52 protein-coding genes and 1 tRNA gene (1 of these 53 running past the window's edge) are annotated in these 57671 nt (G+C 66.0%); 34 read left to right on the top strand and 19 right to left on the bottom strand.

Annotated features, from left to right (window positions below; genetic code table 11):
• Positions 1-379, bottom strand: the 5' portion of a protein-coding gene (locus EIP75_RS20225) for a response regulator (RefSeq protein WP_233584958.1). Its footprint begins 239 nt before the window's first position; only the first 379 of its 618 coding nucleotides appear in the window; it begins with the start codon at positions 377-379; its stop codon lies off the left edge, out of view.
• A gap of 326 nt (positions 380-705) precedes the next feature.
• Between EIP75_RS20225 and EIP75_RS20220 the strand changes: the two genes are divergently transcribed.
• The 3 genes from EIP75_RS20220 to EIP75_RS20210 all read left to right on the top strand — a co-directional run bounded on the left by EIP75_RS20220 (position 706) and on the right by EIP75_RS20210 (position 3188).
• Complete coding sequence (locus tag EIP75_RS20220) at positions 706-1455, top strand: OmpA family protein (RefSeq protein WP_125245005.1); 750 nt, start codon at positions 706-708, stop codon at positions 1453-1455.
• A 39-nt stretch (positions 1456-1494) separates the two neighbouring features.
• A complete protein-coding gene (locus tag EIP75_RS20215; protein WP_125245004.1) occupies positions 1495-1707 on the top strand; it encodes a YMGG-like glycine zipper-containing protein in 213 nt (70 codons plus the stop codon).
• A gap of 359 nt (positions 1708-2066) precedes the next feature.
• Positions 2067-3188, top strand: coding sequence for a beta-ketoacyl-ACP synthase III (locus EIP75_RS20210; protein ID WP_125245003.1), 1122 nt, complete (start codon positions 2067-2069; stop codon positions 3186-3188).
• A gap of 18 nt (positions 3189-3206) precedes the next feature.
• Here the strand turns inward: EIP75_RS20210 and EIP75_RS20205 are convergent, their stop codons facing one another.
• Positions 3207-4145: a LysR family transcriptional regulator gene (locus tag EIP75_RS20205; protein WP_125245002.1), complete on the bottom strand. Its 939-nt coding sequence runs from the start codon at positions 4143-4145 to the stop codon at positions 3207-3209.
• Between the two features lie 120 nt (positions 4146-4265).
• Between EIP75_RS20205 and EIP75_RS20200 the strand changes: the two genes are divergently transcribed.
• Entirely contained in the window at positions 4266-4541 is a 276-nt protein-coding gene (locus EIP75_RS20200; RefSeq protein WP_125245001.1) for a DUF4148 domain-containing protein, read from the top strand.
• 126 nt (positions 4542-4667) lie between these two features.
• Here EIP75_RS20200 and EIP75_RS20195 read toward each other — a convergent pair whose 3' ends face one another.
• Positions 4668-5981 carry an acyltransferase gene (locus EIP75_RS20195; RefSeq protein ID WP_158622917.1) on the bottom strand — a complete coding sequence of 438 codons (1314 nt, stop codon included), beginning with the start codon at positions 5979-5981 and terminating at the stop codon, positions 4668-4670.
• 160 nt (positions 5982-6141) lie between these two features.
• Here EIP75_RS20195 and sbcB point away from each other — a divergent pair, with 160 nt between their 5' ends.
• Entirely contained in the window at positions 6142-7587 is a 1446-nt protein-coding gene (gene sbcB, locus EIP75_RS20190) for an exodeoxyribonuclease I (RefSeq protein WP_125244999.1), read from the top strand.
• An 8-nt stretch (positions 7588-7595) separates the two neighbouring features.
• Positions 7596-8102, top strand: coding sequence for a M48 metallopeptidase family protein (locus EIP75_RS20185; RefSeq protein WP_125244998.1), 507 nt, complete (start codon positions 7596-7598; stop codon positions 8100-8102).
• Positions 8103-8123: 21 nt separating this feature from the next.
• On the opposite strand, the gene EIP75_RS20180 is transcribed toward EIP75_RS20185, so the two are convergent.
• The 13 genes from EIP75_RS20180 to prpB all read right to left on the bottom strand — a co-directional run bounded on the left by EIP75_RS20180 (position 8124) and on the right by prpB (position 22102).
• A complete protein-coding gene (locus EIP75_RS20180; RefSeq protein ID WP_125244997.1) occupies positions 8124-8600 on the bottom strand; it encodes a DUF2269 family protein in 477 nt (158 codons plus the stop codon).
• Entirely contained in the window at positions 8597-8974 is a 378-nt protein-coding gene (locus tag EIP75_RS20175) for a DoxX-like family protein (protein WP_125244996.1), read from the bottom strand. Before EIP75_RS20175 ends, EIP75_RS20180 begins: the two co-directional genes overlap by 4 nt.
• Positions 8965-9852 carry an NAD-dependent epimerase/dehydratase family protein gene (locus EIP75_RS20170; RefSeq protein ID WP_125244995.1) on the bottom strand — a complete coding sequence of 296 codons (888 nt, stop codon included), beginning with the start codon at positions 9850-9852 and terminating at the stop codon, positions 8965-8967. Before EIP75_RS20170 ends, EIP75_RS20175 begins: the two co-directional genes overlap by 10 nt.
• Entirely contained in the window at positions 9849-10262 is a 414-nt protein-coding gene (locus EIP75_RS20165; protein WP_125244994.1) for a hypothetical protein, read from the bottom strand. The genes EIP75_RS20170 and EIP75_RS20165 overlap by 4 nt, the downstream gene beginning before the upstream one ends.
• A 10-nt stretch (positions 10263-10272) precedes the next feature.
• Positions 10273-10725 (bottom strand): thiol-disulfide oxidoreductase DCC family protein, encoded by a 453-nt coding sequence (locus EIP75_RS20160; RefSeq protein ID WP_125244993.1) that lies wholly within the window; start codon positions 10723-10725, stop codon positions 10273-10275.
• Positions 10726-10783: 58 nt separating this feature from the next.
• Positions 10784-11308 (bottom strand): GbsR/MarR family transcriptional regulator, encoded by a 525-nt coding sequence (locus EIP75_RS20155; RefSeq protein WP_125244992.1) that lies wholly within the window; start codon positions 11306-11308, stop codon positions 10784-10786.
• A gap of 83 nt (positions 11309-11391) precedes the next feature.
• A complete protein-coding gene (locus EIP75_RS20150; protein WP_125244991.1) occupies positions 11392-11859 on the bottom strand; it encodes a hypothetical protein in 468 nt (155 codons plus the stop codon).
• A 217-nt stretch (positions 11860-12076) separates the two neighbouring features.
• A complete protein-coding gene (acnB, locus tag EIP75_RS20145) occupies positions 12077-14668 on the bottom strand; it encodes a bifunctional aconitate hydratase 2/2-methylisocitrate dehydratase (protein WP_125244990.1) in 2592 nt (863 codons plus the stop codon).
• A 383-nt stretch (positions 14669-15051) separates the two neighbouring features.
• Entirely contained in the window at positions 15052-15717 is a 666-nt protein-coding gene (locus EIP75_RS20140) for a hypothetical protein (protein ID WP_125244989.1), read from the bottom strand.
• 212 nt (positions 15718-15929) lie between these two features.
• Positions 15930-17117, bottom strand: coding sequence for a 2-methylaconitate cis-trans isomerase PrpF (gene prpF, locus EIP75_RS20135; RefSeq protein WP_125244988.1), 1188 nt, complete (start codon positions 17115-17117; stop codon positions 15930-15932).
• Positions 17118-17255: 138 nt separating this feature from the next.
• Entirely contained in the window at positions 17256-19868 is a 2613-nt protein-coding gene (gene acnD / locus EIP75_RS20130) for a Fe/S-dependent 2-methylisocitrate dehydratase AcnD (RefSeq protein WP_125244987.1), read from the bottom strand.
• A 135-nt stretch (positions 19869-20003) separates the two neighbouring features.
• Positions 20004-21176 (bottom strand): bifunctional 2-methylcitrate synthase/citrate synthase, encoded by a 1173-nt coding sequence (gene prpC / locus EIP75_RS20125; RefSeq protein ID WP_125244986.1) that lies wholly within the window; start codon positions 21174-21176, stop codon positions 20004-20006.
• 41 nt (positions 21177-21217) lie between these two features.
• Complete coding sequence (gene prpB, locus EIP75_RS20120) at positions 21218-22102, bottom strand: methylisocitrate lyase (RefSeq protein WP_125244985.1); 885 nt, start codon at positions 22100-22102, stop codon at positions 21218-21220.
• A 251-nt stretch (positions 22103-22353) separates the two neighbouring features.
• Between prpB and prpR the strand changes: the two genes are divergently transcribed.
• Positions 22354-24339, top strand: coding sequence for a propionate catabolism operon regulatory protein PrpR (gene prpR / locus EIP75_RS20115; protein ID WP_125244984.1), 1986 nt, complete (start codon positions 22354-22356; stop codon positions 24337-24339).
• A 14-nt stretch (positions 24340-24353) separates the two neighbouring features.
• On the opposite strand, the gene EIP75_RS20110 is transcribed toward prpR, so the two are convergent.
• A complete protein-coding gene (locus tag EIP75_RS20110) occupies positions 24354-24746 on the bottom strand; it encodes a hypothetical protein (protein WP_125244983.1) in 393 nt (130 codons plus the stop codon).
• Between the two features lie 118 nt (positions 24747-24864).
• Between EIP75_RS20110 and EIP75_RS20105 the strand changes: the two genes are divergently transcribed.
• On the top strand, positions 24865-26502 hold the full coding sequence (locus EIP75_RS20105; protein ID WP_125244982.1) for a GMC family oxidoreductase: 1638 nt from the start codon (positions 24865-24867) through the stop codon (positions 26500-26502).
• Positions 26503-26539: 37 nt separating this feature from the next.
• Here the strand turns inward: EIP75_RS20105 and EIP75_RS20100 are convergent, their stop codons facing one another.
• Positions 26540-27559: an HpcH/HpaI aldolase/citrate lyase family protein gene (locus EIP75_RS20100; RefSeq protein WP_125244981.1), complete on the bottom strand. Its 1020-nt coding sequence runs from the start codon at positions 27557-27559 to the stop codon at positions 26540-26542.
• Between the two features lie 241 nt (positions 27560-27800).
• On the opposite strand from EIP75_RS20100, the gene EIP75_RS20095 reads away from it, so the two are divergent.
• Positions 27801-29345, top strand: coding sequence for a methyl-accepting chemotaxis protein (locus tag EIP75_RS20095; RefSeq protein ID WP_125244980.1), 1545 nt, complete (start codon positions 27801-27803; stop codon positions 29343-29345).
• 137 nt (positions 29346-29482) lie between these two features.
• Here the strand turns inward: EIP75_RS20095 and EIP75_RS20090 are convergent, their stop codons facing one another.
• Positions 29483-30469 carry a malate dehydrogenase gene (locus EIP75_RS20090; RefSeq protein ID WP_125244979.1) on the bottom strand — a complete coding sequence of 329 codons (987 nt, stop codon included), beginning with the start codon at positions 30467-30469 and terminating at the stop codon, positions 29483-29485.
• Positions 30470-30750: 281 nt separating this feature from the next.
• Here EIP75_RS20090 and EIP75_RS20085 point away from each other — a divergent pair, with 281 nt between their 5' ends.
• From EIP75_RS20085 to EIP75_RS19965, 25 genes are all read left to right on the top strand, one after another.
• Positions 30751-31518, top strand: a complete 768-nt coding sequence (locus EIP75_RS20085) for a GntR family transcriptional regulator (protein ID WP_125244978.1) — start codon at positions 30751-30753, stop codon at positions 31516-31518.
• A 148-nt stretch (positions 31519-31666) separates the two neighbouring features.
• Positions 31667-32101, top strand: coding sequence for a succinate dehydrogenase, cytochrome b556 subunit (gene sdhC / locus EIP75_RS20080; protein ID WP_125244977.1), 435 nt, complete (start codon positions 31667-31669; stop codon positions 32099-32101).
• A 23-nt stretch (positions 32102-32124) separates the two neighbouring features.
• Complete coding sequence (sdhD, locus tag EIP75_RS20075) at positions 32125-32487, top strand: succinate dehydrogenase, hydrophobic membrane anchor protein (protein WP_125244976.1); 363 nt, start codon at positions 32125-32127, stop codon at positions 32485-32487.
• 3 nt (positions 32488-32490) lie between these two features.
• A complete protein-coding gene (sdhA, locus tag EIP75_RS20070) occupies positions 32491-34269 on the top strand; it encodes a succinate dehydrogenase flavoprotein subunit (RefSeq protein WP_125244975.1) in 1779 nt (592 codons plus the stop codon).
• A gap of 30 nt (positions 34270-34299) precedes the next feature.
• A complete protein-coding gene (locus EIP75_RS20065; RefSeq protein ID WP_125244974.1) occupies positions 34300-35001 on the top strand; it encodes a succinate dehydrogenase iron-sulfur subunit in 702 nt (233 codons plus the stop codon).
• Positions 35002-35035: 34 nt separating this feature from the next.
• Complete coding sequence (locus EIP75_RS20060; RefSeq protein WP_125245026.1) at positions 35036-35326, top strand: succinate dehydrogenase assembly factor 2; 291 nt, start codon at positions 35036-35038, stop codon at positions 35324-35326.
• A 128-nt stretch (positions 35327-35454) separates the two neighbouring features.
• Positions 35455-36765, top strand: a complete 1311-nt coding sequence (gene gltA / locus EIP75_RS20055; protein WP_125244973.1) for a citrate synthase — start codon at positions 35455-35457, stop codon at positions 36763-36765.
• A gap of 994 nt (positions 36766-37759) precedes the next feature.
• On the top strand, positions 37760-39169 hold the full coding sequence (leuC, locus tag EIP75_RS20050; RefSeq protein ID WP_125244972.1) for a 3-isopropylmalate dehydratase large subunit: 1410 nt from the start codon (positions 37760-37762) through the stop codon (positions 39167-39169).
• A 41-nt stretch (positions 39170-39210) separates the two neighbouring features.
• Entirely contained in the window at positions 39211-39351 is a 141-nt protein-coding gene (locus EIP75_RS20045; RefSeq protein WP_125244971.1) for an entericidin A/B family lipoprotein, read from the top strand.
• Positions 39352-39357: 6 nt separating this feature from the next.
• A complete protein-coding gene (gene leuD, locus EIP75_RS20040; protein WP_125244970.1) occupies positions 39358-40005 on the top strand; it encodes a 3-isopropylmalate dehydratase small subunit in 648 nt (215 codons plus the stop codon).
• 26 nt (positions 40006-40031) lie between these two features.
• On the top strand, positions 40032-41108 hold the full coding sequence (leuB, locus tag EIP75_RS20035; protein ID WP_125245025.1) for a 3-isopropylmalate dehydrogenase: 1077 nt from the start codon (positions 40032-40034) through the stop codon (positions 41106-41108).
• A 48-nt stretch (positions 41109-41156) separates the two neighbouring features.
• Positions 41157-42290 carry an aspartate-semialdehyde dehydrogenase gene (asd, locus tag EIP75_RS20030; protein ID WP_125244969.1) on the top strand — a complete coding sequence of 378 codons (1134 nt, stop codon included), beginning with the start codon at positions 41157-41159 and terminating at the stop codon, positions 42288-42290.
• 278 nt (positions 42291-42568) lie between these two features.
• Positions 42569-45283 carry a motility hub landmark protein FimV gene (locus EIP75_RS20025; protein ID WP_233584957.1) on the top strand — a complete coding sequence of 905 codons (2715 nt, stop codon included), beginning with the start codon at positions 42569-42571 and terminating at the stop codon, positions 45281-45283.
• 14 nt (positions 45284-45297) lie between these two features.
• Positions 45298-46236, top strand: coding sequence for a tRNA pseudouridine(38-40) synthase TruA (gene truA, locus EIP75_RS20020; protein ID WP_125244967.1), 939 nt, complete (start codon positions 45298-45300; stop codon positions 46234-46236).
• A gap of 133 nt (positions 46237-46369) precedes the next feature.
• Positions 46370-47074 (top strand): phosphoribosylanthranilate isomerase, encoded by a 705-nt coding sequence (locus EIP75_RS20015; RefSeq protein WP_125244966.1) that lies wholly within the window; start codon positions 46370-46372, stop codon positions 47072-47074.
• Positions 47068-48327 carry a tryptophan synthase subunit beta gene (gene trpB, locus EIP75_RS20010; RefSeq protein ID WP_125244965.1) on the top strand — a complete coding sequence of 420 codons (1260 nt, stop codon included), beginning with the start codon at positions 47068-47070 and terminating at the stop codon, positions 48325-48327. Before EIP75_RS20015 ends, trpB begins: the two co-directional genes overlap by 7 nt.
• Positions 48328-48350: 23 nt before the next feature.
• Positions 48351-49178, top strand: coding sequence for a tryptophan synthase subunit alpha (trpA, locus tag EIP75_RS20005; RefSeq protein WP_125245024.1), 828 nt, complete (start codon positions 48351-48353; stop codon positions 49176-49178).
• Entirely contained in the window at positions 49175-50047 is an 873-nt protein-coding gene (accD, locus tag EIP75_RS20000) for an acetyl-CoA carboxylase, carboxyltransferase subunit beta (protein ID WP_125244964.1), read from the top strand. The genes trpA and accD overlap by 4 nt, the downstream gene beginning before the upstream one ends.
• A gap of 165 nt (positions 50048-50212) precedes the next feature.
• Positions 50213-51610, top strand: a complete 1398-nt coding sequence (gene folC / locus EIP75_RS19995) for a bifunctional tetrahydrofolate synthase/dihydrofolate synthase (RefSeq protein WP_125244963.1) — start codon at positions 50213-50215, stop codon at positions 51608-51610.
• Between the two features lie 56 nt (positions 51611-51666).
• The gene (locus EIP75_RS24905) at positions 51667-52557 is read left to right on the top strand and encodes an SPOR domain-containing protein (RefSeq protein WP_125244962.1); all 891 of its coding nucleotides are present in this window, start codon (positions 51667-51669) and stop codon (positions 52555-52557) included.
• A gap of 22 nt (positions 52558-52579) precedes the next feature.
• Positions 52580-53104: a CvpA family protein gene (locus tag EIP75_RS19985; protein WP_125244961.1), complete on the top strand. Its 525-nt coding sequence runs from the start codon at positions 52580-52582 to the stop codon at positions 53102-53104.
• A gap of 50 nt (positions 53105-53154) precedes the next feature.
• Entirely contained in the window at positions 53155-54681 is a 1527-nt protein-coding gene (gene purF, locus EIP75_RS19980; protein ID WP_125244960.1) for an amidophosphoribosyltransferase, read from the top strand.
• An 18-nt stretch (positions 54682-54699) separates the two neighbouring features.
• Positions 54700-55956 (top strand): O-succinylhomoserine sulfhydrylase, encoded by a 1257-nt coding sequence (locus EIP75_RS19975; protein ID WP_125244959.1) that lies wholly within the window; start codon positions 54700-54702, stop codon positions 55954-55956.
• Between the two features lie 7 nt (positions 55957-55963).
• Positions 55964-57373: a glutamate--tRNA ligase gene (gene gltX, locus EIP75_RS19970; protein WP_233584956.1), complete on the top strand. Its 1410-nt coding sequence runs from the start codon at positions 55964-55966 to the stop codon at positions 57371-57373.
• 110 nt (positions 57374-57483) lie between these two features.
• Positions 57484-57559 (top strand) — tRNA-Ala (locus tag EIP75_RS19965).
• The last annotated feature ends 112 nt before the right edge of the window (positions 57560-57671 follow it).

Below are 57671 nucleotides of genomic sequence, written 5' to 3'. Positions count from 1 at the left end.
TTTCGCTCAGGCGGGGACTGATGTAGCGGCGCCCCGCGGCCACAGTGCGAACGGCGGACACCAACTGCTCCGCCGCCAGCTCCTTGCTGAGGAAGCCGCTGGCGCCCGCCTTGAGCACGTTCAGGCCGTACTGGTCTTCAGAATAAGCGCTCAGGATCAGGATCGACAGCTCTGGCTTGATTGCCTTGGCCTGCTTGAGCACATCCATGCCGGACAGGTCGGGCATGGACAAGTCGATCACCGCCACATGCAGATCCTGGCTGCGAACGGCCGCCAGCGCCTCGCGGCCCGTCTTGCCTTCGGCTTTGATCTCGATGTCGCTGTGTTGACTCAGGATGTAGCGAAAGCCCGCTCGCACGATGTCGTGATCGTCAAACAAGCCTAAATTAATGAGCACCAGGTTCTCCTCGGATGGGGTCTCGCGCGCATTCACTGCGCTGTGAAGTTACCTTAAGGGGCCAATGCCCACCTGTCGGTCATCTTTCGACGGGACGGCTGTGGGGTCATCCTGATCCCTTTGTAGGCGTCGGCCTACAGCCCCCAATTTAATCGAAAAACCCTCGCATCGGCTGGGTCTGACGGTTACATCAGCCGATGCCTACAAAACGAGCCGGGTAGCACCGACATGCAACGTGTCCGGAGGTTTCCACAATCCAACCCATATCAACAAGCGATCGAACAAAGCGATCCAGAAAGGACCTTTGCATGAAGCCCCAACATCTCTCCTGGTTGTCCGCCGCCGTGGCCCTCTGCGTCAGTGCATCCGTCCATGCACAGGCCACGCCGGACCAGCCGTTGAAGGTGGACCGTGCCGGCTCGGGCCCTGTGCCCTACCTGCTGGATTCGCAGGACGTCATCACACGCAACAACTTCGGCCAGTGCTGGCGTACAGGGTACTGGACCGTCGAGCTGGCTGCCAACACCAAGGTGGTGGGCAGCGAGTTCCCGGCCGGTTGCGCCTGTGATGGCGAGCTGATGCCAGCTGGCACCTGCACGCCCAAGGCCGCCCCGGTGGTTCAGCCGCCTCCGACGCCCGTGGCTCCGCCCCCCCCGGTGCCCACCTCGGAAAAGGTGACCATCCCGACCGACACGCTGTTCGCGTTCGACAAGTCGGTGCTGTCGGCTGAAGGCAAGGACAAGCTCAAGACCTACGCCGACCAACTCAAGACCCTGAACCTGGAAGCCGTGGTGGCCGTGGGTCACACAGACCGCATCGGCACTGAGAAGTACAACAAGACCCTGTCCGAGAAGCGCGCTGCTGCTGTCAAGTCCTACCTCGTCGAGGTGGGCGTGCCGGCCGAGCGCATCTTCACGGAAGGTCGCGGTGAAAGCCAGCCCACCACCGGCACCCAATGTGATGCCAAGGGCAAGGAAGGACCGCGCAACAAGGCTCTGATCGAGTGTCTGGCACCCGATCGTCGCGTGGACATCGAGGCCGTCGGCACCCGCCGCTGACCTGTCCATATCTGCATCCATCACCCCGAGGAGAACACCATGAAAGCACTGCAAACCCTGAAGATCGCTGGCATGGTGGCGCTGATCGCCAGCACCGCCGCCTGTTCCAACATGTCCCCCCGTGAGCGCAACACGGCCGCTGGCGCTGCCATCGGCGGTGTGGCTGGCTCCGTGCTGACAGGCGGAAGCGCCGCAGGTACGGTGGGCGGCGCTGCCGTCGGCGGCGTGGTGGGGAACCAGATCAAGAAGTAAATCGAGAGGGAACCTAGAAGATGAGGGAGTGGGGCGCTGCCTGGCAGCGCCCCTCCGACGAGACAAGCAATAACTAGATTACCCGGCGCGGTTTGCGCCTTTCCCGGGCCGGCTGAGGACGCAGTCGGCCTTTTTTTGTCCGTCGCAATGACATTGTTGTTTTCGGACATTTCCCAGCCACTCCGGGCGGGCCGACGCGTAAGGATTTAACATAGCGCCCTACATCCCGACGCGTCTTGTTGCAAAGACAGGCGGGAGCGAAATCCCCCCATCAACCGGCAGGCGGCCGGGATGCCCGGAAAATGTCTGCGCCGTACGTCGCCGCGGACCACCGGTACCGGCGCCGGCCAGGAAACGTCATGATCCCAGTCGTCATCAGCGGCACCGGTCTGTACCGGCCCGAGCACACCATCACCAACGCGGAACTCGTTGCGTCGTTCAACGCTTACGTCGAGCAGTACAACGCCCAGCACGCCGAGCAGATCGCTGCGGGCGAGTTGCAGGCCCTGGCGCCGTCCAGCGAAGAGTTCATCGAGAAGGCGTCGGGCATCAAGCAGCGCTACGTCATCGATAAAGAGGGCATCCTCGACCCCTCGCGCATGTACCCCCGCTTTCAGGAGCGCAGTGACGACCAACTGTCCCTGATGGCCGAAGTGGCCGCCGACGCGGCGCGCCAGGCCTTGGCCGCAGCAGGCAAGCAGGCGGCCGACATCGATGCCGTGATCTGCTCGTCCGCCAACATGCAGCGCGCGTACCCGGCCATGGCCATCGAGATCCAGCAGGCGCTGGGCGCTGGTGGTTTCGGCTTCGATATGAACGTGGCGTGTTCGTCTGCCACCTTCGGCATCGAGCAGGCCGTCAACGCCGTGCGCTCGGGCACCGCCCGCTGCGTGCTGATGGTGAACCCCGAGATCACCTCGGCCCACCAGGAATGGCGTGACCGCGATTGCCACTTCATCTTCGGCGACGTGTGCACGGCCGTGGTGATCGAGCGGGCCGACACGGCCACCTCCAGCGACCAGTGGGAAGTGCTGGGCACCAAGCTGGCCACGCAGTTCTCCAACAACATCCGCAACAACTTCGGCTTCATGAACCGCAGCGAGGACAGCGATCCGAACGCGCGGGACAAGACCTTCCGCCAGGAGGGCCGCAAGGTGTTCAAGGAAGTGGTGCCCATCGCCGCGGCCCACATCGAAGGCCACCTGCAGTCGCTGGGGCTTGAAAGCACCCAGGTCAGCCGCTACTGGCTGCACCAGGCCAACCAGGGCATGAACCAGTTCGTGATCAAGAAGCTGGTGGGTGCCGATGCCGGTGCTGAGATCGCGCCCCTGATCCTGGATGAATACGCCAACACCGCCTCGGCAGGTTCGGTCATCGCCTTCCATGAACACCACGCCGACCTCCAATCCGGCGACGTGGGCGTGATCTGCTCTTTCGGCGCCGGCTACTCCGTGGGCAGCGTGGTGGTGCGCAAGCGCTGATGGATCAACGGTCCGAGGTCAGCGGACGACCAGTGAGTCGAGCCAGGGGTCGCTGTCCAGCGACCCGCCAAAGCAGCTCACCAGAAAGTCCATGAACACGCGCGTGCGGGCCGGAAGGTACTGCCGCGATGGGTAGGCCGCGTGCACGACATAGTTGCGCTGCACCGGCGTGTCGGCCAGCAGGCGCACCAGCGTGCCGCTGCGCAAGGCGTCTACCAGCATGTAGCTGGGCAGCGCCACCACCCCCATGCCGGCCAGGGCTGCGGCCTTGAGCGTCTCCACATGGTTGGAGGTCAGGGCCACCCGCATCGGCAAGGCGGTGGCCTCGCCACCTCCAGCTCCGCGCACGAACCATTCGCGCGGCGAGATGGGCGACACCGCCACCAGGCAGTCGTGCTGCGCCAGCTCGGCCGGTGTCTGCGGGTGCCCATGCTGGGCCAGATAGGCCGGCGTGGCGCAGATGACCACGTTGGTGCGCGCCAGGGGCCTGGCCACGAAGCCGCCCTCGAGCTGCTCGGTCTGCAGCGACATCAGCACCGAGACATCGCAGCCTTCGTCCAGGCCGCCCGCGGAAGCCGGTGAAATCCAGTCCAGTGTGATGCCCGGATAGGCCTGCCGGAACGCGCCCAGCCGACCGGCCAGCCACACCGAGATGCTCGGGGGAATGTAGACGCGCAGGTGGCCCGCCGGCTCTGCAGCCTGGGAGGCAGCGAGCGATTCGGCTTCGTCCACTTCCGTGAGGATGGTTCGCACGCGCTGCAGGTAGGCCTGGCCGATCTCGGTGAGCGCCAGCCGGCGTGTGGTGCGGTTGAGCAGCCGGGCCCCCAGGTGGGATTCGAGTTCAGCCACCAGGCGTGTCACCACGGCGGGGGCCAGGTCCAGGGCCCGTGCCGCCGCAGCGAAGCTGCCTTCGTCGATGACGCGGGCGAACACCCGCATGCTGCGCAGCTGATCCATGGTGATTATTCAAAAATCAGGAATGAACCATTCTAGTAGCGGTGATTTATTCGTGCTTGTGATGTCAATACAGTGAACCCATCGATCACTGACGACCGACACACCTGAAAGGACCCTGCCATGACCACCCGCCTGACCCTCTCTGTCCTCCTGGCCTCTTCGCTGCTGGCCGGCACCGCTTTCGCCGCCGACACCGGCAAGCCCCTGACCCGCGCCGAAGTGCAGGCTGAACTGGCCCGTGCCCGTGCCGAAGGCCCTCTGCCCAACGACCTGCCTGCCGGTTTCCAGCCCGCCGATGTGCAGTCGGCCAAGGCCGCACCGTCGGTTAAGACCGCTTCGGTGGCCGATTCGACCACCACGGTCAGCACCGCCGCCACCGTGCGCGCCGCTCACTGAGCATCCGTCGGTGCCCTGAAAGCACCGGCCCCCGGCAGCAGGCCCATCGGCCTGACCGACCGGCCCCGTCGATGCGGCCCACAAGGCCGAGCAGACCGGGCCGGTTTCTCGTTTCAGGTGCCCGTGTCAGTGCTTGTGAAGGCGGCGCATGGCGTCCAGCTCGGGCTTGAGCGCCGTGAGGTGGATGTCCACCCCGCCATCCATCTCAGGCGTCGGGATGATCATCAGCATGCGGAACACCACCCGCGTGGCGTCGTGCCAGCTGGGGCGGCCGGTGCCGAAGTCGATCTCGTACATCGGGTAGTGGCTGCAGTTGTTGAGCACCAACCCGCCATCAAGCGTGCGGCCCACCGAGCGCATCATCAGCTTGAGGATGCCCTTGGTCTGGCGGGCGCGCTCCATCAGGCCCAGGTAGCCGAGCAGGTCGTCGTTGGTGAGGCTGTCGGCAGGCATGCGGCTTTTCAGGGCAATGGCAGCCACTGAGAGCTGGTCCAGCTCATCGGCCGTGTACATCACCTCGCCATGGCCCAGTGCGTTGCCGAAGAAATGCCGCGGCACGCGCAGACGGCGCTTGTAGCGCAGGTCGATCACGTGGCCCAGGCAACGATCCCGCCGGTGCGTCCAGAACGGGTTCAGCACCTTCAGGCAATGGGCGGTGACCAGCTCCGCCGTGGTGGCGCCGTCGGCCTGCGGGAACTCGGTGCGGGCCTGCTGCTTCCATTGCTCGATGGTGTTGGCCGGGATGCGGAACACATCCTTGTCGATGCTGACCAGGTGCTGCCAGCCCAGGCCGGCGAACTGGCGTACGCGGTCCCAGAAGCCCATCTGGTACACATAGCCGCGGGTGTAGGGCGTCTGCAGGTTGGCTTCTCCCAGCCTGATCAGTTGTTCACGCTCCATGGGGCGATCGGGCACTTCTTCGCCACGCGCACACGCTGCCCAGTCGACCATGAAGCCCCAGTAGGCGGTGCCGTCCATCACCGAGTGCGCGGCGGTGTTGCTGAGCACCGCGCCACCGTCGTCGAACTGGTAGACATCCACCTCGAACAGCGGCTGGCTGTCCTTGAAGATGTTCCAGGGGTAGATGGGGGTGTGAAAGCCCTTGAGCAGCGGGTGCAGGTGCCTGTCGGGCCCATAGGCGGGGAGCGCGCCTGCGCACTGGTGCACACGAAAGCGGACGCCGGCATCGTTGCCCTCGATGTACGGCAGGCCCTGGGCATCCTTGCGCATGCGCCCGCCCAGCAGCGGGTACTTGCCCAGCATGGTGGTGAGCGAGCGCTGCAACTGGGCCACGTCCAGGCCCTTCGGGTAGACCTGCACGATGGGGATGCCCATGTGCGAGGTGAAGATGTCGATGCCCGAAACGCGCTGTGAGGCGGTGCACACGCCGCCCCTGAGCAGGGTGGTCGAGACGATGCGGGAGGAGATCTTGGCGCTCATGTCAGATGGAGGCTGCACTCGGACGGACGTGCCGGCCACCGACTGTAGCGGCCGCGTGCCAGCCCCGGCACCCGTGTTTGCCCAATGAATCCGCGCCTTTCCTGTAAACAGGGGGCGGGGTGGCCCGGCAGCGCGCCTGCTCTCGGGTATCGTGCGGGGCATGAGCGATTTCACCTTTTACTGGCACGACTACGAGACCTTCGGCGTCGTGCCCCGCCGCGACCGCCCCTCTCAGTTCGCCGGTGTCCGCACCGATGCCGACCTCAACGAGGTGGGCGAGGCCGTGATGCAGTTCTGCCGCCCGGCACCCGACTACCTGCCCGATCCTGGCTCGTGCCTGCTGACCGGCATCCTGCCCCAGGCCTGCCTGGAAAAAGGCATCCCTGAACATGCTTTTGCTGACCTGATCGAATCCGAACTGGCCCGCGACAACACCATCGGCGTGGGCTACAACACCATCCGTTTCGATGACGAGGTCACGCGCCACCTGTTCTGGCGCAACCTGATGGACCCGTACGCGCGCGAATGGCAGAACGGCTGCGGCCGCTGGGACCTGCTGGATGTGGTGCGCTGCACCTGGGCGCTGCGCCCCGAAGGCATCGAGTGGCCCCGCCATGAGGATGGCCGCCCATCGTTCAAGCTGGAGCACCTCACCAAGGCCAACGGCCTGGCACACGAGGCGGCGCACGATGCCTTGTCCGATGTGCGCGCCACCATCGCGCTGGCCCGCCTGATCAAGCTCAAGCAGCCCCGCCTGTGGGAGTTCTGCCTGCGCCTGCGCAAAAAGGACGCGGTGCTGTCGGAGATCGGCGTAGGCAAGCCCTTCCTGCACATCTCCGGCATGTACGGCGTCGACAAGGGCTGCATCGGCATCGTGTGGCCGCTGGCGCCGCACCCCACCAACAAGAACGAGATCATCGTCTGGGATCTGGCCCAGGATCCGACCGAACTGTTCTCGCTGGACGCGACGACGATCCGCCAGCGCCTGTACACCAAGGCCGAAGATCTGCCCGAGGGTGTGACACGCCTGCCCATCAAGAGCGTGCACATCAACAAGTCGCCCATCGTGATCGGCAACCTCAAGATGCTCAGCGCCGAGGTGGCCACGCGCTGGTCGCTGGACGTGGAGCAATCGCTGCGCCACGCCGAGATCGCTGCGCTCAAGGGCGCCTCGATGGCCGGGATCTGGCCCGAGGTGTTTCACCGCGCACCGCCCGAGAGCGCGCCCGATGTGGACGAAGACCTGTATGGCGGCTTCCTGGGCCAGGAAGATCGCCGCCTGCTGCAGCGCATCCGCACCATGACGCCGGAGCAGCTGGCCGAACGGCTGATCGAGCGCCAGCCCGCCTTCGCCGACGAACGGCTTGAAGAGCTGCTGTTCCGCTGGCGCGCGCGCAACCACCCGCACACCCTGAGCGTGACCGAGCAGCAACGTTGGGAGCAGCATCGCCGTGCGAAGCTGATCGACGGGCAGGGGGGCGCACTCACGCTGGCTGGCTTCTTCGAGCGCATTGATACGCTCAGCGAGCAGTTGGCGGAAGATGACGAGCGTGGCCAGGACATCCTGGGCGCCCTGTACGACTACGCCGAGCAGATCGCCCCCTGAGTGAAGCCATGAACACCGCCACCCCGCTGAAGTACCTGGCGGGCTACCCTGAAGACCTGCTGGCGCAGGTGCGCCAGTTGATCGACCAGGGCAAGCTGGGCGACGTGATCGCGCGCCGCTACCCCGAGCCACACGAGGTGCGCACCGACAAGGCCCTGTACGACTACGTGACCGAGCTGAAGGAGCGCCACCTGCGCAAGGCCGATCCGCTGAGCAAGGTGGCCTACGACAGCAAGCTCAAGGTGATCCAGCATGCGCTGGGCACGCACACGGCCATCTCGCGTGTGCAGGGCGGCAAGCTCAAGGCCAAGCGCGAGATCCGCGTGGCCAGCCTGTTCCGTGAGGCGCCGGCGCCGTTCCTGAACATGATCGTGGTGCACGAGCTGGCGCACCTGAAGGAGCGCGAGCACGACAAGGCCTTCTACCAGCTGTGCACCTACATGCTGCCCGATTACCACCAGGTGGAGTTCGATCTGCGCCTATACCTGACGGCCCTGGATCTGCCTTCGGGCTGAGTGCCGCCGGGCACCGCAGCTTCATCCCCACAGTGCGGGCTTGTTGACCATCAGGTAGTACACGGTCAGCATGGCGATGAAGGCCGGGTAGCCCAGGGCTTCCCACCGCCTGGCGTATTGCTGGTACAGGTGGGGCAGTGGCCCGCCCTCGGCGTGGGCCTGTTGGGCCATGGCCGCCATGCGCACCTGCAGCCAGACCACCGGCAGCCAGCAGACCCCCGCCACGGCGTACAGCACGATCGACAGCAGCAGCCAGGGCGCGTCGAGCGGCCAGCCCGCCATGTGGGCCAGCGCCACGCCGCTGAGCGGCTGCAGGATCACCGTGGGCGTGGTGAACCACCAGTCGGCGCGCACCACCAGCCTGCTGACGACGGCCTGTGCCGCGACCGAGCCGCTGCGGTTGGCGAAGAACATGAAGAAGGCCGAGCCGAAGCCCGTGCCGACCATCAGCACGCTGGACATGATGTGCAGCCACTTGAGGATCAGGTAGGTGTTCATGGTGTGTCCTCATCCGAGATCAGCACCCACAGCATCGCGGCGATGGGCAGGTTCTTGAGCAAGGGCCCCAGCGGGTGCAGCCACAGTGTCGGCGCGAGCACGGTCGCCACCACCGTCATGGCGCCCATCGCGATCAGGGCTGCGATCCAGGTGGCACGTCGGGGGCGGAGCAGCATGGCCACACCCAGGACCGCGTCCAGCACAATGCCACCCCAGATCCCGATGGCCTGCCAGATGGGGTGTTGCACGTTCGCCTGCTGCATCAGCTGGAGTGACTGGCCGCGGGCCTCCAGCGCGCTGACGACGGCGGTGCCCAGCCAGACCGTGATCAGGCTGGCGTGCAGCACCCGCCGTTGAGCCTGGTTCAGCGCCATGCGGCCTCCACCATCCGTTGATGGGGCAGCGCGGGCCGCCCCAGCAGGCTGGGCAGGGTCTCGGCCGGTCCCACGTTGTCCTGCGCGAGCAGGGCCAGGGTTTCGCTGCACCAGGGGGCGAAGGGCAGCGCATCACCCACCCGCGCGCTCCAGCGGGTCAGCGGGGCCGGCAGGTGCCGCATCCTGGCAGGGCGGTGCCCCAGTTGGTGGCGCAGGCTGGCGATGAACTCGGCCAGGCCCAGCGAGGATGGGCCTACGCAGGGCAGGATGCCTGTGTGCTCCAGCCCTTCACCGCTCAGCAAGGCGGCCACGGCGTCGGCCAGGTCCTGCACCGCCACGGGTTGCACGCGCGCCTTGATCACGGGCCCCGGCAGCGCAAGCCAGGGGCTGCGTGCCAGCGCCATGAAGAGGCGGCTGCTGTCGCCCCCACGCCCGAACACGATGCTGGGGCGAAGCACGACGCCGTCCAGCCGCCCGGACTGCGTCAAGGCCAGCAAATGCTGGTCGGCCGCCAGCTTGGTGCAGGCATAGCGTGTCGGGTTGCCTTCGATGCCCAGCGCCGATATCTGCACCACACGACGCACACCAGCCAGAGCACAGGCATCGAACAAGGCCTTGGGCACCGTCTCGTGGACCGACTGCAGGGGTCGCGTTGCCGTGTCGCGCAGCACCCCCACCGCGTTCACCACTGCATCGAAGCCCTGAACCCTGGGCAGCCAGCGTGCGACATCCGTGTCCTGGACAAAGTCCACCTTCAGCAGGCCGGGTTGTGGCCTGCGGCCGGAGCCTGCCCCGATCACCTGATGGCCGGCCGTCGTGAGCGAGCGGGCGAGGTGCCGGCCGATGAAGCCTTGGGCTCCGCACAACAGCACCTTCATGATCGGGCTCCCGGGTCAGCAGGCCATGAGGCGTCGGCTCCAGTGCCGGGTGGATGAGCCCGATCCGGTGCGGAGACCTTCTGGCCTTCCATGATCAGCCGCACCTGGCCCCACACCCGGGTGGAGATGAAGGCCACGGTCAGGAACACACCGGAGATGACGGTCAGCAAGGCCCGGCGCATGGCGTCGACGACGCTGGCATCGGGGTCGAACTGCCCGAAGACCAGGGTCATGAACACCGTGCCGCACACCGCCAGCAGGTAGGCGCTGCGCACCCAGAACTCGGCGCCGCCGTCGGCATCGCAGAAAGACCGCAGCACCTTCAGCAGGATGGGACGCAGGTAGGACACGGCCACGATGGGACCGGCCACCGCGATCAGCAGCGACAGCAGGAAGAGAGAGGTGTCCATGGTGTTCTCCTCAGCGCATGGCGCAATGGTTGTCCCGGCAATGGGCCCGGCGGGCGGCTCGCTCCGCTGCCCAGCGGGTGGGGCCCTCGAACAGGCCGGCCACCAGCCAGCGAGGCACCTGGTGGCGATGGCGCACCAGCCACGGGTAGGTTCGATCGGCCCACTGACGCAGCACAGGCCAGGCGGTGGGTGCGGTCAGCCAACCCAGGCCCACGGCGCCATAGGCGTGGCGAAACACTTCCACCCCGGTGATCACTTGCCCGTCCGCCCATTGGGCATGGATGCAGGCCAGCAGATCGCTCTGGGTGGTGTTGATGATGGGCGATGCAAAACCGGGCGCCGAGGCGTCGACGAATGTCAGCAGCCCTTCGGTATTGCGCAGCATCAGGTTGCGCATCTCGCCATCACAGAGCCGGCAAGAGGCGTCGTAGTAGATCGTCAGGGGGTATCGGGCTTGGTTCATGATCGACTCCTTATGAAATTTCAGTAAAAACAGAAATAAACGATCAAAAAAAGGGGCCTTACGAGCCCCGCACGAATTTCTGCACGCTGGCCCCCATGCGCATGACCTTTTCGAGCGTGGAGGGCGACAGTCGGAGCATTTCGTCGGACCAGGAGCCGACCGACTGCATCAGCTTGAGTGTCTCGCGGACCCGGTCTTGTGCATCGGGGGGCTCCTTGGCAAAGCCAGACTGGTTGACGAGATCCTGCAGCATGCGGGTGGTGGGGTCGAACTCGCGCTCCTTGCGCTCTCGGATCACGGTGCGGAACAGCTCCCACACGTCTAGAGAGGTCTCAAAGTAGTCACGCCGATCGCCGAGCAGCTGCGTGGTGCGCACCAGCTTCCAGTTGAGCAGCTCCTTGAGGCTGTTGCTCACATTGGAGCGCGCCACGCCCAAGGTTTCGGCGATGTCTTCGGCATGCAGAGGGCGACCGTGGAAGAAGAGCAGGGCGTGGATCTGCGAGACGGTGCGGTTCACACCCCAGGCAGAGCCCATTTCACCCCAGTGAACCACGAACTTGCGAGCGACATCAGAGAGTTCCATGGCGTCACTATAGTCTGACTGTAATTTCTGTCAATACTGAAATTAAGGGGCGCGCCAAAATCCCTCGCTCTTCCAGCAGCTGATCAGGCGTAGGTGTCGACGTTGGAGCCCACCAGCGAGCCCTCCGCGCGATTGCGGGCCACCGCTGCAGCGTCACGCTGCGCATTGCGGGCTTCCTGGGCCACATTGGTCGGGCGTTCCTCAGGCGGCGGTGAGGCTCGCCTGGTGGTGGTCGGCGTGTCCGAGGGTTGACCGAGTTCGCTCGTGTCCTCGGCGATCTCCGAGTCGTCCTCTTCAGGCTCGGGCACCCCTGCTTGTTGTGCGGCAGCGTTGGCAGCCTGTTGCAGTTGACCGATCTGGGTCTGCAGAAGTCCCATCTGCTGGGTCAGGGCCTGCAGGCGGTAGGTGGCGGTTTCGTCGTTGCTCGATGCGGCACTGGCGCGCTGCTTGTCGAGCGCCTCAAGGCGACGCTGCAACAGCCCGATCTGGGTGTCGCTGGAAACAGGGCGGGTGACGCGGCTGATACCGGTGATGGCTGATACGTTGCTCATGGGAAACTCCCTTCCCATCCAAGGATTAACGTCTTTTTCGGACTGCTTATTGAAAGACTGTAGCCATTTCTGAGCCTTCATTACAAATGATGAATGGAACCTTTAATCTGAAAAATCAAGAAAAATGGCCCGCCGGATTGCTCCATGCGGGCCATTCAGACCATTCAGGCTACCTGGGCCGGGATCATGTCCCGAGCCAAGCGCCAACCTGAACGGATCAGGCGTTCACAGCCTTGGCGGTTTCCACGTACTCTTCAATCTGGTTGAAGTTCATGTAACGGTAGATCTTGTCGGCGTCCTTGGTGATCACGCCCATGTCGGCGTGGTATTCCTCGACCGTGGGGATGCGGCCCAGCTTGGAGGCGATGGAGGCCAGCTCGGCCGAGGCCAGGAACACGTTGGAGTTCTTGCCCAGGCGGTTCGGGAAGTTGCGGGTGGAGGTGGACACCACGGTGGCGCCTTCCTTCACTTGGGCCTGGTTGCCCATGCACAGCGAGCAGCCGGGCATTTCCATGCGGGCACCAGCGCCGCCCAGCGTGTTGTAGTGGCCTTCCTTGGTCAGCTCCGCGGCATCCATCTTGGTGGGCGGTGCCACCCACAGACGCACGGGGATGTCCTTCTTGCCTTCGAGCAGCTTGGACGCGGCGCGGAAGTGACCGATGTTGGTCATGCACGAACCGATGAAGACTTCATCGATCTTGGTGCCTTGCACTTCCGTCAGCGTGCGGGCGTCGTCCGGATCGTTGGGCGCGCACAGGATGGGTTCCTTGATGTCGGCCAGGTCGATCTCGATCACGGCGGCGTAGTCGGCGTCCGCGTCGCCCTTGAGCAGTTGCGGGTTGGCCAGCCAGGCTTCCATCGAGGCGATGCGGCGCTGCAGGGTGCGGGCGTCGGCATAGCCGTTCGCAATCATGTTCTTCATGAGCACGATGTTGGACTGCATGTACTCGATCACCGGCTCCTTGTTCAGGTGCACGGTGCAGCCGGCGGCAGAGCGCTCGGCCGAAGCGTCGGACAGCTCGAACGCTTGCTCGACCTTCAGTTCAGGCAAGCCTTCGATTTCGAGGATGCGGCCCGAGAAGATGTTCTTCTTGCCAGCCTTGGCCACGGTCAGCAGACCGGCCTTGATGGCGTACAGGGGGATGGCATGCACCAGGTCACGCAGGGTGATGCCGGGCTGCATCTTGCCCTTGAAGCGCACCAGCACGGATTCGGGCATGTCCAGCGGCATCACGCCCGTGGCGGCGGCGAAGGCCACCAGGCCGGAACCGGCGGGGAAGGAGATGCCGATCGGGAAGCGGGTGTGCGAATCGCCGCCGGTGCCGACGGTGTCGGGCAGCAGCAGGCGGTTCAGCCAGCTGTGGATCACGCCGTCGCCAGGACGCAGGGCCACGCCGCCGCGGTTGCTGATGAAGGCGGGCAGCTCGCGGTGCATCTTCACGTCCACGGGCTTGGGGTAGGCCGCGGTGTGGCAGAAGGACTGCATCACCATGTCGGCGCTGAAGCCCAGGCAGGCCAGGTCCTTCAGCTCGTCGCGGGTCATCGGGCCGGTGGTGTCCTGCGAGCCGACCGTGGTCATCTTGGGTTCGCAGTAGGTGCCCGGGCGCACGCCCTGGCCTTCAGGCAGACCGCAGGCGCGGCCGACCATCTTCTGGGCCAGAGAGAAGCCCTTGCCGCTGTCCTTGGGCGCTTGCGGCAGGCGGAACAGGGTGGAGGCGGGCAGCCCCAGGAACTCGCGGGCCTTGCCGGTGAGCGAGCGGCCGATGATCAGGTTGATGCGGCCGCCGGCCTGCACTTCGTCGAGCAGCACTTGCGACTTCAGCTCGAAGTTGGCAGCGACAGCGCCGTTCTTCTCGATCTTGCCTTCGTACGGGTACACGTCGAGCACGTCACCCATTTCGAAGTTGGAAACGTCCACTTCGATGGGCAGCGAGCCGGAGTCTTCCTGCGTGTTGAAGAAGATGGGGGCGATCTTGCCGCCCAGGGTGACGCCGCCGAAGCGCTTGTTGGGCACGAAGGGAATGTCTTCGCCGGTGGCCCAGATCACGCTGTTGGTGGCGGACTTGCGCGAAGAGCCGGTGCCGACCACGTCGCCCACGTAGGCGACCAGGTTGCCCTTCTTCTTCAGGTCTTCGATGAACTGCATTGGGCCGCGCTTGCCGTCTTCTTCAGGCTTGAACTGCGCGTCCGGGCGTGCGTTCTTGAGCATCGCCAGGTAGTGCATCGGGATGTCGGGGCGGCTCCAGGCGTCCGGGGCGGGCGACAGGTCGTCGGTGTTGGTCTCGCCAGGCACCTTGAACACGGTCACGGTGATTTTCTTGGCCACGGGCGGACGGGTGGTGAACCACTCGGCATCGGCCCAGGACTGGATCACATTCTTGGCATTGACGTTGCCGGCCTTGGCCAGCTCGGACACGTCATGGAAGAAGTCGAACATCAGCAGCGTCTTCTTGAGCGCATCGGCGGCGATGGTGCCGACTTCGGCATCAGGCAGCAGATCGACCAGGGGCTTGACGTTGTAGCCGCCGACCATGGTGCCCAGCAGCTCGGTGGCCTTGGCGCGGCTGATCAGCGCGACGGGCAGTTCGCCATCGGCCACGGCCGTCAGGAAGGAGGCCTTCACCTTGGCGGCATCGTCCACGCCCGGGGGCACGCGGTGCGTCAGCAGATCGAGCAGGAACGCTTCCTCGCCAGCGGGCGGGTTCTTGATGAGTTCGATCAGCTCAGCGGTTTGCTGGGCGGACAGGGCCAGAGGGGGAATGCCCAGCGCGGCGCGCTCGGCAACGTGTTGGCGATAGGCTTGCAACATGGTGTTCACCTGGGGTAGGGAAGGGCAAAGATCAAGCGGAAGCTTCAGACGCGAACGTTCACGTCGTGAGCGGCGCGCGCGTGCGAAGGCACAAGAATGCAATTTCTGTGCAGACCGCTATTCTCGCTTACCACGAGGGTTATGACCACCCTTGGGCAGACAAAACACTCAATTGAGTTGTCCAAATCGGGCTTGATTGGCGCGCGCGCATCGCCTTGGGGCGGTTCGGAGCGCGGTAAATGCGTCCCGCGTGCATTTGGTGGCGTTCTTCCTGCGACGCTGAGGCGGGATCTGCTGCCCTCCACCCAATGAAAATCGGCGCCGCAGCAAGCTGCAAGCGCCGTTTGTAGGAGGCGGGGCCTCTCGGCCCCGGTGGGGGTGGTTCAGGGCGCCGTGGCGGCCGCTGCGGCAGGCGGCGGCGACTTGCCGTCCAGGTTGAACACGGAGGGCGGTGGGTTGCGGCGCATTTCTTCCATGGCCACGCGCTGCACCTCGTGCATGCAGCCGTCGACCATGCGCTGGCCGGTCTTGACGTTCATCAGCATGGACTTGGTGGCGATCTGCAGCATCAGCGCTTCGCCACGGGTGTCTTCCAGGCGGATGGTGCCGGTGGAAGACACCACGGGCTTCATCACCCAGACCTGGCGGCCTTCGGTGAGGTTGACGTAGCCAGGGTTGGCGTCGTTGCGGTCCACCAGCACGGATTTCTTGAATTCGCACTCGTACTTGCCGATCAGCACGCGCTGGGCGGCGGCGATCTGTTCGCCGGAGGCCTCCGGCAGCGGAGCCAGCTTGGTTTCCACCCCGGCCGCGACGGCCGCTTTCTTGGCGGCGGAGACCTTGCGCTCCTTGCGTTCCTTGAGCGAGGGGCCCTTGGGCTTGGCCGGCGCCTTGACACCGGTGGGCTCGGTGGTGGCCGCGGCGTGCACTTGCGGCAGGTAGACCGTGGCCCACATGCCGATCAGGGCACCGAGGGACAGAGACATCAGACGCACGCGGCGGGATTGCGCGGCAAGCGCATTCAGCGAAAGGGTGGTGTGGCGGGTCATCGGGGTCACAGCAAGAGTCGATCGGCACGAACGCCTGGTTCGCGGAGGATATTGTGACCGTGGAAATCGTGCTTGCAGACGTGAAAAAACCCGGAGGATCGCGCCTTCCGGGCTCTGGATGAATGGCCTGAACCATTCTCGTAACTGGGTGTTTCTGATTCAGGCGTCCATGTCGATGAATGGGCTGGCCGCCGGGGTGATCAGCCTGAGCGTCAGAACGTGTCGCCCGGCACCCGCACCCATCCTTCCATCAGGATGCGGGCACTGCGGCTCATGATGGCCTTGGTGACGGTCCACTGTCCATTGACCAGCTTGGCCTGGGCGCCCACGCGCAAGGTGCCGGAGGGGTGGCCGAAGCGCACCGCCTCGCGCTCGCCGCCGCCCGCGGCCTGGTTGACCAGCGTGCCGGGGATGGCGGCCGCGGTGCCGATGGCCACGGCCGCCGTGCCCATCATCGCGTGGTGCAGCTTGCCCATGGACAGGGCGCGCACCAGCAGGTCGACATCGGCGGCCTGGATGGTCTTGCCGCTGGAGGCCACGTAGTCGGTAGGCGGCGCCACGAAGGCGATCTTGGGGGTGTGCTGGCGGGTGGCTGCTTCTTCGGGCGTCTTGATCAGGCCCATGCGCAGGGCGCCGGCCACACGGATGGCCTCGAAGCGCTTGAGTGCTTCGGGGTCGGTGTTGATCTGCTCGCGCAGTTCGGTGCCGGTGTAGCCGATGTCTTTCGCGTTGACGAACACCGTGGGGATGCCGGCGGTGATCATCGTGGCCTTGAAGGTGCCCACGCCGGGCACTTCGAGGTCATCCACCAGGTTGCCGGTGGGGAACATCGAGCCGCCCTCGTCACCATCGTCCGACGGGTCCATGAACTCGAGCACGATCTCGGCGGCCGGGAAGGTCACGCCGTCGAGTTCGAAATCGCCCGTCTCCTGTACCTGGCCGTTGGTCACGGGCACGTGCGCGATGATGGTCTTCTTGATGTTGGCCTGCCAGATGCGGACCACGGCCACGCCGTTGTCAGGGATGCGAGAGGGATCGACCAGGCCGGCGTGAATGGCGAAGGAGCCGGCCGCCGTGGACAGGTTGCCGCAGTTGCCGCTCCAATCCACGAAAGGCTTGTCGATGGAGACCTGGCCGTAAAGGTAGTCCACATCGTGGTCGGGCACGCTGGCCTTGGACAGGATCACGCATTTGGACGTGGACGAGGTGGCCCCGCCCATGCCGTCGATGTGCGCAGCATACGGATCAGGGCTGCCGATCACACGCATGAAAAGCTTGTCGCGCGCCTCGCCAGGCATTTGGGCAGCGGCGGGCAGATCCTGCAGGCGGAAGAACACGCCCTTGCTGGTGCCGCCGCGGATGTAGGTGGCGGGGATCTTGGTCTGTGCGGGATGGCTCATGAGCTTTCCTTCAATTTTCATCAAACACTCAGACGCTCGCAGACCACGATCCTGATCCAGCGGCAGTCGAGGATCCGGCTTTGCCGGTCCTCCGACTGCGCCCCCTTGAGGGGGAGCGCCGCAGGCGCTAGGGGGTGGTCAACGGTTCTCAGCAAGAAAGTCTTGTGCGAAGCGCTGCAGCACGCCGCCGGCTTCGTACACGGACACCTCTTCGGCGGTGTCCAGGCGGCAGGTCATGGGCACCTTCACGACTTCGCCGTTCTTGCGGTGGATGACCAGCGTCAGGTCGGCGCGCGGTGTCAACTTGCCTTCAACGTCGTAGGTCTCGGTGCCGTCGAGTTGCAGTGTCAGGCGGTTGGTGCCCGGCTTGAACTCCAGCGGCATCACGCCCATGCCGATCAGGTTGGTGCGGTGGATGCGCTCGAAGCCTTCGGCCGCGATGGCCTCCACACCAGCCAGGCGCACGCCCTTGGCAGCCCAGTCGCGCGACGAGCCCTGGCCGTAGTCGGCGCCGGCCACGATGATCAGCGGCTGCTTGCGGTCATAGTAGGTTTCCATGGCTTCCCACATGCGCACCACCTTGCCTTCGGGCTCGATGCGGGCCAGCGAGCCGGCCTGGATGCTGCCGTCTTCCTTGCGCACCATCTCGTTCTTGAGCGTGGGGTTGGCGAAGGTGGCGCGCATGGCCGTGAGGTGGTCGCCGCGGTGGGTGGCGTAGGAGTTGAAGTCCTCTTCCGGCAGGCCCATCTTGTGCAGGTACTCACCGGCGGCGCTGTTCATCAGGATCGCGTTGGAGGGCGACAGGTGGTCGGTGGTGATGTTGTCAGGCAGGATGGCCAGCGGGCGCATGCCCTTGAGCGTGCGCGGGTTGGCGGCCAGGGCGCCGACGCCTTCGGTGTCCCAGTAGGGCGGGCGGCGGATGTAGGTGCTCTGCGGGCGCCAGTCGTACAGCGGGCTGACCTTCTCGCCGGCGTCGGCCTGAATGGCGAACATCGGCTCGTAGACCTTGCGGAACTGCTCAGGCTTCACTGAGGATTTGACGATGGCGTCGATCTCTTCGTCCGAAGGCCAGATGTCCTTCAGGCGGATCTCTTTGCCGTCGACCACGCCCAGCACGTCGCGCTCGATGTCGAAGCGGATGGTGCCGGCAATCGCATAGGCCACCACCAGCGGCGGCGAGGCCAGGAAGGCCTGCTTGGCGTACGGGTGGATGCGGCCGTCGAAGTTGCGGTTGCCCGAGAGCACGGCGGTGGCGTACAGGTCGCGGTCGACGATCTCCTTCTGGATGACCGGGTCGAGCGCGCCCGACATGCCGTTGCAGGTGGTGCAGGCAAAGGCCACGATGCCGAAGCCCAGCTTCTCCAGATCGCCCATCAGGCCGGCTTCGTTCAGGTACAGCTCGACCGTCTTCGAGCCAGGGGCCAGCGAGGACTTGACCCAGGGCTTGCGCGCCAGGCCCAGCCTGTTGGCGTTGCGGGCCAGCAGGGCGGCCGCGATCACGTTGCGCGGGTTGGAGGTGTTGGTGCAGCTGGTGATGGCGGCGATGATCACGGCGCCATCGGGCATCGTGCCTTCATCGGCCGCCGGCATGCTCCACGGGCCGTTGATGCCCTTGGCGGCCATGTCGGTGGTGGCCACGCGGGCGTGCGGGTTCGAGGGGCCGGCCATGTTGCGCACCACGCTCGACAGGTCGAAGCTCAGGGTGCGTTCGTAGACGGCGTCCTTCAAGGTGTCGGACCACAGGCCGCCAACCTTGGCGTAGGTCTCGACCAGCTTCACTTGTTCTTCGCTGCGGCCCGTGAGGCGCAGGTACTCGATGGTCTGCTCGTCGATGCTGAACATGGCGGCAGTGGCGCCGTATTCAGGCGCCATGTTCGAGATGGTGGCGCGGTCGCCCAGCGTCAGGCTGGAAGCGCCTTCGCCGTAGAACTCGAGGTAGGCGCCAACCACTTTGCTCTTGCGCAGGAACTCGGTCAGGGCCAGCACCACGTCGGTGGCGGTGATGCCGGGCTGGCGCTTGCCGCGCAGCTCCACGCCCACGATCTCTGGCAGGCGCATCCACGAGGCGCGGCCCAGCATCACGTTCTCGGCTTCCAGGCCGCCCACGCCGATGGCGATCACGCCCAATGCATCAACGTGCGGTGTGTGCGAGTCGGTGCCGACGCAGGTGTCGGGGTAGGCCAAGCCCTTCTCGTTGTGGATCACCGGGGACATCTTCTCCAGATTGATCTGGTGCATGATCCCGTTGCCCGCCGGGATCACGTCGACGTTGTCGAAGGCCAGCTTGGTCCAGTTGATGAAGTGGAAGCGGTCTTCGTTGCGGCGCTCTTCGATGTCGCGGTTCTTCTGGAAGGCGTCCGGATCAAACCCGCCGCACTCCACGGCCAGCGAGTGGTCCACGATCAGCTGCACGGGCACCACGGGGTTCACCTTGGCGGGGTCGCCACCTTCCTTCGCGATGGCATCACGCAGGCCGGCCAGGTCCACCAATGCCGTCTGGCCCAGGATGTCGTGGCAGGCCACGCGCGCAGGGAACCAGGGGAAGTCGTGGTCGCGCTTGCGCTCGATCAGCTGTGTCAGCGACTGCGTGAGGATGGCCGGGTCGGCCTTGCGCACCAGGTTCTCGGCGTGCACACGCGAGGTGTAGGGCAGGGTGGCCCAGGCCCCCGGCTTGATCGCGTCGACGGCCTCGCGGGCATCGAAGTAGTCGAGCGTTGTGCCGGGCAGGGGCTTGCGGTACTGGGTGTTCATGGCGAGGGACGGCGTGGCGGTGGGGCTGATGGGCGTGTGGGGACGGCGGGGCGGTCAGCGTGGCCCGCATTGGCATAAGCCTGGACGCGGGCCTGAAATGCAAGGTGGCGCCAGGGGCGCCACCGTTCGGTCAGATCACTTGCGATCCTTGATCGGCACGAACTTCTGGTCTTCCGGGCCGGTGTAGTTGGCCGAGGGACGGATGATCTTGCCGTCGATGCGCTGCTCGATCACGTGGGCGCTCCAGCCGCTGGTGCGGGCGATCACGAACAGCGGGGTGAACATCGCGGTGGGCACGCCCATCATGTGGTAGCTCACGGCGCTGAACCAGTCGAGGTTGGGGAACATCTTCTTGATTTCCCACATCGTCGATTCGAGGCGCTCGGCGATGTTGTACATCTTCAGGTTGTTCTGTTCCTTGGACAGGTCTTCCGCCACCTTCTTGATGACCACGTTGCGCGGGTCGCTCACGGTGTAGACGGGGTGGCCGAAGCCGATCACGACTTCCTTCTTCTCGACGCGGGCACGGATGTCGGCCTCGGCTTCATCGGGCGTGTCGTAGCGCTTCTGGATCTCGAAGGCCACTTCATTGGCGCCACCGTGCTTGGGGCCGCGCAGGGCGCCGATGCCGCCGGTGATGGCGGAGTACATGTCCGAGCCCGTGCCGGCCACCACGCGCGAGGTGAAGGTGGAGGCGTTGAACTCGTGCTCGGCGTACAGGATCAGCGAAGTGTGCATGGCGCTCACCCAGCTGGCGCGCGGCTTCTCGCCGTGCAGCAGGTGCAGGAAGTGGCCGCCGATGGAGTCGTCGTCCGTCTCCACATCGATGCGCTTGCCGTTGTGGCTGTAGTGGTACCAGTACAGCAGCATCGAGCCCAGCGAGGCCATCAGCTTGTCGGCGATGTCGCGTGCACCGGGGTGGTTGTGGTCTTCCTTCTCGGGCTGCAGGCAGCCCAGCACGGACACGCCGGTGCGCATCACGTCCATCGGGTGGGCCGAGGGCGGCAGCTGTTCCAGCGCGGTCTTCAGGCCGGCGGGGATGCCGCGCAGCGCCTTGAGCTTGGCCTTGTAGCTGGCCAGTTCTGCCACCGTGGGCAGCTTGCCGTGCACCAGCAGGTGGGCGATCTCTTCGAACTCGGTGGTGGTGGCCAGGTCCAGGATGTCATAGCCGCGGTAGGCCAGGTCATTGCCGGTGCGGCCGACGGTGCACAGCGCGGTGTTGCCGGCGGCGGTGCCCGACAGGGCGACGGACTTCTTGGGCTTGAAACCGGGCGTGGTGCCTTCGGTGGTCGGGGGGGTAGCGCTCATGGACTGTGTCTCCGGATGAGGTTGAGGCAAGCTTGGTGTGGTTACTTCTTGGCGGCGAACAGCGCGTCGAGTTTGCCCTCGAAGGCGTGGTAGCCGATGCGGTCGTAGAGCTCTTCGCGCGTCTGCATCAGGTCGACCACGTTCTTCTGGTGGCCGTCACGGCGGATCGCAGTGTAGACGGCCTCGGCGGCCTTGTTCATGGCGCGGAAGGCGCTCAAGGGGTAGAGCACCATGCCCACCCCGGTGGGGCGCAGGTCTTCCACGCTGAACAGCGGCGTCTGGCCGAATTCGGTGATGTTGGCCAGCACGGGCACCTTCACGGCCTTCACGAACTTCTCGTAGGTGGGCAGGTCGTAGGCGGCCTCGGCGAAGATGCCGTCGGCGCCGGCCTCGACGCACTTGATGGCCCGCTCGATGGCGGCGTCCACGCCATGCACCTGGATGGCATCGGTGCGGGCGATGATGAAGAAGTCCTTGTCGGTCTTGGCATCGACAGCGGCCTTCACACGGTCGACCATCTCTTCCGTCGACACGATTTCCTTGCCGGGGCGATGGCCGCAGCGCTTTGCGCCGACCTGGTCTTCGAGGTGGCAGGCGGCGGCGCCGGCCTTGATCAGGCTCTTGACGGTGCGGGCCATGTTGAAGGCACTGGGACCGAAGCCGGTGTCGATGTCGACCAGCAAGGGCACATCACACACATCGGTGATGCGGCGCACGTCGATCAGCACGTCTTCCAGGCCGCTGATGCCCAGGTCGGGCAGGCCCAGCGAGCCCGCGGCCACACCGCCACCCGACAGATAGATGGCGCGGTAGCCGGCGCGCTTGGCCAGCAGGGCGTGGTTGGCGTTGATGGCGCCGATCACCTGCAGGGGCGATTCTTCCTTGAGGGCTTGGCGAAAGCGTGCGCCGGGGGACAGGGTGGCCATGTGAAGGTGTCTCCAGAAAGGGATGGGGCTTGTGGCCGCGCGGGGCAGCGAAGGGCTGGAGATGTCAACGCAACGCGTGTGCCAGCCCTTGCCGGCGATGTTGCCCCCGGCCTGCGAGCTTGGCAAGGGCTTGATTCTTATGGTTATTTGGCGTGTAGCCGGCACAGTGTCAATGTCATGTTGCAGTGCGTATGTTTCAAAAATGAAACATAATGCGACGATATGATGGAACGATTGAAACGCCAAGCCTCATGAGCACCTATCCGCTGTCAGCGCCGGCTGTGTCCACCGCCTCGCCGCGCATCGTGGCGGTGGGCTACCGCCGCCTCAACAAGATGCTGCAGGAGCTGGCACCTGATTTCCACACCCGTGCCACCGTCGAGGTGCTGGACATGGGCTTCGAGCAGGCTGTCAACCGGGTGCGAGAGTTGCAGGCCAGCCGTCCGGTGGACGTGGTGGTCTCGGCCGGCTCCAACGGCGCTTACCTGCGCCAGCATCTGGAGATGCCGGTGGTGCTGGTGAAGGTGGGGGGCTTCGACCTGATGCAGGCCCTGGCGCGGGCCAAGCGCTTGTCGTCGCACGTGGGCCTGGTCACCTACGAGGGCATGCTGCCGGACCTGTCACCGTATGGCGAGCTGTTCGAGCTGGGCGTTACGCAGCGCACCTACCGCACCGAAGAGGAGGCCCGTTCCACTGTTCGTGAACTGCATGGTGCGGGCGCGCAGGTGTTCGTCGGCTCGGGCCTGGTGGCCGACCTGGCCGACCAGATGGGCCTCACCGGCATGTTCCTGTACTCGGCCGAAGCCGTGCGCGAAGCCCTGGACGACGCGGTCGAGGTGGCGCGCGCCGCCCGCATCGAACAGGCCAAGCGCGAGCGGCTCAACGCCATCCTCACGCAGCTCAGCGATGGCGTGATCGCCGTGGACCGTGACGAGCGCATCCAGACGCTGAACCCGGCCATGGCACAGCTGCTGGGGGTGGCGCCCGCACCCTGGCTGGGCCGGCGCCTGAGCGAGGTCTGCCCCGAGCTTGGGCTGCAGAACACCCTTCGCCTGGCTGTGCCCGATCTGGAGCGCATCGAACGGGTCAAGGGCAAGGCCCTGATCGTCAACCGCATGCCCATCGTGGAGCAGGGTGTGCTGACCGGGGCGGTGCTCAGCTGCCAGGATCCGATCTCCATCCAGCGGGTGGACCGCCACATCCGCTCGCGCATCAAGCCACAGGCCGAGGCGCCGCGCTATGTGCTGGAGCAGGTGCTGGGCGACAGCGCGGCCATCCAGCAGGTGCGCACGCTGGCGCGCCGGTGTGCGGCCAGTCCGGCCACCGTGCTGGTGATCGGCGAGAGCGGCACCGGGAAGGAGCTGGTGGCGCAAGGCATCCACCGCGCCAGCGAACGCCGCGACATGCCCTTTGTGGCGGTGAACTGCGCGGCCGTGTCCGAGAGCCTGCTGGAAAGCGAGTTGTTCGGCTACGAAGAGGGCGCCTTCACCGGTGCCCGGCGCGGCGGCAAGATCGGCCTCTTCGAGGCGGCGCACAACGGCACCATCTTCCTGGACGAGGTGGGCGAGATGCCCGTGACCCTGCAGACCCGGCTGCTGCGCGTTCTGCAGGAACGCGAGGTGCTGCGCGTGGGCGCCACGGAGCCCACGCCGGTCAATGTGCGCGTGATCGCCGCCACGCACCGCGACCTGATGGCCCAGGTGCAGCAGGGCCTGTTCCGCCTGGACCTGTTCTACCGCCTCAACATCCTGCGCATCGACATGCCTTCGCTGCGTGAGCGCCTGGACGATGTGCCGGCCATCGCCGCGGCCTTGCAGCGCCAGGCCTGCGCGCGCCTGGGCTTGGCGCCGCGCCAGGTGCAACCGCTGATCGATGCGCTGGTGGCGCAAGCGCCGCACTACGGCTGGCCCGGCAATGTGCGCGAGCTGGACAACCTGATCGAGCGCCTGCTGGCCTATGCGGGCCCGGCGGATGAGGGCGCGCGGCCTGTGCCGCCCGGGCAGGCGATGGACTTCCTGCGCTCGGTGGCGCCGGAGCTGTTCAGCGGCCCAACGGCGTTGCAGCCGCCTACCGAGGGCAAAGGCCTGCAGGTGCGCAAGGGCCGCCAGGCCGATGCCGAGCTCGCTGAGATCCTGTCCGTGCTGGCCGCCTGCGGTGGCGACCGGGCCAAGGCCAGCGAGCAACTGGGCATCAGCCGCACCACCCTGTGGCGCAAGCTCAAGGCCCTGGAGGGCTGACGCCGGCCAAGGTGTCAGCAGGCCATCGATTCGTGGAAGCGGCTTTCAGTGCCAGGCGAGCACGACACAGCCTCGGCCTCGATGTGCAGCACGGTGCCGTTGCAAAACGCCAGTTCGGCGTGAATCTCCGGCGCCCAGGAGAACGGCAACGCCAGATGCCGATGGGTGTGCCCCGCATGGCTCAAGGTGCCATCGGCCAGGGTGCCCAGGGCCGAACCCAGATCACCGCGCACCGTCGCGTGGGTGAAGACCACGGTCAGCGGGCCCAGAAAGCCTTCTTCGCCCTGGTCCGGGTGGGCGCTGTCGACACGGCGTGCGCTGGCCACCGACAGCCGCACACGCACGGTGCCGTCGGTCACCTCAACCTGCCGCACCTCACTGCCTTGCCATGTCAGAACCATCGTCATGGCGCGAGCGTACAGGCAATCGGGCCGCACACCCTGTCCGGTAAATGCGCCTCTGGGCCCAGGGGTGGTCAAGTCCCCGGCGGCCGGGGCGGGTCTTTGACGTAGGATGCCCCGCAACATGAGCGCTAGCGACACCACCTTCGATTACGTGATCATCGGCGCCGGCACCGCGGGCTGCCTGCTGGCCAATCGCCTGTCGGCCGACCCGTCCAAGCGGGTGCTGCTGATCGAGGCGGGCGGCCATGACGATTACCACTGGATCCACATCCCCGTGGGCTACCTGTACTGCATCGGCAATCCACGCACCGATTGGCTCTACCAGACCGAGGCCGAGCCGGGACTGAACGGCCGCCGCCTTCGCTACCCGCGTGGCAAGACGCTGGGCGGCAGCTCCAGCATCAACGGCATGATCTACATGCGCGGGCAGGCGCGTGATTACGATGGCTGGGCCGAGCTCACCGGCGACGACAGCTGGCGCTGGGATCAGGTGCTCCCGCACTTCAAGCGTCACGAGGATTACCACAGGGGCGCCGATGACCTGCATGGCGCCGGCGGCGAATGGCGCGTGGAAAAGCAGCGCCTGCGCTGGGACCTGCTCGACGCCGTGTCCCAGGCCATGCAGCAGGCCGGCATCCCGGCGTCGGATGATTTCAACCGTGGCAGCAACGAGGGCGTGGGCTACTTCGATGTCAACCAGCGCAAGGGGCTGCGCTGGAACGCGGCCAAGGCCTTCCTGCGCCCGGCCTGCTTTGCCCGGCCCAACTTCGAGTTGTGGACGGGTGCCCAGGTCGCCCGCCTGATGTTCGATGCCGTGCCGGGCGGCAGCCTGCGCTGCACCGGCGCGCAGGTGTGGACCGGCACCGAGCTGGTCACAGTACAGGCGCACAGCGAGGTGTTGCTGTGCGCCGGGGCCATCGGCTCGCCGCAGTTGCTGCAGTTGTCGGGCATCGGCCCGGGCGATCTGCTGCGCGATCTGGGCCTGCCCGTGCTCAAGGACGCGCCCGGCGTGGGCGCCAACCTGCAGGACCACCTGCAGATCCGCACCGTGTTCAAGGTGAACGGCGTGCCCACCCTCAACACGCTGGCCGGCAACGTCTGGGGCAAGGCCCGCATCGGCCTGGAATACCTGCTCAAGCGCAGCGGCCCCATGAGCATGGCGCCCAGCCAGCTCGGTGCCTTCACGCGCAGCGATGCATCGCACGCGCACCCCAACCTCGAGTACCACGTGCAGCCGCTCAGCCTGGAAGCTTTCGGTGAACCGCTGCACACCTTCCCGGCCTTCACCGCCAGCGTCTGCAACCTCAACCCGACCAGCCGCGGCACGGTGCGCATCACCAGCCCGCGCTTCGAGGATGCCCCGGCCATCGCGCCCAACTACCTGGCCACGCCGGAAGACCGCAAAGTGGCGGCCGATTCGCTGCGTGTCACGCGCCGCATCGCGGCCCAGCAGGCCCTGGCGCGCTACCAGCCGCAGGAGTGGAAGCCCGGCGTGCAGTTCCAGACCGATGAAGAGCTGGCCCGGCTGGCCGGCGACATCGCCACCACCATCTTCCACCCCGTGGGCACGACGCGCATGGGCCGCGAGGGCGATCCCACGGCCGTGCTCGACAGCCAGATGCGTGTGCAGGGCGTGGCCGGCCTGCGCGTGGTCGATGCGGGCGCCATGCCCACCATCACCAGCGGCAACACCAATTCACCGGTGCTGATGATGGCCGAGAAAGTGGCCGCAATGATCCGAAGCGCCCCCGCCAGTTGATGGTCGAGACAGGGCGCCCGATGCGCGCCGCCTCGGTTCAGGGCGAACCGAAGAACGCCGCCTCGATGTCGACCGGCAGGGGCTGACCCGTCAGCCAGGCGCGTTCCAGCACATACCAGTAGTGCCGGTAGCTGGCCCGGTCGTGCAGCACACCACGGTGCGAGGTGGGTGCCCAGTGCGCCGCCTGCGCGGCCGCCAGGATCTCCACCGCATCGTCCACCTCGGCCACCACCGGTGCGAAGGCGTCCACGATCACGGGGATCTGGTCCGGGTGGATGCTCCACATGCGGGTGTAGCCCAGCTCGCGGCAGGCCTTCTCGGCCGCCTTGGCCAGCGCGTGCGAATCCTTGAACTCGGTGACCACGCAGTGCGAGGGCGTGATCCGCGCGGCATGGCAGGCCGCGGCGATCTCCAGCTTGGCGCGCAGCACCAGCGGGTGGGTGAACTGCCCCTGCACCCCCATGGCCGACGCGCTGATGGCACCCCGGTGCTCCGAAACGAAATCCATCAGCCCGAAGGACAGCGATTCCAGGCCGGGCAGGGCGGCGATGTCGGCCACCTGCTGCAGGGCCCGGTGGGTTTCGATCAGACCGTGCACAGGCACGATGTGGCCCACGCCGTGCTGCAGACGCGCCACCTTGATGGTCTCGATGGCACGCCGGGTTTCCTGGACATCGCCCAGCTTGGGCACCATCACATAGGCCAGCCGGTGCCCGGCCAGGCGGATCAGGGTGTCCACTTCGTCCTCGAAGCGCGGGTGGCGTGGGTCATGCACGCGCACACCCACCCGTCCGAACACATTGGCCGGGCTGTTGACCAGTTCGGCCACCAGCAAGGCCTGTTCTTGCTCGCCGCCCACCGGGGCGCCGTCTTCCAGGTCGAGTGTCACGTCGAACACCGCGTGGCCGGCCTTGCCCCCCAGTTCGGCCTGCAGGGCCAGGCTCTTGCGCATGCGCGCCTCCACGCCTGCGTAGTGATCGCACACGGGCAGCACAGGCGAGGGGGACTCGGTGCCGAACAGGGCCTGGCGGGGGTGGATGGCGGTCAGGGTGGACATCGGGCTGGAGGGGCGATGAAGATCGGGGGCGGCTGCACCCGCTGCACAACGAGTATGCCAGGGGCCGCCACCCACCCTGACATCCTCCCGGTCATCGCCGGGGCCTCACCCGGCGAGGCGGCGCATGGCGGGCCTATTGTTTGGCGAAAAAATGCCGATAGTGATCAAAGCCAGGACAAGCGGACGCCCGGCGTGGTTGACAGGGACAGTCCGCGCACAACCATCGCCGAGGTGACTGCTCATGAAACTCAATCAGCTCAAGCTGGGCGCCCGTCTCGGGTTCGGCTTCGGCACGGTGCTCGTGCTGGCTGCCCTGATCGCGTCGATCGGCTGGGAGCGGCTGGGCCACACCCTGGGCAACATCCAGGCCAACACCCTGGCCCAGGAGCGCGCACAAGAAGCCCTGCGCTGGGAGGGCATGACCCTGCTGAACGTCAACCGCACCTTGGCGATTGCCAAATCCGGGGGGAACGATGAGGTCGAAAAACATTTCGCCCCCCTGATCAAGGCCACCTCCGCCGAGATCACGGCCCTGCAAAAGCAACTGGAAGGCTCACTCAGTTCAGAGGAAGAAAAAGCCAAGTTCGCCGACATCGCGGCGCGCCGCAAGGCTTACATCACCTCGCGCGATGCCATCTTCCAACTGCTGGAGCTGGACGACCCGGGCGCCAAGGAGGCCCTGAGCAGCCAGTTGATGCCGGCAGCCACGCGCTACCTCACCGCCATCCACGATTACCAGACCTACCAGCGCAGCCTGGCTGAGCAGCAGACCGCCGACACCAACCAGACCGTGGGGCGTGCCCGCTTGTTGTTGCTGGCGCTGGCCGCACTGTGCCTGCTGTCCGGCGGGGCGTGTGCCTGGTTGATCTCGCGGTCCGTGACCGTGCCGCTGCGCCGGGCCGCGGTGGCCACGCAGGCGATCGCCGCAGGGGATCTGTCGCGCGACCTCGATGCACAAGGCCGCGACGAAGTGTCCGACGTGCTGCAGGGCCTCAATGACATGCAGCGCTCGTTGCGCAACATCGTCGGCGATGTGCGCGCAGCCACCGACTCCATCAAGACGGCCAGCAGCGAAGTGGCCGCAGGCAGCCAGGACCTCTCGGGCCGCACCGAACAGGCTGCTTCAAGCCTGGAGCAGACCGCTTCGTCCATGGAGCAGATGTCGGGGGCCATCCAGCACACGGCCGATGCCGCCCGCAATGCCAACCAGCTGGCCAGTGGAGCCGCGGCTGCCGCTGGACAGGGGGGCACGCTGGTGACGCAGGTCATGAGCACCATGGACGAGATCAGCGAAAGCTCGCGCCGTGTGGTGGACATCATCGGCGTCATCGACAGCATCGCGTTCCAGACCAACATCCTGGCGCTCAATGCGGCGGTCGAGGCCGCACGGGCAGGCGAGCAGGGCAGGGGCTTTGCCGTCGTGGCGGCCGAGGTGCGTGCGCTGGCCCAGCGCGTGGCCGAAGCCGCCCGCGAGATCAAGACCCTGATTGGCGCCTCGGTGGGCAAGGTCGACGCGGGCTCTGCCTTGGTCAAGGATGCAGGCGCGTCCATGGAGACCATCGTCGATGCCGTGCGGCGCGTGGCCGGCATCATCGGCGAGATCACCACCTCTTCGGCGGAGCAGTCCGATGGCATCGGCCAGGTCAATGCCGCCGTGACCCAGCTCGACAACATGACCCAGCAGAACGCCGCGCTGGTGGAAGAGTCCGCCGCGGCCGCGGAAAGCCTGAAGGACCAGGCCGACACGCTGGCCCGCGTGGTGTCGGTGTTCAAGCTGCCCGCCTGAGGCTGCATTCCCGCTTTTCTTGCTTGCTGCTGAGGCGAGGTTTCAATCGCCCATGAAAAAACCGGCGCCACGTTGCCGTGGGGCCGGTCTTTGCTTTGAACGACGCAGGCGCCTGGCGGCGGCCGCGTCAGTTCACATCACAGCAGGTGTTTGACACCGTCTTGCTCGCCTTGCAGCTCGGCCAGGGTCTTGTTGATGGCTTCTTGCGAGAAGGCATCGATCTCCAGGCCTTCGACGATCTTGTACTCGCCGTTTTCTGTGGTGACGGGGAAGCCGAACACGATGTCCTTGGGGATGCCGTATTCGCCGTTCGAAGGCACGCCCATCGTGACCCATTCGCCCTTGGAGCCCAGAGCCCAGTCACGGATGTGATCGATGGCGGCGTTGGCGGCCGAGGCAGCCGACGACAGGCCGCGTGCGGCGATGATGGCGGCGCCACGCTTGCCCACGGTCGGCAGGAAGGTGTCGGCGTTCCAGACCTGGTCGTTCACCAGATCCTTGATCGACTTGCCATTGGTGGTGGCGAAGCGGTAGTCGGCGTACATGGTGGGCGAGTGGTTGCCCCACACCGTCAGCTTGCGGATGTCGCCGACCTTGGTGCCGGTCTTGGCGGCCAGTTGCGAAGCAGCGCGGTTGTGGTCCAGGCGCAGCATGGCGGTGAAGTTCTTGGCCGGCAGGTCCGGGGCCGACTTCATGGCGATGTAGGCATTGGTGTTGGCGGGGTTGCCGACCACCAGCACCTTCACGTTGCGCGAAGCCACGGCGTTCAGGGCCTTGCCTTGGGCGGTGAAGATCTGGGCGTTGGCGGCCAGCAGGTCGGCGCGCTCCATGCCGGGGCCGCGGGGACGTGCACCCACCAGCAGAGCGTAGTCGGTGTCCTTGAAGGCTTGCAGGGGGTCAGAGTGGGCTTCGATGCCGGCCAGCAGCGGGAAAGCGCAGTCTTCCAGCTCCATGATCACGCCCTTCAGCGCGTTCTGGGCCTTCTCGTCGGGGATTTCCAGCAGTTGCAGGATGACGGGCTGGTCCTTGCCGAGCATTTCGCCCGAGGCGATGCGGAACAACAGGGCGTAGCCGATTTGACCAGCGGCGCCGGTGACGGCGACGCGAACGGGTGCTTTGCTCATGGGCAACTCCGGAAAATTGTGTGGTGAAGGGTTAGCGACAACCCTTGAGTGTAGCGCGCCGCGAGTCTAGGCGTCAGTCCCGCAGTCGTCAATCCTCTTATGTCTTATATAAGACATCTTTCAGATTTCATCTGGACTCTGGAGGTCGTTTTGTGGTGCAATGCAGCCCGCACCTACCCGGTGCATCTCCGGGCCGGCCACAAGCCTGCCCGACGCCCGACGTTCCATTCCGACCCCGGACAGCCCGCCCCGTGTCATCAACCCCTCAAGCCTCCTTAGTCGTGGAAGCATCGCCCCCCGCAGGCGAAGGGGAACAGATCACCATCGCCGGCCCCTCCTTCAGTCCCCTGTACCAGCAGATCAAGTCCTTGATCGTGCGCAGCCTGCAGGCCGGTGAATGGCGTCCCGGAGAAGCCATCCCCAGCGAAATCGATCTGGCTGCCCGCTTCAAGGTCAGCCAGGGTACCGTGCGCAAGGCGATCGACGAACTGGCGCAAGAAAACCTGCTCGTGCGTCGGCAGGGCAAGGGCACCTTCGTGTCCACCCATGCCGAAGAAAAAGTGCAGTGGCGCTTCCTGCGCCTGACCCCCGACAAACCTGATCCCGCCGGCACCGTCAAGCGCGAACTGCTCGATTGTCGCCGCCTGCGCGCCCCGGCCGACATCGCCCGCGCGCTGGGCCTGAAGGCCGGCGACATGGTCATCGAGGTGCGGCGCGTGCTGCATTTTTCCGGCACACCCGTGGTGCTGGACGACATCTGGCTGCCGGGTCACCTGTTCAAGGGCCTGACCGCCGAGCGCATGAACGAATACAAGGGCCCGATGTACGGGTTCTTCGAGACCGAATTCGGCGTCCGCATGATCCGGGCCGAAGAGAAGTTGCGGGCGGTGGCGGCTGATCCGGCTGTCGCAGACCTGCTGCGAGTCGAGGTGGGGCACCCCCTGCTGAGCGTCGAGCGCCTGGCGCGCACCTACGACGACCAGCCGGTGGAACTGCGCCGCGGCCTGTACCGAACGGAGGCGCACCACTACCGCAACGAGCTGAACTGAAAACACCACTCGTTCCTTGCCCCTCCCCGCGCCGCCCATGGCATGTGTCACGCAACGACGCAAACCCGAGCAGGTGCCTAGCGCAAGGGATTGCCCTAAAATTCAAGATTCTGTAACCGTTCCACGACGCTCGTAGAGCCCTCCAAAAATGGCTGACAACGCGAAAACTCCCCGCCCCGTCTACAGGAACATCCACGTCACTGACCTTGTCAGCTACCGCCTGCCGCCAGCCGGGATCGTCTCGATCCTGCACCGCATCAGCGGCGTCGTGATGTTCGTCCTCTTGCCCTTCGTCATCTGGATGTTCGACACCAGCGTGACCTCCGAGATCAGCTACGACCGCTTCACGTCGCTGTTCGTGGCGGGTTGCGGCTTCGTGCCCGGTTGGTTCTTCAAGCTGGTCGCGCTGGGCCTGATCTGGTCCTACCTGCACCACTTCTGCGCCGGTGTGCGCCATCTGCTGATGGACTTCAACCACGACGCCGTGACCAAACAATCCGGACACAACACCGCCGTGGCCGTGCTGGCCATCAGCGTGCTGCTCACGCTGGTGCTGGGCGCCAAGCTGTTCGGCCTGTTCTGATCTCCACCGCAGGAAACGTCCCCATGTCTCAAAACTACGGTACCAAGCGCATCGTCACGGGTGCGCACTACGGCCTGCGCGACTGGATCGCCCAGCGCGCCACCGCCATCATCATGGCGCTGTTCACCATCGTGCTGCTGCTGCAGGTCGTCATCGGCGAGCCGGTCAGCTACTACAAGTGGGCTGCCATCTTCTCCCAGCAGTGGATGAAGTTCCTGACCTTCGTGGTCATCCTCTCCATCCTCTACCACGTGTGGGTGGGCGTCCGTGACATCTTCATGGACTACATCAAGCCGGTCGGCATCCGCCTGGGCCTGCAAGTGTTCAGCATCGTGTGGCTCGTGGGCTGCGCCGGCTGGTCCATCCAAGTGCTCTGGAGGCTGTAAAAAATGACCGCTATCGTGACCTCTCTCCCCACCCGCAAGTTCGATGTCGTGATCGTTGGTGCCGGCGGCTCCGGCATGCGCGCGTCGCTGCAACTGTCCCTGGCCGGCCTGAACGTGGCCGTGCTGTCCAAGGTCTTCCCCACCCGCTCGCACACCGTGGCGGCACAGGGCGGGATCGGTGCCTCGCTGGGCAACATGTCCGAAGACAACTGGCACTACCACTTCTACGACACCATCAAGGGCTCCGACTGGCTGGGCGACCAGGACGCCATCGAGTTCATGTGCCGTGAAGCGCCCAAGGTCGTGTACGAGCTCGAGCACTTCGGCATGCCCTTCGACCGCAACGCCGACGGCACCATCTACCAGCGCCCCTTCGGTGGCCACACCGCCAACTACGGCGAGAAGCCCGTGCAGCGCGCCTGCGCCGCGGCCGACCGCACGGGCCACGCCCTGCTGCACACGCTGTACCAGCAGAACGTCAAGGCCCGCACGCAGTTCTTTGTCGAGTGGATGGCGCTGGACATCATCCGCGACGCCGACGGTGATGCCGTGGGCGTGACCGCCCTCGAGATGGAAACCGGCGACGTGCACGTGCTGCACGCCAAGACCGTGCTGTTCGCCACCGGTGGCGCCGGCCGCATCTATCAAGCGTCGACCAACGCCTTCATCAACACCGGTGACGGCCTGGGCATGGCGGCACGCGCCGGCATCCCCCTGGAAGACATGGAGTTCTGGCAGTTCCACCCCACCGGCGTGGCCGGCGCTGGCGTGCTGCTGACCGAAGGCTGCCGTGGCGAAGGCGCCATCCTGCGCAACAGCAACGGCGAGCGCTTCATGGAGCGCTACGCGCCCACCCTGAAGGATCTGGCTCCACGCGACTTCGTGTCCCGCTCGATGGACCAGGAGATCAAGGAAGGCCGTGGCTGTGGTCCCAACAAGGACTACGTCGTGCTCGACATGACCCACCTGGGCGCCGAGACCATCCACAAGCGCCTGCCTTCGGTGTTCGAGATCGGCCACAACTTCGCCAACGTCGACATCACCAAGGAGCCGATCCCGGTCGTGCCCACCATCCACTACCAGATGGGCGGCATCCCGACCAATGTGTACGGCCAGGTGGTGATTCCCGCCAACGGCAAGCACAATGAGATCATCAACGGCCTGTACGCCGTGGGTGAATGCTCCTGCGTGTCGGTGCACGGCGCCAACCGCCTGGGCACCAACTCGCTGCTCGACCTGGTGGTGTTCGGCCGCGCCGCCGGCAACCACATCGTCGAGACCAACCTCAAGACGAAGGCGCACAAGCCCCTGCCCAAGGACGCCGCCGACTACACCCTGTCGCGCCTGGCCCGCCTGGACAGCGCCAGGAACGGCGAGTACTCGCAGGATGTCGCCAACGAGATCCGTTCGACCATGCAGGCCCATGCCGGCGTGTTCCGCACGCAAAAGAGCATGGACGAAGGCGTCAAGAAGATCGCCCAGGTGCGTGAGCGCGTCAAGGGCATTGGCCTGAAGGACAACTCCAAGGTCTTCAACACAGCCCGCATCGAAGCCCTCGAAGTCGACAACCTGATCGAAGCCGCCCAGGCCACGATGGTGGCTGCCGCCGCCCGTCCGGAGAGCCGTGGCGCCCACGCCCACGACGACTTCCCTAACCGCGACGACGAGAACTGGATGAAGCACTCGCTGTGGTACTCCGAAGGCAGCCGCCTGGACTACAAGCCCGTGAACCTGCAGCCCCTGTCGGTGGAATCCGTTCCCCCGAAGGTCCGTACGTTCTGACCGACAGCGACACAGGAATTAGGAATCATCATGAAGCGCACATTCCAGATCTACCGCTACGACCCGGACAAGGACGCCAAGCCCTACATGCAGACCATCGAGGTGGAACTCGACGGCCACGAGCGCATGCTGCTGGACGCTCTGGTCAAGCTCAAGGCGGTCGATCCCACCCTGTCGTTCCGCCGCTCGTGCCGTGAAGGCGTGTGTGGTTCGGACGCCATGAACATCAACGGCAAGAACGGTCTGGCCTGCCTGACCAACATGCGCACGCTGCCCGGCGTGATCGTGCTCAAGCCGCTGCCCGGTCTGCCCGTGGTCCGCGACCTGATCGTGGACATGACGCAGTTCTTCAAGCAGTACAACTCCATCAAGCCCTACCTCATCAACGACACGCCGCCGCCCGAGAAAGAGCGTCTGCAGTCGCCTGAAGAGCGTGAAGAACTCGATGGCCTGTACGAGTGCATCCTGTGCGCCAGCTGTTCCACCAGCTGCCCCAGCTTCTGGTGGAACCCCGACAAGTTCGTGGGCCCCGCCGGTCTGCTGCAGGCCTATCGCTTCATCGCCGACAGCCGCGACGAAGGCACGGCCGAGCGCCTGGACAACCTGGAAGACCCGTACCGCCTGTTCCGATGCCACACCATCATGAACTGCGTGGACGTGTGCCCCAAGGGTCTGAACCCCACCAAGGCCATCGGCAAGATCAAGGAACTGATGGTGCGCCGCGCCGTCTGAACCCAGCCTTGCGATGACCGAACAACGCCAGTCCATGCCCGATACCGACGTCAGCACCCCGGCCGCACCCGATGCGGATCTGCTGCGGCGGCTGCGCTGGCGTTGCCGCCGTGGCCTGCTCGAGAACGACATCTTCATCGACAAGTTCTTCGAGCGCCATGGCGACCACCTGACCACGCCGCTGGTCCAGGGCTTGCTTCAATTGATGGACCTGTCTGACAATGACCTGCTCGATCTGCTCCTGTCCCGCAAGGAACCGGAAGGCGATCTGGCCAGCGCAGAAGTCGTACAGGTGTTGTCGTTGATGCGGGTTCCCCGGGCGTAGTCGGGTGTTTTGTACCCCCCGAGTCGAAGGACTGATGGGGTGTGTGCAAGACCCATAATGCCGACCAAGGTTAATCCCTAGTCACCGATAATCGTCTCTCACAAGACCGACCCCTAGTAGGAGTGCTCATGACCCCGTCCGACGTGAAAGCCACCCTGTCGTTCTCCGACGGCAGCCCCAACATGGAACTGCCCATTTACAAGGGCTCCATCGGCCCGGATGTGATTGACATCCGCAAGCTGTACGGTCAGACCGGCAAGTTCACCTACGACCCCGGCTTCCTGTCCACCGCCTCCTGCAACTCGACCATCACCTACATCGATGGCGACAAGGGTGAACTGCTGTACCGCGGCTACCCCATCGAGCAGCTGGCCACCAACTGCGACTTCCTGGAAACCTGCTACCTGCTGCTGAATGGCGAGCTGCCCAACGGCGCCGAGAAGGAAGACTTCGTCAAGAGCGTGACCAACCACACGATGGTCAACGAGCAGATGCAGTTCTTCCTGCGCGGCTTCCGCCGCGACGCGCACCCGATGGCCGTGATGACCGGCCTGGTCGGCGCCCTGTCGGCCTTCTACCACGACAGCACGGACATCAACAATCCGGAGCACCGCAAGATCGCCGCGATCCGCCTGATCGCCAAGATGCCGACGCTGGTGGCCATGGCCTACAAGTACACCATCGGTCAGCCCTACATCTACCCGAAGAACGACCTCTCGTACACCGAGAACTTCATGCGGATGATGTTCGCCACGCCGTGCGAAGAGTACAAGCCCAATGACGTGCTGGTGCGCGCCATGGACCGCATCTTCATCCTGCACGCCGACCACGAGCAGAACGCGTCGACCTCGACCGTGCGCCTGTGCGGCTCGTCGGGCACCAACCCGTTCGCCGCCATCGCCGCTGGCGTGGCCTGCCTGTGGGGCCCGGCTCACGGCGGTGCCAACGAGGCTGCCCTGAACATGCTGACCGACATCCAGAAGAACGGCGGCGTGGAAAAGATCGGCGAGTTCATCGCCCAGGTCAAGGACAAGAACTCCGGCGTCAAGCTGATGGGCTTCGGTCACCGCGTGTACAAGAACTATGACCCGCGTGCCAAGCTGATGCGCGAGACCTGCCACGAAGTGCTGAACGAGCTGGGCCTGCAGAACGACCCGATGTTCAAGCTGGCCATGGCCCTGGAAAAGATCGCCCTGGAAGACGAGTACTTCGTGTCGCGCAAGCTGTACCCGAACGTCGACTTCTACTCCGGCATCGTGCAGCGCGCCATCGGCATCCCGGTGCCTCTGTTCACGGCCATCTTCGCGCTGGCCCGCACCGTGGGCTGGATTGCCCAGCTGAACGAAATGATCGGCGACCCCGAGTACAAGATCGGCCGTCCGCGTCAGTTGTTCGTCGGCTCGCCCAAGCGCGACGTCACGCCCATCGGCCAACGCTGATCGGCTGCTCGTTGGCCATCGCTTTGGGCGGTGGCTTTCGGGCCCATGCAAAACCCCGGCTTGCAGGCCGGGGTTTTTCTTTGTGCATTCGCATTCGCTGGTTGCGTCGGTAGGGTAGGTGACTTGCTCCTTTGTCTGCCTTGGTTTGAGTACTTTGTCGTGAGAGCGCGGGGCGCGGGATGTGTGGGCATCCGGCCGGGCGCCTGTGTTGTCGGTCCTGCCTGCGGCAGGACTGCCTTGCGATGCTCGCGACGAGGTGGGGTCGCAGAACTCGCTACGCGGCTTCGCCGCTTCGCTCAAACAGCTGCGACCAGTCAGTTGAACGAAGCACGCGCTACGCGCGTGCCCACCTCGCCGCTGCGCTTCGCAGCGCCAACGAAGGCGCCCGTCCGGCTGCCCCCACATCCCTTTTTCGCCCCGCTGTGGCGTGCCGAGAAGGCAGCGACAGTGCACGGTCGATGCGAAAAATCACCACGGTTCGCGCGTTTCGCAGGCGCCAGACCGCGCAAGGCAAAGGACAACCCCCTCCGCATGCGGCGAGCGGGGCAAAAAAGGGGCTGAGCCGACATCCGGCTGGGCGCCTTGAGGGTGCCGAGGAGCGGAGCGGCGAGGTGGGCGCGCGCAGCGCGCTTCGTTCAACTGACTGGCCGCAGCTGTTTGAGCGCAAGGCTCGAAGGGCCTGGAGCGAGTTCTGCGGCCCCACCTTGCCGTGAGCACCGCAGGGAAGTCCTGCCAAAGGCAGGACCAACCGAATGAAGCCCGGACGAATGTCGGCTCAGCCCCCGCCCCGCGCTCTCACGAAAAACGCGAAACCCTCCGCAAGCCAGAAAGCCAGGGTATTGGCAACCCTTCCTCAGCCTATTACTGCCTGTAACCCCGAGGCCCCGGGGGCGATAACCCTCGCGTGTTCGGGGCCAATGTCTTAAAATCGACGTCTCCCCGCTGTATGCGCCTACCCACGCCCGATACCAGCCCGCCAAGGGCCCTTGCCACCATGGGACGCACCCTCTACGACAAGCTCTGGGACGAACACGTCGTCCACACCGAAGATGACGGCACCGCCGTGCTCTACATCGATCGCCAGCTGCTGCATGAAGTGACCAGCCCCCAGGCCTTCGAGGGCCTGGACATCGCTGGCCGCAAGATGTGGCGCCTGTCGGCCAACCTGGCCGTGAGCGACCACAACGTGCCCACCACCGACCGTCGCGACGGCATCAAGGACCCGGTGTCCAAGCTGCAGATCGACACGCTCGACAACAACTGCGACCGCTTCGGCATCACGCAGTTCAAGATGAGCGACAAGCGCCAGGGCATCGTCCACGTGATTGGCCCGGAGCAGGGCGCGACCTTGCCCGGCATGACCGTGGTCTGCGGTGACAGCCACACGTCCACGCACGGCGCCTTCGGTGCGCTGGCCCACGGCATCGGCACCTCCGAGGTCGAGCACGTCATGGCCACGCAGACCCTGCTGGCCAAGAAGGCCAAGAACATGCTGATCAAGGTCGAAGGCACCTTGGGCAAGGGCTGCAGCGCGAAAGACATCGTGCTGGCCATCATCGCCAAGATCGGCACGGCGGGTGGCACGGGCTACACCATCGAGTTCGCCGGCAGCGCCATCCGCGCTCTCAGCATGGAAGGCCGCATGACCGTCTGCAACATGGCCATCGAGGGCGGGGCGCGCGCCGGTCTCGTGGCCGTGGACGACAACACGATCAATTACGTCAAGGGCCGCCCCTTCACGCCCTCGGGTGTCGAATGGGACCAGGCCGTGGCCTACTGGCGCACCCTGCACTCCGATCCGGACGCCCACTGGGATGCCGTGGTCGAGCTGGACGCCGCCCAGATCGAGCCGCAGGTCAGCTGGGGCACCTCGCCCGAGATGGTCGTCAGCGTGAACGATCGCGTGCCTGATCCTGATAAAGAGAAGGACCCCGTCAAGCGCTCCGCGATGGAACGCGCGCTGACCTACATGGCGCTCGAGCCCAACAAGGCCATGAGCGACATCCGCATCGACAAGGTGTTCATCGGCTCGTGCACCAACTCCCGCATCGAAGACATGCGCGAGGCGGCGGCCGTGGTGCGTCGCATCGGTGGCCGCGTGGCCTCCAACGTCAAGCTGGCCCTGGTGGTGCCCGGTTCGGGCCTCGTCAAGGAGCAGGCCGAGCGCGAAGGCCTGGACCAGGTCTTCAAGGCCGCGGGCTTCGAATGGCGCGAGCCTGGTTGCTCCATGTGCCTGGCCATGAACGCCGACCGGCTGGACCCGGGCGAGCGTTGCGCCTCCACCAGCAACCGCAACTTCGAAGGCCGGCAGGGCGCTGGTGGCCGCACCCACCTGGTCAGCCCGGCCATGGCGGCCGCGGCGGCCATGGAAGGCCATTTCGTCGATGTGCGCCGCATCGCTTGAACCAACCCTCTGACCAACCTCTCATTCCTGGAGATTCAGACATGACACGTTTCGCTTCGCTGATCGCTGTGTTCGCCGCCCTGATCGCTGGTCTGTCGCTGGCCGGTTGCAACACGGTGCACGGTTTTGGTCAGGACGTCGAGAAGGTCGGAGACAAGATCTCCGGCGCTGCCAAGAAGTAATTCCCCATGCAAGCATTCCGCATTCACAAGGGCCTCGTGGCCCCGATGGACCGGGAGAACGTCGACACCGACGCCATCATCCCGAAGCAGTACCTGAAGTCGATCAAGCGCACGGGCTTCGGCCCGAACCTGTTCGACGAATGGCGCTACCTGGACGCGGGCGAGCCCGGCCAGGACCCGGCCACGCGCAAGCCCAATCCTGATTTCGTGCTGAACCAGCCGCGCTACGCGGGTGCGTCGATCCTGATCGCTCGCAAGAACTTCGGTTGCGGCTCCAGCCGCGAGCATGCGCCCTGGGCGCTCGATCAGTACGGCTTTCGCGCCATCATCGCGCCCAGCTTCGCCGACATCTTCTTCAACAACAGCTTCAAGAACGGCCTGCTGCCGATCACACTGAGCGAGCTGCAGGTGGACAACCTTTTCAATGAGGTGCTGGCGTTCCCTGGCTACGAGCTCACCATCGATCTGGAGAAGCAGGTCGTAGTCAAGCCCGATGGCGGCGAGCTGGCCTTTGACGTGCAGCCCTTCCGCAAGTTCTGCCTGCTCAATGGCTTCGATGACATCGGCCTGACCCTGCGCCACGCCGACAAGATCAAGGCCTTCGAGGCCGAACGCCTGGCCCAGAAGCCCTGGCTGAACCACCGCATCGTTTAAATCAACCCGCTGAGATTCCCATGGTCATGAAGATTGCAGTGCTGCCGGGCGACGGCATCGGTCCCGAGATCGTCACCGAGGCCGTCAAGGTCCTCAACGTGCTCGATCTGCCGTTCGAGCTCGAAGAAGCCAAGGTCGGTGGTGCCGCCTACGATGCCCACGGCCACCCCCTGCCCGAGCACACCCTCAAGCTGGCCATGGATTCCGACGCCGTGCTGTTCGGCTCGGTGGGCGACTGGAAGTACGACAAGCTCGACCGGCCCCTGCGCCCTGAGCAGGCCATCCTGGGCCTGCGCAAGAACATGGGCCTGTTCGCCAACTTCCGCCCGGCCATCTGCTATCCGCAGCTCACGCACGCGTCTAGCCTCAAGCCCGAACTGGTGGCCGGCCTGGACATCCTGATCATCCGCGAGCTCACCGGCGACATCTACTTCGGCCAGCCGCGTGGCCGCCGTGAATCGCCCGATGGCGAGTTCAAGGGCGCCCCCGAAGCCTTCGACACGATGCGCTATTCGCGCCCCGAGATCGAGCGCATCGCCCACGTGGCCTTCCAGGCTGCGCGCAAGCGCGGCAAGCGTGTCACCAGCGTGGACAAGGCCAACGTGCTCGAGACCTTCCAGTTCTGGAAGGACGTGGTCACCGAGGTGCACGCCCAATATCCCGACATCGAGCTGGACCACATGTACGTGGACAACGCCGCGATGCAGCTGGTCAAGGCGCCCAAGAAGTTCGATGTGCTGTTCACTGGCAACATGTTCGGCGACATCCTGTCCGACGCCGCGGCCATGCTGACCGGCTCCATCGGCATGCTGCCCTCGGCCTCGCTGAACGCCAAGGGTCAGGGCCTGTACGAGCCCAGCCACGGCTCGGCCCCTGACATCGCCGGCAAGGGCGTGGCCAACCCGCTGGCCACCATCCTCAGCGCCGCGATGATGCTGCGCTTCAGCCTGAACCAGGAAGAGGCCGCCAGCCGCATCGAGCGCGCCGTGCAGGCTGTGCTGGAGCAGGGCCTGCGCACGCCCGACATCTACAGCGACGGCACGCAGAAGGTCGGCACCACGCAGATGGGCGAGGCCGTGGTGGCCGCGCTCAAGGCGCAATAAAGCCGCGCCATTCCAAAGACACCCTGAGGCATTTAGAAGGATTTCATCATGGCGACGAAACTGGTTGGATTGGTGGGCTGGCGCGGCATGGTCGGCTCGGTGCTCATGGACCGCATGCAGGCCGAGGGTGATTTCGCCCTGATCGAGCCGCTGTTCTTCAGCACGAGCAACGCGGGCGGCAAGGCCCCCGCTGTGGCCAAGAACGAGACCACGCTCAAGGACGCGTTCGACATCAACGAACTCAAGCGCTGCGACATCATCATCACGGCCCAGGGCGGTGACTACACCACCGAGGTGTTCCCCAAGCTGCGTGCCGCGGGCTGGAATGGCCATTGGATCGATGCCGCCTCCACCCTGCGCATGAAGGACGACGCCGTCATCATCCTGGACCCGGTCAACATGCCGGTGATCAAGAACGCACTGTCCGATGGTGGCAAGAACTGGGTCGGCGGCAACTGCACCGTCAGCTGCATGCTGATGGGCGTGGGTGCGCTGTACAAGGCGGGTCTGGTCGAGTGGATGTCCACGCAGACCTACCAAGCCGCATCGGGTGGTGGCGCGCAGCACATGCGCGAGTTGCTCACGCAGTACGGCACGCTCAATGCCGAGGTGAAGGCGCTGCTCGATGACCCCAAGAGCGCCATCCTCGAGATCGACCGCAAGATCATCGACAAGCAGCGTTCCTTGAGCGCCGCAGAGACCGCCAACTTCGGCGTGCCACTGGGTGGTTCGCTGATCCCGTGGATCGACAAGGATCTGGGCAATGGCCAGTCCAAGGAAGAGTGGAAGGGCATGGCCGAGACCAACAAGATCCTCGGTCTGGGCGAGGGCTTCGGTTCTGCACCCATCCCGGTCGATGGCTTCTGCATCCGCATCGGTGCCATGCGCTGCCACAGCCAGGCCCTGACCTTCAAGCTCAAGAAGGATGTGCCGGTCGAAGACATCGAAGCGATGATCGCCGCCGACAATCCCTGGGCCAAGGTCGTGCCCAACACGCGCGAAGCCTCCATCCAGGACCTGACTCCGGTGGCTGTGACGGGCACGCTCACGATCCCCGTGGGCCGCATCCGCAAGCTCGCCATGGGGCCCGAGTACGTGGGCGCCTTCACCATCGGCGACCAACTGCTCTGGGGTGCTGCCGAGCCGCTGCGCCGCATGCTGCGCATCCTGCTCGACGCCTGAACCTCGATCGCTGAAACAAGTTGTGACGACGCCATGTTGCCCTGCGGCGACAATCGGCGCCGTCCGGCATGAAGCAGGTAGGGATAAGCCAGCGATTCACGCAGATCAGTATTTGCGTGAGCTTGTTTCCCTATCTGCTTGATGCTATTGTGATTTCTTCTATCGTTCAGTGTCGGGGCGCGTTGCGATCTCCGGGCTGAAACGACTCGGGGGACGCTTTGAAAGATCGATCGTTGTCAGCGGGGCACCTGCCTTCGCATTCTGTTTCGCCCTTCACCGTGAAAAAGGTCGCGCTTGCCGCGGCCTTTTCTGCGCTGTCGCTGGCGCCCATGGCGTCATGGGCCTTGGGCCTGGGGCGCCTGAACGTGCAGTCGGCACTGGGTGAGCCCCTGCGTGCCGAAATCGAGATCACCGCGATCTCGAACGAAGAGGCTGCCTCGCTGCAGGCCCGTGTGGCCAGCCCGGAAACCTATCGCGCTGCAGGGGTCGACTACAGCACGGTGCTGGCTGCCACCACGATCACGTTGCAAAAGCGCGCTGATGGCCGCTCGGTGCTGCGCTTGAGCAGCGACCGCACCGTCTCCGAGCCCTTCGTCGACGCCATCCTGGATCTGGCCTGGTCTTCCGGCCGCCTGGTGCGCGAATACACACTGCTGTTCGATCCCGCCACACCGCGTTCTGCCGCGCCCCAACAACAGACCGCCCCGGTGATGGACGCGCCTGTGGCGCAACCCGCGCCCTCTGCACAGCCCGCGCCGGCGCCGGTCCCTGTGCCGCTGCCGCCCGTGGCTGCGCCCGCCCCATCGGCCACTGCTGAATCCTCGCGCCCGAGCGCTGCGCCGCGTCCGTCGCGCCCGCCTTCGGCTGCATCTGCGCCGGCTCCAGCACGCGCCCAGGCGCCTGCGCCTAGGCCTGCCCCTGTGCCGCCTGCCCCCGCGCCATCGGAAGCCGTGGCCGAGCCAGCCCGCGGCGGTGATGCCCAGAGCGTGAAGGTTCGCGGTGGTGACACGCTGTCCAAGATCGCCGAGAAGAACCTGACCCCCGGCGTGTCCCTGGATCAGATGATCGTTGGCCTGTACCGTGGCAACCCCCATGCCTTCCAGGGCAACAACATGAACCGGCTGAAGTCCGGCGTGGTGCTCAACGTGCCGGACGCCGACAAGGCCACGTCTGTGTCGCAGCCCGAAGCACGTCAGATCATCATGGCGCAGAGCACGGACTTCGCTGCCTACCGCCAGCGCCTGGCGTCGGGTGTCACGGAATCCGTGGCGTCCACGCGCCAGCGCCAAGCTTCTGGCAAGGTCGAGGCCGAGGTCGAAGACCGCAAGCAGTCCGCCGCGCCCACGCCTGACAAGCTCACCCTCAGCAAGGGTGGTGTGGCGGCCGGGCAGGGGGCTGAAGACCGCCTGGCCAAGTCCCGCGCCGAGAAGGACGCCGGAACCCGTGTGGCCGAGCTGTCTCGCAACCTCGACGAACTGCGCAAGCTGAAAGAGAAGTCGGCGGCATCGGCCGCTGCCTCGAAGGCCGCGCCGGCGCCTGTGGTCAAGCCGGCTCCTGTGCCTCCCCCGCCGCCGCCTCCTCCTCCCCCACCACCACCACCTCCTCCTCCGCCGCCGCCCGCACCGGCGCCGGTTCCCGCGCCAGTGGCTTCCGTGCCCGCCAGCGTGCCGTCTGCTGCCGAGCCTGCTTCAGAGGCCGCATCTGGCGCCGCCACCAGCGTGGCCGATGCCGCGTCCGAACCCGCTTCGGTGGCCGAGGCTGCTTCGCTGCCGGCCCCCACGCTGCCCAAGCCGGTGCAGATCCCGGTGCCCGAACCCGAGGCATCGTCGCCCAGCTTCTTCGAATCGGTCGATCCCTTGCTGCTGGCCGGTGCTGGCGCCGGTATCGCCCTGATCGCTGGCCTGGGTCTGTTCCTGCGCTCGCGCCGCAAGCCGGACAGCGCCGAGACCTCCTTCCTCGAAAGCCGCCTGCAGCCCGACTCCTTCTTCGGGGCCAGCGGTGGGCAGCGCGTCGACACCCGGGACGCCACGGGCGGCCCGTCGTCGATGAGCTATTCGCTCAGCCAGCTCGATGCCATCGGCGATGTCGATCCCGTGGCCGAGGCCGATGTCTACCTGGCCTATGGCCGCGACCTGCAGGCCGAAGAGATCCTGAAGGAAGCCCTGCGCAGCAACCCCGATCGCCTGGCCATCCGCACCAAGCTGCTGGAGGTCTATGCCAAGCGTCGCGACACCAAGGGCTTCGAGCAACTGGCCGGCCAACTGTTCACCCTGACCGGTGGCGCGGGCGATGACTGGCTGCACGCTCAAGAGATGGGCCTGAGCATCGACCCCGAGAACCCGCTGTACCAGCCGGGTGGCCAGCCCTCGTCCTACATGCCGCAAGAGCCGGTGTACCAGGAGCCCCTGGGCGCCAGCACCGTGCCGCTGTCGGAGATGCCGCCGCTGCACGATGTCGCCCCGCCTGTGGCACCTGCGCCGCAGCAGGTCTACACCAAGGACGACCGCGACCTGGGCATCGACCTGGACATCTCTGCGCCGGTGCCTCTGGACGACGATCTGCCTTCGCTGGACGACGTGCCGCCGCTGACCGGTGCCTACCCGGCCCAGCCGAGCGTGGCGCCGGCCCGCGCAGACGACGACCTGTCGCTGGATTTCGACCTGCCGCTGGATGCGGGCACCCCGGCGCCTGCGCCGGTGGCCCAGGCTCCAGCGCCCGGCCCGGCCCCGACGGCACCGATGGACTTCGATCTGTCCGGCATCAGCCTCGACCTGGGTGATCCAGCCCAGCCCGATGGTGCTCAGTCCGCCGACGCCGCACCAGCCGCAGAGAACCCCGCAGACAACCCGCTGGCCCGCAAGCTGGACCTGGCCGAAGAGTTCCGCCACATCGGTGATGTGGATGGTGCCCGCGAGCTGCTGCAGGAAGTGGTCGCCCAGGCCGATGGCGCGCTGCGCGCCAAGGCCCAGGCCATGCTCGACAGCCTGGGATGACGAGGCGCTGATCCATGGACGAAGGGCAGGGGGCTTCGGCCCCTTCCGCCACGAGGGCGACCCGACGGGTCGCCCTTGGCATTTCTTACCGGGGCACGGCATACCACGGCTGGCAGAGCCAGCCCGCGGGGGTGGCCACGGTGCAGGGCGCGCTGGAGAAGGCATTGGCGGCGTTTGCGGTGCAGCCCGTGTCGGTGGTGTGTGCCGGCCGCACCGATGCCGGCGTGCATGGCATCAACCAGGTGGTGCACCTGGACACCGACCTGCATCGCGAGCCCTTCTCATGGGTGCGGGGCACCAACACCTTCCTGCCGCCCGACATCGCGGTGCAGTGGGCCATGGAGGTGCCCATGCATTTCCACGCCCGCAACAGCGCAGAAGGGCGGCGCTACGCCTTCATCGTGCTGGAGGCGCCGGTGCGCCCGGCGCTCGAGGCGGGGCAGGTGGGGTGGGTCTTCCGCCCGTTGGACCACGCTGCGATGGAGGCCGCCGCAGCCTGCCTCATCGGCCAGCACGATTTCAGCAGTTTCCGCGCCGCACAGTGCCAGTCGCCCACGCCCGTCAAGCTGCTGCGCGAGATCCGCATCACCCGCTGCGCCGCGCCGCGCATGCCCCTGGCGCCCGGCTCACCGGATGCCCACATGCCGCAGCGCAGCCCGGTCGGTGCGGGGGCGCCCCGGCAGGCCGAACCGGCGGCCAACATCTACTGGCGCTTCGATTTCGAGGGGCAGGCCTTCCTTCACCACATGATCCGCAACATCATGGGCTGCCTCATCGCCGTCGGCAGCGGCAACCAGCCGCCCTCCTGGATGCAGGCCGTGCTGGATGCGCGAGACCGCGACGCGGCAGCACCCACCTTCCCGCCAGACGGGCTGTATTTCCTGGGACCCCGCTACAACGAAGCGTGGGGGCTGCCCAATGTGACGCCGGCACTGGCCTGGCTGCCTGCCTGACGGTCGTTTCAAACGAAATCAGGTCAATATCCCTCGACCTTGCCCGACCCGCTATCCGGGCACAGTCGTTTTTGAGACAATCGGACCTTCCTCGTATCGGGCCAGGGCGACCGCGCTGGCTTTGTCCCCCCGGATGACCCTGCCTGCCGACCACCGCACCCGCATCAAGATCTGCGGCCTGACCCGCGAAGCCGATGTGGAAGCCGCTGCCCAGGCCGGGGCCGATGCGGTGGGGTTCGTGCTGTATGCCAAAAGCCCCCGCCATGTGACACCAGCGCGCGCGGCCGAGTTGGCCCGTCTGCTGCCGCCCTTCGTCACGCCGGTGCTGTTGCTGGTCAATGCCGACGATTCGCTGCTGAAGCAGGCTGTAGAGGCGGTTCCTCATGCGCTGCTGCAGTTCCACGGTGATGAAGCCTCGGCCGATTGCGACCGAGCTGGCCGCGCCTACCTGCGCGCCGCCCGGATGGCGCCCGGTTTCGATTTGTTAAACTTCGCGCTTGGCTACCCCAACGCCCAGGCCTTGCTGGTCGACGCCCATGTCGACGGTTATGGCGGGGGCGGGCAGGTATTCGACTGGTCCTTGTTGCCCCGTGGCTTGCCGCGCCCGATGATCCTGTCGGGCGGCTTGCACCCGGGCAACGTGGCCGACGGCGTACGTCAGGTCCGCCCCTGGGGGGTGGACGTGAGTTCCGGTGTCGAGTCCGGCAAGGGCCTGAAGGACACGGCGCTGGTGCGCCAGTTCTGCCAGGCCGTGCGGGCGGCCGACCGGCTGTGTGCCGAACCCTTGGCCGGCGCCAGCCAGCCCCGCGCGTCTGAACCCATGAAAGTCTCATGCTGAACTACCAACAGCCCGACGCCCGAGGCCATTTCGGCCCGTACGGCGGCTCCTTCGTCTCCGAGACCCTGGTCCACGCGCTGGACGAACTCAAGGCGGCGTACGAGCACTACCGCAACGATCCCGACTTCCTGGCCGAGTTCCACCGCGAACTGGCCGACTTCGTGGGGCGCCCCAGCCCGATCTACCACGCAGACCGCCTCAGCAGCGAGATCGGTGGCGCGCAGATCTACCTCAAACGCGAGGATCTCAACCACACCGGCGCGCACAAGGTCAACAACACCATCGGCCAGGCCCTGCTGGCCAAGCGCATGGGCAAGCCCCGCGTGATCGCCGAAACCGGTGCGGGCCAGCATGGCGTGGCCACGGCCACCATCTGCGCCCGCTTCGGCATGGAGTGCGTGGTCTACATGGGCTCCGAAGACGTGAAGCGCCAGTCGCCCAACGTCTACCGCATGCACCTGCTGGGCGCCCGGGTGGTGCCGGTCGAATCCGGCAGCAAGACCCTGAAAGATGCGCTCAACGAAGCCATGCGCGACTGGGTCACCAACGTCGAGAACACCTTCTACATCATCGGCACGGTTGCCGGCCCCGCGCCGTACCCCGCCATGGTGCGCGATTTTCAGAGCGTGATCGGCGAAGAGTGCCTCACGCAGATGCCCACCAAGATCGGCCGCCAGCCCGACGCCGTCATCGCCTGCGTGGGCGGCGGCAGCAATGCCATGGGCATCTTCTACCCCTACATCCCGCATGAATCCGTGCGCCTGATCGGCGTCGAGGCAGCGGGCGAGGGCTACGGCAGCGACAAACATTCGATGTCATTGCAACTGGGCTCGCCCGGCGTGCTGCACGGCAACCGAACCTACCTGCTGCAGGATGCCAACGGCCAGATCACCGAGACGCACTCCATCTCGGCTGGCCTGGACTATCCCGGCGTCGGCCCCGAGCATGCCTACCTCAAGGATATCGGCCGCGCCGAGTACGTCGGCATCACCGACAAGGAAGCGCTGGCCGCCTTCCACCGCCTGTGCCGCACCGAAGGCATCATCCCGGCGCTGGAATCGAGCCATGCCGTGGCCTACGCCATGAAGCTGGCCGCCACCATGCGCCCCGACCAGCACATCCTGGTCAACCTGTCCGGCCGTGGCGACAAGGATATCGGTACGGTGGCCGACCTCTCCGGCACCGAGTTCTACGACCGTCCGTCGCAGCGCGGCGTCACCGTCAAGGGTGCCCCCACCGGAGAGCAGGCATGAGCAGTGCTCAAGTGGTGCCCGGCATGAACCGCATCGACGTCACCTTTGCCAATCTGCGCGAACAAGGCCGCAAGGCCCTGATCCCCTTCATCCACTGCGGTGATCCCTTCCCCGATCTGTCGCCCGAGCTGATGTGGGCCATGGCCGATGCCGGCGCCGACGTGATCGAACTGGGTGTGCCGTTCTCCGATCCGATGGCCGACGGCCCCGTCATCCAGGCCGCGGCCGAGCGTGCGCTGGCGCAGGGTATTTCGCTGGTGCATGTGCTGGCCGATGTGAGGCGCTTTCGCACACGCAACACCACAACCCCCGTGGTGCTGATGGGCTATGCCAACCCGATCGAGCGCTACGACTTGATCCACGGCCCCGGTGCCTTCGTCAAGGAAGCCCGCGCTGCCGGCGTGGATGGCGTTCTCGTGGTGGACTACCCGCCCGAAGAGTGCGAAGAGTTCGCCGCCACCTTGAAGAGCCAGGGCATGGCCCCCATCTTCTTGCTGGCACCAACCTCCACGGAGGAGCGCATGGCCTCGGTCGGTCGCATCGCCAGCGGTTACGTCTACTACGTCTCGCTCAAGGGCGTGACGGGCGCTGGCCATCTGGACACCGGCGCCGTGGCCACCGCCATTCCCCGCATCCGCAAGCACGTCCACATCCCGGTGGGCGTGGGCTTCGGCATCCGCGATGCAGAAACGGCCAAGGCCGTGGCTGCCGTGTCCGATGCCGTCGTCATTGGCTCCCGCATTGTGCAATTGCTGGAAACGCAAAGCCGTGAGACCATCGCCGCGACTGCAGGCGCGTTCATTGCTGACATCCGTGCGGCACTCGATACCCTGAAAGGACCCTCGTCATGAGCTGGCTCGAAAAACTGCTGCCGCCCAAGATCCAGCCGACCGACCCGGCCGAGCGGCGCACCATGCCCGAAGGGCTGTGGACCAAGTGCCCGTCGTGCGAAACAGTGCTCTACAAAAGCGATCTGAGCGCCAACCAGTACGTCTGCCCCAAGTGCAGCTTCCACAACCGCATCGGCGCCCGTGAGCGCCTGGATGCCTTCCTGGATGCCGAAGGCCGCTACGAGATCGGCCAGGAGATCCTGCCGGTCGATGCCCTCAAGTTCCGCGACAACAAGAAGTACCCCGATCGCCTGAAGCAGGCCATGGAAGCCACCGGCGAGACCGATGCGCTCGTGGTGCTGGGGGGCTCGGTGCACGGCATCGCCCTGGTGACGGCCTGTTTCGAGTTCGATTTCATGGGCGGCTCCATGGGGTCGGTGGTCGGCGAGCGCTTCGTGCGTGGCGTCGAGACCGCCGTGGCCCAGAAGACCCCCTTCGTGTCCTTCACGGCCACCGGTGGCGCCCGCATGCAGGAGGGCCTGCTGAGCCTGATGCAGATGGCCAAGACCAACGCCGCGCTCACGCGCCTGGCCAAGGCCAAACTGCCCTACATCAGCGTGCTGACCGACCCGACCATGGGCGGCGTTTCCGCCAGCTTCGCCTTCATGGGCGATGTGGTCATCGCCGAACCCAAGGCCCTGGTGGGCTTTGCCGGCCCGCGCGTGATCGAGAACACCGTGCGCGAGAAGCTGCCCGAGGGCTTCCAGCGCGCCGAGTTCCTGCTTCAGCAAGGCGCCATCGACATGATCGTCGACCGCCGAGAGCTCAAGCAGACCATCGCGCGCCAGCTGGCCATGCTGCTGCGCCAGCCGGCCGACGCGCTGGTGTGAGGCCGCCGCGCTCTACCAGCTGTTCACGCGCTGTCTGACACCACGGGCTGCCCACGGGCAGCCCGTGACGCGTCTGGTGCCCAAGGCGCTTGTGATCTGGGTGGCCGCCCCGATCTGTCATGGGGCCGTTCCTGATCTTTCCTGTTGCTCAATCCCCTTTTGTCCATGACCTCCCGCTACGCGACCCTGGCCGACTGGCTGTCCCACTGCGAACGTCTGCACACCGCCGAGATCGAGCTGGGCCTGGACCGCGTGGCCGGCGTGTGGCGGCGCATGGGTGTCACCCTGGGCACGCCGATGGATGCGTCAGTGGATGCATCGGTGGACGTGCCGGTCGTCTTCACCGTCGCAGGCACCAATGGCAAGGGCTCGACCTGCGCCATGCTGGAGAACATCCTGCTGTCCGGTGGTTTTCGCACCGGCGTGTATGGATCTCCCCACCTCGTGCACTTCGAAGAGCGCTGTCGGGTGATGGGCATGCCCGTCAAGGCCGATGAACTGCTGCCGCACTTCGAGGCGGTCGAGCAGGCGCGTGGCGATAGCCCACTCACGTACTTCGAGTTCACCACCCTGGCCATCCTGCGCTTGCTGGCCCACGCCGGGCTGGACGCGGTGATCCTGGAGGTGGGCCTGGGCGGACGGCTGGACGCCGTCAACATCATCGACGCCGACTGCGCCATGATCACCAGCATCGACCTGGACCACATGGAGTTCCTGGGCCCTGACCGCGAGGCCATCGGCCGCGAGAAGGCCGGCATCATGCGGGCCGGGCGCCCGGCCGTGGTGTCTGATCCGAAGCCTCCCCAAAGCGTGGTCGCTCATGCCGAATCCGTCGAGGCCGACCTGTGGCTGTTCGGCCGTGACCACAACTACGCAGGCGATCGCCAGCAGTGGTCCTGGGGCGGGCGCAGCAAGCGCTTCAATGGCATGGCTTACCCTTCGCTGCGTGGTGCCAACCAGTTGCTCAACGCCTCGGGCGTGCTGGCCGCGCTGGAAGCGGTGCGCCACCGTCTGCCGGTGCCGGCGCAGGCCGTGCGCACGGGGTTGGCCACGGTAGAGTTGCCGGGCCGCTTCCAGATCGTGCCGGGGCAGCCCACCCTGATCCTGGACGTGGCGCACAACCCGCATGCGGCCGCCACCCTGGCCGTGAACCTGGACCAGATGGGCTTCTTCCCGCGCACCCATGTGGTGTGGGGCGCCATGGCCGACAAGGACATGGCTGGCATGGTGGAAAAGCTGCTGCCCCTGGTGGATGCCTGGCATTGCTGCGATCTGCCCACGCCCCGCGCCGCTTCTGCGCAACAGTTGGCCGATCTGGTGAGGGCCCTGCAGGCCCAGCCGGGCGCGGCCACCCAGCCCAAGGCCACCGTGAGCACCCACCCCGATCCGATGGCCGCGCTGCACGCGGCACTCGCGCAGGCGGACCCGGCGGATAGAATCCTGGTCTTCGGCTCCTTCTTCACGGTGGGCGGGGTGTTGCACGAGGGCTTGCCCCGTCTGAACGCGCCCCACATGCCGGGAAACCTCCCGCCGAACGCCCCTCCGAACGCCTTGCCGGGCTAAGGCGCACCGCGCCCGCACCCGCCCGCTGACCGATCCCCGTAGCCCTCGCGACCCGCATGCCGCTGCCATCGTTTTTCCAGCGCTTCCGCTCCGGTGCCCAGACGCCGGCGCCCCAGGTCCAGCCGCTGTCACCTGCCGACATCGAACAGGCCCGCGTGCGGGCCCGCCGCCGGATGATCGGCATGGCCGTGCTGGTGGGCGCCGGGGTGATCGGCTTCCCCTGGCTGTTCGAGACCCAGCCCCGGCCCCTGGCCACCGACATCCAGGTGGTCAACGCCTCTGCCCCGGCGGCCAATGCCGTGCCGGCCACGCGTTTGGCCAGCGGCAAGGTCACGCAGGTGCCGGCCGAGCCGGTGGTGCCGCCCCAGGTCAGTCGTGCGCTGGATGCCGAAGGCAGTGCCAAGGTGGCCGAGCGCGCCGAGGCCGCCACATCGCCCCGTGAAGAGCTTGTCGAGGACGCGCCGGTACCCAGATCCGAGCCCAGGCCGGAGGCCCGCAAGCCCGAGCCGAAGAAGCCAGAGCCCAAGCCGGAGGCGCGCCCCGCAGCCAAGCCCGTGGCCACGCCCAGCAAGCCCGAGGCCGCCAAGCCTGCCCAGAAGCCGTCCGCGCCCACCGTGGCAGCCACCAAGCAGACCGACAAGAAACCCGTGGCCGCCGCCAAGCCCGAATCCAAGCCGGATGCCAAGGCCGCGGCCAAGGACAGCAAGGACGACGCCGACACCCGCTACATCGTGCAGGTGGGCGCCTTCGCCGACACCACCACCGCCCATGCCGCGCGCATGAAGGTCGAGCGCCTGGGCATCAAGACCTACACCCAGGCGGTCGACACGCCCGGGGGCAAGAAGATCCGAGTGCGCGTGGGCCCCTACGTCAACAAGGCCGAGGCCGACAAGGCCATGGCCGCCCTGCGCAAGGCCGGCCTGACCGGTGCGCTGCTCACGCTGTGAGCACCGCGAAAAGAGCCTGCCCGTGCAAGACCTGAGCAACGTGACCGCTGGCTGGTCCATCGTCGACCTGGCTCTGGCGGTCGGCCTGCTGCTGTCGATGGTGGTGGGCCTGTGGCGGGGGCTGTTGACCGAGGTGCTGTCCCTGCTGGGCTGGATCGCGGCCTATTTCGCGGCGCAGTGGTGGGGGCCGACCATGGGCCGCACCCTGCCCATCGATGAGCCCGGATCACGCCTGAACGTGCTGGCGGGGATGATGGTGGTGTTCGTGGCGGCCTGGTTGGCCTGGGCCCTGATGTCGTGGGCGTTGCGCCAGATCGTCAGCGCCTCGGGCCTGGGCGGCACCGACCGGCTGCTGGGCGCGGTGTTCGGCCTGGCGCGCGGTGTGCTCGTGGCCCTGGTGCTCTACACCCTCATCAGCATGACCCCCATGACCGACTGGGAGCCCTGGAAGGCGTCCCACGCCGCCCCCTGGCTCAGCGCGGTGATGGACATCCTGCGCCCGGTGCTGCCGGGCGAGGTGACGAAGTATCTGCCGGCGGCGGCCTGAGCCGGCCCGGCCTGTTTTTTTGATGTTTTTCGTGAACAAGAGGTGATTCCATGTGCGGCATCGTTGGTGTGATTTCCAAGGCGCCCGTCAACCAGATGATCTATGACGCGCTGTTGCTGCTGCAGCACCGCGGTCAGGACGCGGCCGGCATCGTGACCGCCGGCCCCGACGCGCACGGACGCAAGTTCTTCATGCACAAGGCGCGCGGCATGGTCAAGGACGTCTTCCGCACGCGCAACATGCGGGCCCTGAGCGGCACCGTGGGCCTGGGCCAGGTGCGCTACCCCACCGCCGGCAATGCCTTCAACGAAGAAGAGGCCCAACCTTTCTACGTGAACGCGCCCTTCGGCCTGGTGCTGGTGCACAACGGCAACCTGACCAATGCCCATGCCCTGCGCGAAGAGCTGTTCGACATCGACCGCCGCCACCTCAACACCGACAGCGACACCGAAGTCCTGATCAACGTGCTGGCGCACGAGCTGGAGCTGGCCGGCCGCGAGCTGCCTTTGACGCCGGCTGCCGTGTTCAAGGCCGTGCGCGCCGTGCACAAGCGCATCAAGGGCTCCTACGCCGTGGTGTGCCTGATCGCCGGTTACGGCCTGGTGGCCTTCCGCGATCCCTTTGGCATCCGCCCGCTGTGCTATGGCGAGGCCGATCTGCCCGAAGGCCGTGAAGTGATGGTGGCCAGTGAATCCGTGGCGCTGGAAGGCACGGGTCACCGTTTCGTGCGCGACGTGCAGCCGGGCGAAGCCCTGTTCGTCGATCTGGACGGCGTGGTTCATGCCGAGCAGTGCGCGGACAACCCCGTGCTGAACCCCTGCATGTTCGAGTTCGTCTACCTGGCGCGCCCCGATTCCACCATCGACGGCGTGTCGGTCTACCAGGCCCGCCTGGAGATGGGCGAGACCCTGGCGCAGCGCGTGATCTCGACCATGCCGCCGTCCGACATCGACGTGGTCATTCCCATCCCCGAATCCAGCCGCCCGTCGGCCATGCAGCTGGCGCAAAAGCTCGGCAAGCCCTACCGCGAAGGCTTCGTCAAGAACCGCTACGTGGGCCGCACCTTCATCATGCCGGGGCAAGGCGTGCGCAAGAAGTCCGTGCGCCAGAAGCTCAACGCCATCAGCATGGAGTTCAAGGGCCGCAATGTGCTGCTGGTCGATGACTCCATCGTGCGTGGCACCACCTCGAAAGAGATCGTGCAGATGGCCCGCGAGGCCGGCGCCAACAAGGTCTACCTGGCCTCGGCCGCGCCGCCCGTGCGCTTCCCCAACGTGTACGGCATCGACATGCCCACCAAGGCAGAGCTGGTGGCCCATGGCCGTTCGCTGGAAGACATCCGCCAGATCATTGGCGCCGACGCCCTGATCTACCAGGATGTCGATGCCATGAAGCGCGTGGTCGGCAAGCTCAACCCCAACATCAAGGGCTTCGAGGCCTCGTGCTTCGACGGCACCTACATCACGGGTGACGTGAGCGCCGATGACTTCGCCGCCATCGAATCGCAGCGCCTCACGCAGAAGGACGAGGAAGAGGCCATCAACTCGCGCCTGGCCCTGCAGAGCGCCACCGACTGATCCCGACGACCGACCGCCATGGCCGACGATACGAAGAAGAAGCTGCCCCGCAAGGCCTTGCCGCCCGATGCCCACATCGAGACGCTGGCCGTGCGCGAAGGCCTGCCCGCCACCCCCTGGGGTGAGAACTCCGAAGCGCTGTTCCTGACCAGCAGCTTCGTGCACCCCGATGCGGCCACCGCCGCCGCGCGCTTCGCGAACGAAGAAGAAGCCTTCGTCTACTCGCGCTTCACCAACCCGACCACGATGATGTTCGAGCGCCGCCTGGCCGCGCTCGAAGGCACCGAGGCCGCCATCGCCACGGCCAGTGGCATGAGCGCGATCCTCTTGATGATCATGGGCCTGCTCAAGGCCGGTGACCACGTCATCTGCTCGCGCAGCGTGTTCGGCGCCACCATCGTGCTGTTCGAGCGCGAGTTCGGCAAGTTCGGCGTGCAGACCACCTTCGTGTCGCAGACCGACGTCGCCGAGTGGCGTGCCGCCGTGCGTCCGAACACCAGGCTGCTGTTCGCCGAGACGCCCAGCAACCCGATGACCGAGGTCTGCGACATCGCCCAGCTGGCCGAGATCGCACATGCGGCGGGCGCCTTCCTGGCCGTGGACAACTGCTTCTGCACGCCCGCGCTGCAGCAGCCCGTCAAGCTGGGCGCCGACCTGGTCATCCACTCGGGCACCAAGTACCTCGATGGGCAGGGCCGCGTGCTGGCCGGCGCCATCTGCGGCAGCGACAAGCTCATCAACGGCACCTTCATGCCGGTGATGCGCGGCGCGGGCATGAGCCTGTCGCCGTTCAATGCGTGGGTGGTGCTCAAGGGCCTGGAGACGCTGTCGATCCGCATGGCTGCGCAAAGCGCCAACGCGCTCAAGCTGGCGCAATGGCTGGAGCAGCAGCCCGCCGTGGACCAGGTCTACTACCCCGGCCTGCCCAGCCATCCGCAGCACGCGCTGGCCATGAAGCAGCAGAACAACTGCGGTGGCGCCGTGGTGTCCTTCACGGTCAAGGCCGATGCGGGGCAGGGCGCTGATGCACAGCGGCTGCGCCAGGCCGCCTTCCACGTCATCGACCAGACCCGGCTGTGCTCCATCACCGCCAACCTGGGCGACACCAAGACCCTCATCACCCACCCGGGCTCCACCTCACACGGCCGCCTGTCTGAAGAGCAGCGCCTGGCCGCCGGCATCACGCAGGGCATGGTCCGCGTGTCCGTGGGGCTGGAACACATCGACGACCTCACCGCCGACCTGGCGCGGGGCCTGCACACCTTGAACGATTGAACCCACCGTGAGCACCACTGTCCGCACACGCTTCGCCCCGTCTCCGACGGGCTTCATCCACCTGGGCAACATCCGCTCGGCCCTGTATCCATGGGCTTTTGCGCGCGCCAACCAGGGCGCCTTCATCCTGCGCATCGAAGACACCGATGTCGAGCGCTCCTCGCAAGAGGCCGTTGACGTCATCATCGAAGGCATGAAGTGGCTGGGCCTGGACCACGACGAAGGCCCGTTCTTCCAGATGCAGCGCATGGACCGCTACAAGGCCGTGCTGCAGGATCTGGTCGCCCAGGGCCATGTCTACCCCTGCTACATGTCCACGCAAGAGCTCGATGCCCTGCGCGAGCGCCAGATGGCCAACAAGGAAAAGCCCCGCTACGACGGCACCTGGCGCCCTGAGGCCGGCAAGCAACTGCCGCCCGTGCCCGAAGGCGTCAAGCCCGTGCTGCGCTTCAAGAACCCCATTGGTGGCTCGGTGGTGTGGGAAGACAAGGTCAAGGGACGCATCGAGATCAGCAACGACGAGCTGGACGACCTGGTGATCGCCCGCCCGGACGGCACGCCCACCTACAACTTCTGCGTCGTGGTCGACGACCTGGACATGGCCATCACCCACGTGATCCGTGGCGACGACCACGTCAACAACACGCCGCGCCAGATCAACATCTTCAAGGCCCTGGGCAAGGAGCCGCCGGTCTACGCCCACCTGCCCACCGTGCTCAATGAGCAGGGCGAGAAGATGTCCAAGCGCCATGGCGCCAAGGCCGTCACGCAGTACCGTGACGAAGGCTACCTGGCCGATGCCATCGTGAACTACCTGGCCCGCCTGGGCTGGAGCCACGGGGACGACGAGATCTTCTCGCGCCAGCAACTGGTCGAATGGTTCAACCTGGACCATCTGGGCAAGAGCGCCGGCCAGTTCGACGAGGCCAAGCTGCGCTGGGTGGCCCAGCAACACATGAAGACGGCCGACGATGCCGTGCTGGCCTCGCTGGTGCTGCAGCAGTGGCAATCGCGCGGTGTGGCCGTGCCTGCCTCGTTGCAGCAGGGCGACACGCTGGCCGCGATGTGCGCGCTGTTCAAGGACCGTTGCGCCACCACGGTGGAGCTGGCCGACTGGCTGTCCATGTACGTGGGTGCCGTGCAGCCGCCGGCCGACGAGTTGGCCGCCCAGTTCACCGACGCCGTCAAGCCCGCCGTGGCCGCGCTGGCCGCCCGCCTGAAGGCCTTGCCCACCTGGGACAAGGCCGCCGTTTCGGCCGCCTTCAAGGAAACGCTGACCGAGGCCGGCCTGAAGATGCCTCAACTGGCCATTCCCGTGCGCCTGCTGGTGTGCGGTCGTGCACAGACGCCGTCGGTCGACGCCGTGCTGGCCCTGTTCGACCGTGAGGTTGTGGTGCAACGTTTGCTCGAAACTTGATGAGAGCGTAAAAACCGGTATATACTCTCGGTCTCGCTTGAACGACGCTTTGTTTGAACAACGAAGCAGCCGGGCAGCCTGAAGAAGGCGGTTGAAAGACCCAATTCGACGGGGGTATAGCTCAGCTGGGAGAGCGCTTGCATGGCATGCAAGAGGTCAGCGGTTCGATCCCGCTTACCTCCACCAACAACCCTCGGGTTGTGAACCTCAGGGTTCAGGTGGATCCGGGTGCGGAATTGGCCAGGGCACAGCGTCGATCAGGTTGCATGAAGGATTCAGTCCCCTTCGTCTAGAGGCC

Origin of the sequence: Aquabacterium soli, assembly GCF_003933735.1 — a bacterium.
In the GTDB taxonomy this organism is placed as follows: Bacteria; Pseudomonadota; Gammaproteobacteria; order Burkholderiales; family Burkholderiaceae_C; genus Aquabacterium; species Aquabacterium soli.
This window is presented reverse-complemented; position numbering and strand designations above follow the sequence as displayed.

Coding starts and splice junctions, on each gene's coding strand:
- EIP75_RS20215 (WP_125245004.1), top strand. CDS start 1,495: ATGAAAGCACTGCAAACCCTGAAGATCGCTGGCATGGTGGCGCTGATC.
- EIP75_RS20105 (WP_125244982.1), top strand. CDS start 24,865: ATGAGCGCTAGCGACACCACCTTCGATTACGTGATCATCGGCGCCGGC.
- EIP75_RS20220 (WP_125245005.1), top strand. CDS start 706: ATGAAGCCCCAACATCTCTCCTGGTTGTCCGCCGCCGTGGCCCTCTGC.
- trpA (WP_125245024.1), top strand. CDS start 48,351: ATGAACCGCATCGACGTCACCTTTGCCAATCTGCGCGAACAAGGCCGC.
- EIP75_RS20175 (WP_125244996.1), bottom strand. CDS start 8,974: ATGGCGCTGAACCAGGCTCAACGGCGGGTGCTGCACGCCAGCCTGATC.
- EIP75_RS19975 (WP_125244959.1), top strand. CDS start 54,700: ATGGCCGACGATACGAAGAAGAAGCTGCCCCGCAAGGCCTTGCCGCCC.
- EIP75_RS20155 (WP_125244992.1), bottom strand. CDS start 11,308: ATGGAACTCTCTGATGTCGCTCGCAAGTTCGTGGTTCACTGGGGTGAA.
- EIP75_RS20100 (WP_125244981.1), bottom strand. CDS start 27,559: ATGTCCACCCTGACCGCCATCCACCCCCGCCAGGCCCTGTTCGGCACC.
- sbcB (WP_125244999.1), top strand. CDS start 6,142: ATGAGCGATTTCACCTTTTACTGGCACGACTACGAGACCTTCGGCGTC.
- folC (WP_125244963.1), top strand. CDS start 50,213: ATGACCTCCCGCTACGCGACCCTGGCCGACTGGCTGTCCCACTGCGAA.
- leuB (WP_125245025.1), top strand. CDS start 40,032: ATGAAGATTGCAGTGCTGCCGGGCGACGGCATCGGTCCCGAGATCGTC.
- EIP75_RS20200 (WP_125245001.1), top strand. CDS start 4,266: ATGACCACCCGCCTGACCCTCTCTGTCCTCCTGGCCTCTTCGCTGCTG.
- sdhA (WP_125244975.1), top strand. CDS start 32,491: ATGACCGCTATCGTGACCTCTCTCCCCACCCGCAAGTTCGATGTCGTG.
- EIP75_RS20180 (WP_125244997.1), bottom strand. CDS start 8,600: ATGAACACCTACCTGATCCTCAAGTGGCTGCACATCATGTCCAGCGTG.
- sdhD (WP_125244976.1), top strand. CDS start 32,125: ATGTCTCAAAACTACGGTACCAAGCGCATCGTCACGGGTGCGCACTAC.
- truA (WP_125244967.1), top strand. CDS start 45,298: ATGGACGAAGGGCAGGGGGCTTCGGCCCCTTCCGCCACGAGGGCGACC.
- EIP75_RS20065 (WP_125244974.1), top strand. CDS start 34,300: ATGAAGCGCACATTCCAGATCTACCGCTACGACCCGGACAAGGACGCC.
- EIP75_RS20185 (WP_125244998.1), top strand. CDS start 7,596: ATGAACACCGCCACCCCGCTGAAGTACCTGGCGGGCTACCCTGAAGAC.
- EIP75_RS20090 (WP_125244979.1), bottom strand. CDS start 30,469: ATGAGCAAAGCACCCGTTCGCGTCGCCGTCACCGGCGCCGCTGGTCAA.
- prpF (WP_125244988.1), bottom strand. CDS start 17,117: ATGAGCCATCCCGCACAGACCAAGATCCCCGCCACCTACATCCGCGGC.
- EIP75_RS20095 (WP_125244980.1), top strand. CDS start 27,801: ATGAAACTCAATCAGCTCAAGCTGGGCGCCCGTCTCGGGTTCGGCTTC.
- acnB (WP_125244990.1), bottom strand. CDS start 14,668: ATGTTGCAAGCCTATCGCCAACACGTTGCCGAGCGCGCCGCGCTGGGC.
- trpB (WP_125244965.1), top strand. CDS start 47,068: ATGCTGAACTACCAACAGCCCGACGCCCGAGGCCATTTCGGCCCGTAC.
- sdhC (WP_125244977.1), top strand. CDS start 31,667: ATGGCTGACAACGCGAAAACTCCCCGCCCCGTCTACAGGAACATCCAC.
- asd (WP_125244969.1), top strand. CDS start 41,157: ATGGCGACGAAACTGGTTGGATTGGTGGGCTGGCGCGGCATGGTCGGC.
- EIP75_RS20165 (WP_125244994.1), bottom strand. CDS start 10,262: ATGGACACCTCTCTCTTCCTGCTGTCGCTGCTGATCGCGGTGGCCGGT.
- EIP75_RS20140 (WP_125244989.1), bottom strand. CDS start 15,717: ATGACCCGCCACACCACCCTTTCGCTGAATGCGCTTGCCGCGCAATCC.
- EIP75_RS20195 (WP_158622917.1), bottom strand. CDS start 5,981: ATGAGCGCCAAGATCTCCTCCCGCATCGTCTCGACCACCCTGCTCAGG.
- prpR (WP_125244984.1), top strand. CDS start 22,354: ATGAGCACCTATCCGCTGTCAGCGCCGGCTGTGTCCACCGCCTCGCCG.
- EIP75_RS20060 (WP_125245026.1), top strand. CDS start 35,036: ATGCCCGATACCGACGTCAGCACCCCGGCCGCACCCGATGCGGATCTG.
- prpC (WP_125244986.1), bottom strand. CDS start 21,176: ATGAGCGCTACCCCCCCGACCACCGAAGGCACCACGCCCGGTTTCAAG.
- acnD (WP_125244987.1), bottom strand. CDS start 19,868: ATGAACACCCAGTACCGCAAGCCCCTGCCCGGCACAACGCTCGACTAC.
- EIP75_RS20160 (WP_125244993.1), bottom strand. CDS start 10,725: ATGAACCAAGCCCGATACCCCCTGACGATCTACTACGACGCCTCTTGC.
- leuC (WP_125244972.1), top strand. CDS start 37,760: ATGGGACGCACCCTCTACGACAAGCTCTGGGACGAACACGTCGTCCAC.
- gltA (WP_125244973.1), top strand. CDS start 35,455: ATGACCCCGTCCGACGTGAAAGCCACCCTGTCGTTCTCCGACGGCAGC.
- EIP75_RS20205 (WP_125245002.1), bottom strand. CDS start 4,145: ATGGATCAGCTGCGCAGCATGCGGGTGTTCGCCCGCGTCATCGACGAA.
- EIP75_RS20015 (WP_125244966.1), top strand. CDS start 46,370: ATGACCCTGCCTGCCGACCACCGCACCCGCATCAAGATCTGCGGCCTG.
- EIP75_RS24905 (WP_125244962.1), top strand. CDS start 51,667: ATGCCGCTGCCATCGTTTTTCCAGCGCTTCCGCTCCGGTGCCCAGACG.
- EIP75_RS20170 (WP_125244995.1), bottom strand. CDS start 9,852: ATGAAGGTGCTGTTGTGCGGAGCCCAAGGCTTCATCGGCCGGCACCTC.
- prpB (WP_125244985.1), bottom strand. CDS start 22,102: ATGGCCACCCTGTCCCCCGGCGCACGCTTTCGCCAAGCCCTCAAGGAA.
- EIP75_RS20150 (WP_125244991.1), bottom strand. CDS start 11,859: ATGAGCAACGTATCAGCCATCACCGGTATCAGCCGCGTCACCCGCCCT.
- leuD (WP_125244970.1), top strand. CDS start 39,358: ATGCAAGCATTCCGCATTCACAAGGGCCTCGTGGCCCCGATGGACCGG.
- EIP75_RS20045 (WP_125244971.1), top strand. CDS start 39,211: ATGACACGTTTCGCTTCGCTGATCGCTGTGTTCGCCGCCCTGATCGCT.
- EIP75_RS20110 (WP_125244983.1), bottom strand. CDS start 24,746: ATGACGATGGTTCTGACATGGCAAGGCAGTGAGGTGCGGCAGGTTGAG.
- accD (WP_125244964.1), top strand. CDS start 49,175: ATGAGCTGGCTCGAAAAACTGCTGCCGCCCAAGATCCAGCCGACCGAC.
- EIP75_RS20210 (WP_125245003.1), top strand. CDS start 2,067: ATGATCCCAGTCGTCATCAGCGGCACCGGTCTGTACCGGCCCGAGCAC.
- purF (WP_125244960.1), top strand. CDS start 53,155: ATGTGCGGCATCGTTGGTGTGATTTCCAAGGCGCCCGTCAACCAGATG.